The following is a 57,671-nucleotide window of genomic DNA, read 5'->3' as shown; positions in this document are numbered from 1 at the left end:
GTCGCGCATTCGGCGCAGGACATACTCCTGTCGGATGCGCGCGCGCCGCGGGTTGACGATTGGATTGTAGGCGGAGGGCGCCTTCGGGAGCCCGGCGAGCATTGCCGCTTCGGCCAGCGTCAGTTCGCCCAGTTGCTTGCCGAAATAGATGTGCGCAGCGGCGGCAAAGCCGTAGGCACGCTGGCCGAGGAAGATCTGGTTGAGGTAGAGCTCGAAGATCTGGTCCTTGCTCAGGTTCCTTTCGATCTTGAACGACAGCAGCGCTTCATAGAGCTTGCGCGTGTAGGTCTTTTCCGATGACAGGAAGAAGTTGCGGGCGACCTGCTGGGTAATGGTTGACGCGCCCTGACGCTTGCCGCCGCCCACCAGATTGGCATGCAGCGCGCGCAGCACGCCAAGCGTATCGACTCCCCCGTGCTGATAGAAGCGCTCGTCCTCGGCGGCAAGCACGGCCTGCTTCAGGACGGCTGGCACGTCCTGGATACTGACCACGGCTCGCCGTTCCTCTCCGAACTCGCCCAGCAAATGACCGTCTGCGGTGAACACACGCAACGGGATCTTCGGTCGATAGTCGGTCAGGATTTCCAGCGATGGCAGATTCGGGTAAGCCAGGCTCAGTACGACGGTCACCATCGCAACGGCGATCGCGGCAAGCCCGAGAACGACGACCAGGGGATAGAGCAGCCAGCGGAGAGCAGTAGGCAAGAGAGGTCCCGGCAGGGATTTTCCACAGGCCGACATTATATTGGAAGGTGGCGGCCGCGAGGTTGCCGCCGCGCGTCCGGTTCTCTTGCGCCCAACCGGCGCCAGCCCTTCCCGGCCAGACTTCCGGCCGGGAACGTGGTGTTCGGACGCACGCCGCGCGAACGTTCGCGATCAGCCTGGCAGCACGGCCAGTCGGTCCGGCTTGCCCGTGCGATGCTGCCCGCCCGCGCCCGTCTGGCCGTGCTCCGGCTGCGGTGCGCCGATCGTTGTCGATTCGCGACAGGCCGGGACACATCAGGGAGAAATCGCTTTACACCCTGCAGTGTTGTTGCTAGCATCTAAAGTAGAATATCTATAAGTACGCTAACTGTAAATTAATGAAGGGTTTTTGGGCAAGGGGTACGGTTTTGACGCTTGATCTTTCGATATTCAATCCGAAGGCGCGCTCCCTGATTGGGCTGGACATCAGTTCTTCATCGGTGAAGATGGTCGAACTGGCGAGTGACGGCAAGGGGGGATACCGCGTCGAGCGTTACGCAATCGAGATCCTGCCACGCGATGTCGTCTCCGACGGCAACATCGTGAACCTCGAGGCTGCGGCCGAATCCGTGCGGCGGGCGTGGAAGAAAATGGCCACGTCGACACGGCAGGTGGCGATCGCGCTGCCGGCTTCGCATGTCATCACCAAGAAGATCATCGTTGCCGCTGGCCAGCGCGAGACGGAACTCGAGTTGCTCGTCGAGTCGGAGGCCAACCAATACATTCCATTCGCACTGGACGAGGTCAACCTTGATTTCCAGGTGATTGGCCCGGCTCCGTCTTCGCCCGACGAGATCGAGGTTCTCATCGCCGCATCGCGAAAGGAGAAGGTCGAAGATCGCGTTGCCGTGGCCGAGTCGGCCGGCCTGAAACCGCGCGTCCTCGACGTGGAGTCCTATGCGGTCCTTTCCGCCTTTCAGCTGGTCGAGGCAACGCTTCCCGAGGGCGGCAAAGGGCAGATCATCGCCCTCGTCGACGTTGGCGCCAACGTCATGAACCTGACGGTATTGCGCAATGACCAGCAGATCTACGCACGCGAGCAAGCTTTCGGCGGCAACCAGTTGACGCAGGACATCGCTCGACTGTTCAACATGACCTTCGAGGAAGCGGAAGGCGAAAAACGTCGCAACAGCCTGCCGGAGAAGTACGAAACCGAACTGCAGCGGCCGTTCCTGGAAGCGCTCGCACTAGAACTGTCGCGCGCGCTGCAGTTCTTTTTCACGTCCACCCAGTTCAATCAGGTCAACCACATCGTCCTCGCCGGCGGTTGCGCCGTGATTCACGGTATCGACCAGGTGGTTGCATCGCGGACGCAGATCAACACCGTCATCGCCAACCCATTTGCCGGCATGGTGCTTTCCGACCGCATCCGGGAGAAGAGCCTGTTGGCCGACGCTTCGTCGCTGATGGTGGCATGCGGTCTGGCGCTGCGGAGATTCGACGAATGATACGCATCAATCTCCTGCCCCACAGGGAAGAGAAGCGCCGTGCGCGGCGTCAGCAGTTCTACGCCTTGCTCGGGCTGGTGACGGTCCTGGCTTTGTTGATCGCCGTTCTGGTCTATTCGATAATCGCCGGCTACATCGCCAATCAGGAGGCCAAGAACGACTTCCTCAAGAAGGAAATCGCCGTTCTCGACAAGGAGATCGACCAGATCAAGCGCCTCAAGCAACAGACGGAGGCGCTGCTCAAACGGAAGGAGACCATCGAGGCACTGCAGCGCGACCGCGCCGAAGCCGTGCGCCTGCTGACCGAACTGGCGAAGCAGATGCCCGAGGGGGTTTACCTCAAGGCGCTGAAGCAGGAGGGACAACGGATTCACATGGTTGGTTGGGCGCAGTCCAGCGCCCGCGTTTCGACCCTGATGCGCAACATCGAGGCTTCGCCTTGGCTCGAGAAGCCGGAATTACTGGAAATCAAGGCCGTGACGGTCGACAAGCGGCGGCTCAACGAGTTCGCCATGAACGCATCGCTGAAGCGGACTCCGGTTGAGCAAAAGGGAGCGAAGTGATGGCGAGGTTTCTTGCGAGCATTGACTTCCAGCGAATCGTCGGCGACTTTCAGAACCTGAATCCGCGTGACGTCGGTGCCTGGCCCGTCGCACCGCGTGCCACCGTTCTGGTCGTGCTTTTCCTGCTGATTCTGCTGGCGGGCTGGTGGTTCTATTGGGATGATCAGCTGGTTTCGTTGCGTGAGAAGCAGGAGGCCGAGTTGCGGCTGCGCGACGAATACGTCAGAAAGAAGGCTCAGGCAGTCAACCTCGACCTCTACGTGCAGCGCCTGAGCGAAATCGATCTGGCTTTCGGGGCCCTTCTGAAGCAGCTGCCGAACAAGGCCGAGGTTGAGTCGCTGCTGGTCGAAATCAACCAGGCCGGCATGGGCAGGGGGCTGCAGTTCGACCTCTTCAAGCCGGGTGCCGAGCTGGTCAGGGATTTCTACGCCGAGCTGCCGATCACCGTTCGCCTGACCGGCACGTACCACGATTTCGGCGCGTTTGCCGGTGACATCGGCAAGCTGTCCCGCATCGTCACCCTGAACAACATCGCGATCAGTACCAATCAACAGAGCAAGGACGGCAGTCTGGTGATGGATGCGACGACGAAGACCTTCCGCTATCTGGACGAAGAGGAACTGGCGGCGAACCGCAAGAAGGCGGCCGAGGCCGCGAAGGCCGGCAAATGAGACGCGTACTGCCCCTGATTCTCCTGAGTGCCGCGGTAGTTGCCGGTTGTGCCGACAATGACCAGGAGGAACTGCGCGAGTGGATGAAGACCGCCGCTGCGGGTGTCAAACCAAACATTCCACCGCTGCCGGTGGTGCAGCCCTACGAAGCGGTCCCCTATGACGTGGGCAATCTCACCGAACCGTTCGCCGTCGCCAAGATGGGCGTGGCGGACAAGAAGAGTGGCGGCGGCTTTCGGCCGGATCTGGACCGGCCGAAGGAGCCGCTGGAGCTCTATCCCCTCGAGTCACTCAAGTACGTTGGCGTGATCACGAGGAACAAGGTTTCCTTCGCGATCGTGCAGGTCGAGGGCGCGCTGCACCAGGTCAAGATCGGCAACTACATGGGACAGAATTTCGGTGTCGTCGTTGGCGTGACCGAGTCCGAAATCACGTTGCGGGAACTCGTTCAGGATTCGGCTGGTGACTGGGTCGAGCGGACGAGCACCCTGATGCTGCAGGAAAAGGGAGCAAGGTAGATGGAACGGATCAAGAATTGGCTGCCCGGCCTGATGGGTGCCCTGTCGTTGCTCGTTGGCGTCGCCACTGCCCAGGAGGCGGCGCCCAACGCCATCGAGTCGATGAATGTGCTGCAGCAGGGGCCGGTGGTCAACGTCAAGCTGACCTTCAGGGAGCCCCTGCAGGCGCTGCCGCCGGCGTTCAGCGTCGCCAAGCCGGCTCGCATCGCCCTCGACTTCGCGAATACGGTCAATGCCCTCGGAAAATCGAGCCAGACCTTCAACGAAGGCGATCTGAAGAGCGCCAACATCGTTCAGGCCGAGGGTCGGACGCGTGTCGTCCTCAACCTCAACCGTGCGATGTCCTACGAAGCGAGCATCGACGGCAAGAGCCTCGTGCTGGCGATGGTCCCGGCTGCGACGCCCGACAGCACGCAGGCCGTCGAGCATTTTGCCAAGGCGAGCGCCAGCGACGTCGGCAACAGTATCCGGGCGATCGTGTTCCGCCGCGGCAAGGATGGCGAGGGGCGGATTACCGTAGACCTGACCGATCCCAACGCCGGCATCGATATCCGGCACGAAGGAAAGAATCTGGTGGTCGACTTCGTGCGCGTGAACGTCCCCCCAACGCTGCGCAAGAAGCTCGATGTGACCGATTTTGCGACCCCCGTACTGGCTGTCAACACCGTCCAGAAGGGAGCTGACACTCGGATGACGATCACTCCGCGTGGACTCTGGGAGCACAACGCCTATCAGAGTGACACCCAGTTCGTCATCGAGGTGAAACCGATCATCGAGGATCCGAACAAGCTGGTGCAGGGTTCGCGTGGTGGCTACCGGGGCGAGAAGCTGTCGCTGAACTTCCAGAATGTCGATGTCCGCCGCCTGCTGCAGGTGATTGGCGAGTTCACCGGCATGAACATGGTGATCAGTGATTCGGTAGGTGGCTCGATCACCCTGATCCTCAAGGATGTCCCCTGGGATCAGGCGCTGGACATCATCATGCAGCAGAAGGGTCTCGACATGCGCAAGAACGGCAACGTGATCCTGATTGCGCCGCGCGAGGAGATCGCCACCAAGGAAAAGCTCGAGTTCGAATCGCAGGCGCAGATCGGCGACCTCGAACCGCTGCAGACCGAGAGCTTCCAGATGAACTACATCAAGGCTGAAGCCTTGCAGAGGCTACTGATCGATCCGAAGCAGACGCTGCTGTCGAAGCGCGGCAGCGTGTTGCTCGACGAGCGCTCGAACATGATGTTCGTCAAGGACACTCCTGGTCGGCTGGCCGAGGTGCGGGCCATGATCGCCAAGGTCGACGTGCCGACGCGCCAGGTCATGATCGAGGCGCGGATCGTCGAGGCCGGCGACAGCTTTGCCAAGAACCTTGGGGTACGCTTGGGCTTCAGACAGGTCTTCCCCGATGGCGCGGTCCGGATCGGCGGCGATTCGACGGCGATCAGGGGTAACCTGCAACAGGAAACGGCGGTCAACCTGCCCGCGACGCCACGTTCGGGAACCGCCGGTACCTTCTCGTTCCTCCTCTTCAACAACGCCTTGACCCAGTTTCTCGCCACCGAGATCTCGGCCCTCGAGTCCGACGGACGTGGCCGGGTCATCTCCAGCCCGCGGGTGATGACCGCCAACGGGGTCGAGGCGATCATCGAACAGGGTCAGGAGATACCGTACCAGCAGGCGACCAGTTCCGGCGCAACCAGCGTCTCCTTCCGCAAGGCGGTGCTGTCGCTGAAGGTCAAGCCGCACATCACGCCGGACGGGAAGGTAGCCATGGAGTTGGACGTCAACAAGGACACCCCGAACACGCGCCTGTCGACCGGCGCCGGCGTCGCGATCGACACCAAGCACGTGAAGACCGAGGTGCTGGTCGAGAATGGCGGCACGGTCGTCATCGGTGGCATCTTCGAGCAGGTCACGCGCAACAACGTGCAGCGCATACCCTTCCTCGGCGACCTGCCGTACATCGGTTTCCTGTTCAAGAACCGCGAGATCATCGACGACAAGACCGAACTGCTGGTCTTCATCACGCCGCGGATCGTCACCGAGCACCTTTCGCTGCGCTAGGCGGCTGCCGGACAGGGACGAGGAGGCCGGCCCCGGCCAGCCGACCTCTTGCGTCGCGGGGCAGCGCGGCACGCTTGCGTTAGAATGGCGTGGTGAGACACCAGGCAGAACCCCGCAACATCTATCTCGTCGGCATCATGGGCGCCGGCAAGACGACCGTCGGCAAGGCCCTCGCCAAGCGCCTCGGCTACCGCTTTCTCGACTCCGACCATGAAGTCGAGGAGCGTACCGGCGTCAGTCTGGCCACCATCTTCGAAATCGAAGGCGAGGATGGCTTCCGCAAACGCGAAGCGCAACTCATCGCCGAGTTGGCCGAGCTCAGGCAGCATGTCGTGGCCACCGGTGGCGGCTCCGTCCTGCGACCGGAAAACCGGCTGGCGCTGCGCTCGAGCGGCACGGTGGTCTATCTCGACGTGCCGCTCCACACGCTCCACGAACGGACGCGCCACGATCGCAAGCGGCCACTGCTGCAGGTCAGCGATCCGCGCCAGAAGCTGCGCGAACTGCTGGCACAGCGCGACCCGCTTTACCGCGAGGTGGCGGACCTGACGATCTCGGGCAGCCACATCACTGCGCAGGCGATTCTCAATCTGCTGCTCAAGGAAGAGGGTGAAGCATGGAAACGCTGACTCTTGCACTGGGAGATCGCTCCTACCCCATCCACGTCGGTCGTTCGCTGCTCGACCGCCCCGAACTGCTGTTGCCCTCGCTGCGGCAGAAGAAGGCGGCGATCGTCAGCAACACGACCGTGGCGCCGCTGTACCTGCGGCGATTGGCCGATCCGCTGCTGCAAGCCGGCGTCGAAGTGGTCGAGGTCGTCTTGCCCGATGGCGAGGAGTTCAAGGACTGGCGAACGCTGAACTCGATCTTCGATGCGCTCATTGCCGGTCGCTGCGAACGTTCGACGACGCTGATCGCTCTCGGTGGCGGCGTCGTCGGCGATGTCGCCGGCTTTGCCGCTGCCTGCTTCCAGCGCGGCATGCCGTTCGTCCAGGTGCCGACGACGCTTCTGGCGCAGGTCGATTCATCGGTTGGTGGCAAGACGGCGATCAACCATCCGCAGGGAAAGAACATGATTGGCGCCTTCCACCAGCCGCGACTGGTGCTGGCGGATACCGATACCCTGACGACCTTGTGCGATCGCGAGCTGCGCGCCGGCCTTGCCGAAGTGATCAAGTACGGGCTGATCCGGGATCTGGCGTTCCTCGAGTGGCTCGAGATGAACCTCGAGCGCCTGCTGGCACGCGAGCCGGCGGCGCTGGCGGCTGCGGTGGTCGCCTCCTGTCGCAACAAGGCCGAGGTCGTCGCCGCGGATGAGCGTGAAGCCGGCGAGCGGGCCCTGCTGAACCTGGGTCATACCTTCGGGCATGCGATCGAGACCGGTGTTGGCTACGGCGAGTGGCTGCACGGTGAAGCGGTCGCTGCAGGGACGATGATGGCGGCGCAACTGTCGCATCAACTCGGCTGCATCGACCGTCACGACCTAGCCCGGGTCGAGCGCCTGCTGCAGCGCGCCGGTTTGCCGGTTGCTGGCCCCATGCTCCCCGTCGATCGCTACCTGGAGCTCATGCAGCACGACAAGAAGGTGCAGGATGGCCGCTTGCGGGTGGTTCTGCTGCAGCGGCTCGGGCGCGCGGTGCTGACCGACCAGGCATCGCTGGCCCAGGTGCGACAGGCGATCGCCGATCGTACGGCGCATGCGTGAGCTGGCGCCCTATGCGGTCAGCGAGGCCAACTCGCGCGGCCGGCGGCATGTGGACTCGGCCCCCGTCCAGCGCACCGAATTCCAGCGCGACCGCGATCGCATCGTGCACTCGACCGCCTTCCGCCGGCTCGAGTACAAGACGCAGGTGTTCGTAAACCATGAAGGTGACCTCTTTCGCACCCGCCTGACGCATAGCCTCGAGGTGGCACAGATCGCCCGCGGCATCGCGCGCGCGCTGCGGCTCAATGAAGACCTCGTCGAAGCCATCTCACTGGCACACGACCTCGGTCACACCCCATTCGGCCACGCCGGCCAGGAGGCGCTCAACGAGTGCATGCGTGCGCACGGCGGCTTCGAGCACAATCTGCAGAGCCTGCGGACGGTCGACCTGCTCGAAGAGCGCTACCCCACGTTCGACGGTCTCAATCTGTGCTTCGAAACGCGCGAAGGGATCGTCAAGCATTGTTCGCGGGAAAACGCTCGCCTGCTCGGCGACTTGGGCGAGCGCTTCCTGAAGGGCACGCAGCCTTCCCTGGAAGCACAAGTCTGCAACCAGGCCGATGAAATCGCCTACAACAACCACGATGTCGACGATGGGCTACGTGCCGGACTGATCAGCCTGGAGCAACTGGTCGAAGTGCCACTCTTCGCCGAGCATGCTGCCGATGCCCGCCGGCACCATCGGGGGCTCGTCGGGCGCCGTCTGATCCATGAGACGATCCGGCGAATGATCAATGCGCTCGTCTGCGACCTGATCGCGGCCACCGCCAGGAACATCGCCGAGCATCAGCCGGCCGACATCGGCGCGGTGCGGCAAGCGCCAGAACTGGTCGCTTTCTCCGACAACCTCGGTGAAGCGCAGCGGAACCTGAAGCGTTTCCTGCGCGCCCATCTCTACGAGCACTACCAGGTCCGTCGCATGGCCAGCAAGGCGCGGCGAATCGTCAGCGATCTGTTCCTTGCTTTCACCTCCGATGTCCGCCTGCTGCCGCCGCAATACCAGGCGCCGGCCGATGCGGAGCGGGTGCGCAGGGTCGCCGATTACATTGCCGGGATGACCGACCGCTACGCGATCCGCGAGCACCGGCGCCTGTTTTGCGTCGATGAACGCTGAAAGGAAGCCCCGCGGTCGAATTGCGGTCCGCTGCGGGGCCGCCGCTCAGGGTGCTGGCCAGTCCTTGATGTAGGCCTTGAGCAGCTTGTTCTCCATGTTCCGCTCCTCGAGCACCGCCTTCGCGACGTCGTGAAAGGAGACGATGCCGACGATCGTGTCTTCCTCCATCACCGGTACATAGCGCGTGTGCGAATCGACCATCATGCGGCGCAGTTCGTCGACGTCCATGTCCGGATGTGCGGTTGGTGGATTCCGGTCCATCGCCTCGACGACGAGGATTTCGGCGATCGGCGGCGTCGGGCCGACACGACGCTCGGTCTGGCGTTTGGCCAGGATCAGGAGCACTTCGCGGAAGGTCAGCATCCCTGCCAGCTTGCCTCCGTCCATGACGATCGCCGAGCCGATGTCGTTGTCAGCCATCATGATGACGGCTTCGGACAGTGGCGAGTCCGGATGCACGGTAAAAAGAGCGGAATCCTTGACCTGCAGAACTTCTCTTACCTCCATGGTACCCCCTCGATAAAGGATGGCTGGTTGCGAAGCCAGTCCATGTTTCGCGATGATTCTATCAGATGTCAAACGACATCCGGAAATGCGACGAGACTTCCTGCGCCCGGGCGTTGCCACCGTACCGACGCGTGCCTCGCTCGCGCCGGCCGAAGAGGCGGCCGACGCCGCGCCCCGAGTCAGCCATCCCAGAACAAACGCCCGCGCTAGCGGGCGTTTGTCCGTCTCGGCCGTTGTTTGAGAGGGCGGCGGCTCAGCTCTTCAGCGACGCCAGCACCTCATCGAGCATCTTCTTCGCATCGCCGAACAGCATGCGATTGTTCTCCTTGTAGAACAGCGGGTTGTCGACACCGGCATAGCCCGACGCCATGCTTCGCTTCATCACGATCGAGGTCTTGGCCTTCCAGACTTCGAGCACCGGCATGCCGGCGATCGGGCTGTTCGGGTCGTCCTGTGCTCCCGGGTTCACGATGTCATTGGCGCCGATGATCATCGCGACGTCGGTCTGCGGGAAGTCGTCGTTGAGCTCGTCCATTTCCTGAACGATGTCGTAGGGTACCTTGGCCTCGGCCAGCAGCACGTTCATGTGCCCTGGCATGCGCCCTGCCACCGGATGGATGCCGAAACGGACATTGACACCCTTCTCGCGCAGCAGCTTGGTGATCTCGTAAACGGTATGCTGGGCCTGCGCCACTGCCATGCCGTAACCGGGAACGATGATGACGTTCTTGGCTTCGCGCAGCAGTTCCGCCGTGTCGCCAGCGGTGACCGCGACCACTTCACCGGCCGGTTGCGCTCCGGCTGCAGCCGGCGTACCGCCGGTCGTGCCGAAGCCCCCGGCGATGACGCTGATGAAATGCCGGTTCATCGCCGCACACATGATGTACGAGAGAATCGCACCGCTCGATCCGACCAGCGCGCCCGTGACGATCAGCAGATCATTCGAGAGCATGAAGCCGGTGGCTGCCGCGGCCCAGCCGGAGTAGCTGTTGAGCATCGAGACGACGACCGGCATGTCGGCGCCGCCGATCGCCATCACCATGTGGATGCCGAAGAGCAGCGCGATGGCGGTCATCACCACCAACGGCAGCATGCCCTCACTCAACGAGTGGGCGTTGATGAACTCGCGTCCGAACCAGATCACCACCAGCAGTCCGGCCAGGTTGATCCAGTGGCGCGCCGGCAGCAACATCGGGTTGCCGGAAATCTTGCCGGACAGCTTGCCAAAGGCGATCACCGAGCCGGAGAAGGTGACGGCGCCGATCAGGATGCCGACGTAGATCTCGATTTCGTGGATGGTCTTCTCGGCGCCACTCATCTGTGCCGAAGCGGCCGGGTCGATGTAGTTGGCGAAGCCGACCAGCATCGCCGCCAAGCCGACCAGGCTGTGCATCAGCGCGACCAGCTCGGGCATCTGCGTCATCTGCACCGTGCGCGCGGCATAGACACCGATGCCCGCGCCCGCCGCCATCGCGGCGATGATCCAGGCGTAGCCGGCGGCGCCGACGCGCGGGCCGAAGACCGTTGCCAGAACGGCGATGGTCATGCCGATGATGCCGTAGAGATTGCCCCGGCGAGACGTCTCGGGGTGGCTCAGGCCACCGAGGCAAAGTATGAAGAGGATGGTTGCACCGAGATAGGAAACGGTTGCCAGGCTTTCGGACATGATCGTCGTCTCCTATTTGCGGAACATTGCCAGCATGCGCTGGGTGACGGCGAAACCGCCGAACATGTTGATCGTCGCCAGAATGATGGCGCCGACCGCGAGCCAGCGAATCCAGTCCTCGGGACGCGCCACCGCGCCATCTGCCAGTGGCGGTGCGATCTGCACGAGAGCACCGATCGCGATGATGCTGCTGATCGCGTTGGTGACGCTCATCAGCGGCGTGTGCAGGGCGGGCGTGACATTCCAGACCACCATGTAGCCGACGAAGCAGGCAAGGACGAAGACCGTGAAGTGGCCGAGGAAGGCTGCCGGTGCGCCAGCACCGATGCCCCAGAAGATCAGCGCGCCCGCGGCGAAGAGCAGGCCGACCGCGGTGCTCGAGGCCGACGATCCGCCCTTGCCGTGACCGTGCGACTTGGCGGCAGGCTTGACGGCGGCAGCGGCGGGTGCCGCTGCCGGTGCCATCGACAGCGTCGGTGCCGGCGGCGGCCAGGTGATGTTGCCCTCCTTGACGACCGTCGTGCCGCGGATGACTTCATCCTCCATGTTGACGTCGATCACGCCGTCCTTGCCCTTGCACAGTTCCTCGCTCAACCGGAAGAGGTTGGTGGCGTAGAGGGTGCTCGACTGCTTCGACAGGCGGCTCGGCAGGTCGGAATAGCCGATGATCGTCACGCCGTGCCTGACGACGACCTTGCCCGGCTCGGTGAGCTCGCAGTTGCCACCCTGCTCGGCTGCCATGTCGACGATGATGCTGCCGGGCTTCATCGACTGCACCATCTCGGCGGTGATCAGCCGCGGCGCCGGCTTGCCCGGGATCAGCGCAGTCGTGATGATGATGTCCACCTCCTTCGCCTGCTTGGCGAAGGTCTCACGTTGCGCTTTCTGGAAGCCTTCGCTCATCACCTTGGCGTAGCCCCCTACCCCGGAACCTTCCTCCTGATAATCGACGGCGACGAACTCGCCACCCATCGACTTGACCTGATCCGCCACTTCCGGGCGGGTGTCGTTGGCGCGCACGATCGCGCCCAGTCCCGAGGCGGCACCGATCGCCGCCAGGCCGGCGACACCGGCACCGATGACGAACACCTTGGCCGGCGGTACCTTGCCGGCGGCGGTGATCTGGCCGGTAAAGAAGCGGCCGAAATGATGTGCCGCCTCGATCACCGCGCGGTAGCCGGCGATGTTCGCCATCGAACTCAGGGCATCGAGCTTCTGCGCCCGCGAAATGCGCGGTACGCTGTCCATCGCCAGTACCGTGGCCTTGCGCGCAGCCAACTGCTGCAACAGCTCGGGATTCTGTGCCGGCCAGATGAAGCTGACGAGTGTCCCGCCCTCGCGCAGCAGCCCGACTTCTTCGCTCGATGGGCCGCGGACCTTGAAGACGATGTCCGACGAAGACCACAGGCCGGCCGCGTCGGCGACGATCTCCGCACCTGCGGCACGGTAATCCTCGTCGGAAACGTTTGCCATCTCGCCGGCGCCGGATTCCACGGCAACGCTGAAACCCAGCTTGATCAACTTCTCGACGACTTCGGGTACGGTGGCGACCCGTCTTTCCCCCGGTGCCGTTTCCCTTGGCACCCCGATTTTCATTGGCATTCAGTCCTCCATTGCTAGTTGCTCGTTCTTCGAGTCCACGCATTCAAAAAGACCAGTCCGCACCCCGCCCGCGGCTGGTCCCCCAAGAAGCCACACCTGCCCTGTCGAAAACGATCCTGCCTCGACATCCCATCCTGTTGCTGCCGTCGGTCGCGGCTACCGCCTCACCCTTGTCGGCTGCTGCGCGAACGGCTGCAGCCTTCGCCCGCGCCTCCACGCGCCAGCTTACCACAAGCGTAAAGCCAAATTTACCATGCGCTGGCCACCGCAGGGCACCGCATGGCCGAGTCATCACGGCCGTCTCGAAGACGACAGCCCGTTTCGGCGCCAGCGCGACACGGCCTGCCGCGCATGCGCCGGCCGGTCTTGCAGCGCTTGGGCCGCCGCAGCACAACCGGGCTCTGCGAGTGGACCGCCGTTGCGCAGCCAGGAGACCCGCACAGCCAAGTCTGACCGGACGACGGCACGCATCTTGCTTCTCCGATCACTGTTCCGCCCGGGTCACGCGTCGCCGCCGTCGTCGCTGCTGTTGTTGCCCCATCGTGGGGCACCAGCGTCGCCTGCGCGCCCCCCTGTGGTGCGGTGCAGCATCTTGTCGCGACGGTGCTTTGCGAGTATAGTCGCGGGTCGCGCGGAGTGGCCGGAACGGCCGCGTCGTACCGGAACGGCGGCTGTTGCGAGCAAAGCGGTTCGCTTGCCGTCCAAGTTTTGTGAGGATTCGAGAGTGATGGATTCCGCCATACCTGAAAGGCAGGGTCTCTACGACCCGGCCAACGAGCATGATGCCTGCGGCGTCGGTTTCGTCGCGCATATCCAGGGCAAGAAGAGTCACTCGATCATCGAGCAGGGCCTGATGATCCTGCGAAACCTCGATCATCGCGGAGCGGTCGGTGCCGACCCCCTGATGGGTGATGGCGCCGGCATCCTGGTCCAGATTCCTGACGACTTCTACCGCGCAGAGATGGCGAAGCAGGGCGTCGAACTGCCGCCAGCCGGCGACTACGGCGTCGGCATGGTGTTCCTGCCGCAGGAATCGGCGTCACGCCTGGCCTGCCAGGAGGAGATCGAACGCGCCGTGCGCTCCGAGCATCAGGTGGTGCTCGGCTGGCGCGACGTGCCGGTCGATCATTCCATGGCGATGTCGCCGACGGTGCGCGCGCGCGAGCCGGTGATCCGCCAGATCTTCGTCGGCCGAGGCGCCGATGTCATGGTAACCGATGCCCTCGAGCGCAAGTTGTACGTCATCCGCCGTCGGGCGGCGAACGCCATCGGAGCACTCGGCCTGAAGCACGGCAAGGAGTTCTACCAGCCGTCGATGTCGGCGCGGACGGTCGTCTACAAGGGCCTGCTGCTCGCCGACCAAGTGGGAGAGTACTACGCGGACCTGCGGGATCGCCGCTGCGTCTCGGCAATGGCACTGGTTCATCAGCGCTTCTCGACCAATACCTTCCCGACCTGGAGGCTGGCGCACCCGTTCCGGATGATCGCGCACAACGGCGAGATCAATACCCTGCGCGGCAACTACAACTGGATGCGGGCGCGCGAGAAGGGAACGTCGTCGCCCCTGTTGGCAGGCGACCTCGAGAAGATCTGGCCGCTGATCTACCCTGGCCAGTCCGACTCGGCATCGTTCGACAATGCGCTGGAACTGTTGGTGATGGGCGGCTACTCGCTGGCGCATGCGATGATGATGCTGATTCCCGAGGCGTGGGAGTCGCACACCCTGATGGACGAGAAGCGCAGCGCGTTCTACAAGTACCATGCAGCGATGATCGAGCCCTGGGATGGACCGGCGGCGGTCGCGTTCACCGATGGCCGCCAGATCGGCGCCACGCTCGATCGCAACGGCCTGCGTCCGGCCCGTTACCTGGTGACTGACGACGATCTCGTGGTCATGGCCTCGGAGGCGGGCGTGCTGCCCATACCGGAGGAGCGGATCGTCCGCAAGTGGCGCCTGCAGCCGGGGAAGATGTTCCTCATCGATCTCGAGCAGGGGCGGATCATCGACGACGCCGAACTCAAGGACACGCTCGCCCGCGGCCGGCCATACCAGGACTGGCTCGGCCGGATCAACATCAAGCTCGACGAACTGCCGGCGCCGCACGCGGTTCCGGCAGGCGTCCATCCGACGGCGTTGCTCGATCGGCAGCAGGCCTTCGGCTACACGCAGGAGGACATCAAGTTCATCCTCGAGCCGATGGCGGGCTCCGGCGAGGAAGCAACGGGCTCGATGGGCAACGATTCGCCACTCGCCGTCCTTTCGGACCGCAGCAAACCGCTGTTCAATTATTTCCGGCAGCTCTTCGCGCAGGTGACCAACCCGCCGATCGACCCGATCCGGGAACAGCTGGTGATGTCCTTGGTCTCGTTCATCGGGCCGAAGCCAAACCTGCTCGGCATCAACGAGATCAATCCACCCTATCGCCTCGAGGTGTCGCAGCCGGTGCTCGATTTCGACCACATGGCGAAGCTGCGGCGGATCGCAACCTACACCGGCAACAAGTTCCACTCGGCGGAGCTCGACATCTGCTATCCGCTGGCCTGGGGTCGGCAGGGGGTTGAAGCCCGCCTGGCATCGCTGTGCGCCGAGGCGGAAGATCATGTGCACAAGGGTTCCAGCATCCTGATCGTTTCCGATCGCCGGCTCGACGCCGAGCACGTCGCCATCCCCGCCCTGCTCGCCACCTCGGCGGTGCATCAGCACCTGGTGACGAAGGGGCTGCGGACGCGCGTCGGTCTCGTCGTCGAGACCGGTGCCGCGCGCGAGACGCACCATTTCGCTGTCCTCGCCGGTTATGGGGCGGAAGCGGTTCACCCCTATCTCGCGCTGGAAACGTTGCAGGACCTGGCGGGCAACGATCCGGTGAAGGGCGACAAGGCAATCAAGCACTTCATCAAGGGCGTGGGCAAGGGCCTCCTGAAGGTCATGTCCAAGATGGGCATCTCGACCTACATGTCGTACACCGGCGCGCAGATTTTCGAGGCCGTCGGACTTCAGAAGAGGATGGTGGACAAGTACTTCACCGGCACCTCGACGCAGGTCGAGGGCATCGACGTCTTCGACGTCATGGAGGAGGCGATCCGTCTGCATGTGCAGGCCTTCGGCGACGATCCGGTCCTGGCGACGATGCTCGATGCCGGTGGCGAGTATGCCTACCGGGTGCGCGGCGAGGAGCACATGTGGACCCCCGAAGCGATCGCCAAGCTGCAGCATTCGACACGCAGCGGCAGGTACGAGAGCTACAGGGAGTATGCCCGCCTGATCAACGAACAGACGAAACGCCACATGACCCTGCGCGGCCTGTTCGAGCTCAAGCCGGCCGGGCAGCCGCCGCTGCCGCTCGCCGAGGTCGAAGCGGCGACAGAGATCGTCAAGCGCTTCACCACTGGTGCGATGTCGCTCGGTTCGATTTCGACCGAGGCACACAGCACGCTGGCGATCGCGATGAACCGCATCGGCGGCAAGTCGAACACCGGTGAGGGCGGCGAGGATCCGGCGCGCTTCAGGGCCCTGCAGGGTGGCGAGATGCTGTCCGACGTGCTCGGCAAGTCGCGCGTCGAGCGCGACTACCGGTTGCAGCCGGGTGACAGCCTGCGTTCGGCGATCAAGCAGGTCGCATCGGGGCGCTTTGGCGTCACCGCCGAGTACCTGGTAAACGCCGACCAGCTGCAGATCAAGATGGCGCAGGGTGCGAAACCCGGCGAGGGCGGCCAGTTGCCCGGCCACAAGGTATCCGAGTACATCGGCTTCCTGCGCCATTCGGTACCGGGAGTGGGCCTGATCTCGCCGCCCCCGCACCACGACATCTACTCGATCGAGGATCTGGCGCAACTGATTCACGACCTCAAGAATGCCAACCCGAAGGCATCGATCAGCGTCAAGCTGGTCTCGGAAGTCGGAGTCGGCACGGTGGCTGCCGGCGTCACCAAGGCCAAGGCCGACCATCTGGTCATCGCTGGCCATGATGGCGGTACCGGTGCCAGTCCGCAGTCGTCGATCAAGCATGCCGGTTCGCCGTGGGAGCTCGGTCTCGCCGAGACGCAGCAGACGCTCGTGCTCAACGGGTTGCGGGGCCGCGTCCGGGTGCAGGTCGATGGACAGATCAAGACCGGGCGCGACGTCGTCGTCGGTGCGCTGCTGGGAGCCGACGAGTTCGGTTTTGCGACCGCGCCGCTGGTGGTCGAGGGCTGCATCATGATGCGCAAATGCCACCTCAACACCTGCCCGGTCGGCGTCGCGACGCAGGATCCGGTCCTGCGTCGCCGCTTCTCCGGCCAGCCGGAGCACGTCGTCAATTTCTTCTTCTTCATCGCCGAGGAAGTCCGCGAGCTGATGGCGCAACTCGGCATCCGTCGTTTCAACGATCTGATCGGGCGCAGCGACCTGCTCGACATGCAGCACGGGATCAGCCACTGGAAGGCGAAGGGGCTCGATTACAGCCGCATCTTCCATCGCCCGGCCAACGCCAGCGGCGCCGCCGTCTTCCATTGCGAGGAGCAGGATCACGGTCTGGCGAAGGCGCTCGACCGGCAACTGATCGACCTGGCCCGGCCGGCGATCGACAACGGCGAACGTGTCACGCTCGATCTGCCGCTGCGCAACATCAATCGCACCGTCGGCGCAATGCTCTCCGGACGCATTGCCGAGCGCTACGGGCGAGCGGGCCTGCCCGACGGGACGATCGAGATTCGCTTCCGGGGAACCGCCGGTCAGGCCTTCGGCGCCTTCCTGGCGCGCGGCGTCACCCTCGACCTCGTCGGCGAGGCCAATGACTACGTCGGCAAGGGCCTCTCCGGCGGACGCATCATCGTTCGTCCGAGCGCCGGCTTCCGTGGTGAGAGCCGCAGCAACATCATCGTCGGCAACACCGTCCTCTACGGCGCGACCGAGGGCGAAGTCTTCTTCGCCGGTGTCGCGGGTGAGCGCTTTGCCGTGCGCAACTCCGGTGCGACCGCGGTCGTTGAGGGCGTCGGCGATCACGGCTGCGAGTACATGACCGGCGGCACCGTCATCGTTCTCGGCATGACCGGGCGCAACTTCGCCGCCGGCATGTCGGGCGGCGTCGCCTACGTCTTTGACGAGGAAGGGACCTTCGCCTCCCGCTGCAACATGGCGCAGGTGTCGCTCGAGCCGGTCGAGGAGGAGCTGCTGGCGCGCCAGGGCAGCGAAGCCGGCGACGACCTGGAAGGCCACGGCAAGGTCGACGTCCGGCATCTGGGCGAGATCGATGAGGTCCTTCTCAGGGGGCTGATCGACAAGCACTATCGCTACACCAACAGCCGCCAGGCGCAACGCGTTCTGAACGATTGGGAGCGTCATCGCCGGCGCTTCGTCAAGGTGATGCCGCATGAGTATCGCCGGGTGCTCAGTGAGCTGGCGAAAAAGGAACCGGAGACCGTATAGAAATGGGCAAGCCGACAGGATTCATCGAGTACCAGCGTCTGGCTGAAGCGTCCGAGCCGGTTGCCGCACGCCTCAGGCACTACCGCGAGTTCGTCCTCACGCTGACTGACGAGCAGGCCAGCCTGCAGGGGGCGCGCTGCATGGATTGCGGCATTCCGTTCTGCAACAGCGGATGTCCGGTGAACAACATCATTCCCGACTGGAACGATCTCGTGTACCGTGGCCACTGGCAGCAGGCGCTGGCGGTCCTGCATTCGACCAACAACTTCCCGGAGTTCACCGGCCGCATCTGTCCGGCTCCGTGTGAAGCGGCCTGCACGCTCAACATCAACACGGATGCGGTGGGGATCAAGTCGATCGAGCATGCCATCGCCGACAAGGGCTGGCACGAGGGGTGGATCGTGCCGCAGCCGGCAGCGCATAAGACGGGCAGGAAGGTTGCCATCGTCGGTTCCGGACCGGCAGGCCTGGCTGCCGCACAGCAACTGGCACGCGTCGGCCACGCCGTCGTCGTGTACGAAAAGAGCGACCGCATCGGCGGCCTGCTGCGCTATGGCATCCCCGACTTCAAGCTGGAAAAGTCGCACATCGACCGCCGCGTCGAACAGATGCGCGCCGAAGGCGTCGACTTCCGGGTCGAACAGGAGGTTGGCGGCAGCGGGCCGGGCGCAGTCCCGGTTGCCCAACTGCTGGCCGACTACGATGCCCTGATCGTCGCCGGCGGCGCCGAGACGCCGCGGGATCTGCCGGTACCCGGGCGCGAGCTCGATGGCGTGCACTTCGCGATGGAGTTCCTGCCGCAGCAGAACAGGGTGAACGCCGGCGACCGCCCCCTGCAGCAGATCACCGCCACCGGCAAGCGGGTGGTCGTCATCGGCGGTGGCGATACCGGATCAGACTGCGTCGGTACGAGCAACCGCCAGGGTGCCCTGTCGGTTACCCAGTTCGAAGTGATGCCGCAGCCGCCGGCGCAGGAGGACAAGGCTCTGACCTGGCCTTACTGGCCGATGAAGCTGCGTACTTCGTCGTCGCACGAGGAAGGTTGCGCCCGCGACTTCGCCGTGTCGACCACGCAGTTCATTGGCGTGGGTGGCAAGCTCAAGGCCCTGCGCGTCGCTCGTGTCGACTGGAGCGGCGGGCGGATGAGCGAGATCCCGGGGAGCGAGACCGAGATTGCCGCCGACCTCGTCCTGCTTGCCATGGGCTTCGTGTCGCCGGTACGGCAGGGGTTGCTGGAGCATCTGGCGGTCGAGCTCGACGCGCGCGGCAACGTTCGCGCCACGACCGATGGCGTCGGCTGCTACGCCACCAGTGTGCCGCGGGTGTTTGCCGCGGGTGACATGCGCCGTGGACAGTCGCTGGTCGTCTGGGCGATTCGCGAGGGCCGGCAGTGCGCCCGCGAGGTCGATGCCTTCCTCATGGGGCGTTCGGACCTGCCGCGCTGACGCCTTGCCGTGCGGCGCCTTTCCAGATGGGCGCGGCAAGGCGTCCCATCCGGCACGGCCCGTCAGCGCAGCGTCGGAGGTATACTGTCGCCAGGATGCACGCACGGCAGAGATCCTGTTTCCTCTTACCCTGCACGTGCTCCTCTGTCTCCCGTGACCGAGCGTGACATTTTTGTCCCCGGCTCGCCACCGGATCTGGAACAATGCGTTGCAGCAGCGTGATCGCTGGTGTGGACTCCCGTAGCAGGCGCTGCCGGGTCCTCTCCATCAGCAAGCCGCTGCCGCCGGCCGGACCGCCGGCATGCGCAACAAGGACCAATCGTAGCGTCTGATCAGGTTTCAGCAATGAACATCGTCATTCTCGCCGCCGGCCAGGGCAAGCGCATGCACTCCAATCTGCCGAAGGTCCTGCATCCGCTGGCCGGCAAGGCGCTCGTCTCGCATGTCATCGACACCGCACGCGGTCTTGAGCCACAGCGAATCTGCATCGTATATGGGCATGGTGGCGAGGCAGTGCGCGCCGCCATCACGGCGCCTGATCTGGTCTGGGTGCTGCAGGAGCCACAATTGGGGACCGGGCACGCGCTGATGCAGGCCTTGCCGCACCTGGCGGCTGCCGGAACGACGCTGGTGCTCTATGGCGACGTGCCGCTGACCCGGGTGGAGACGCTGCAGCGGCTGTTGCATGCGGCACGGGACTCGCTGGCAGTGCTCACCGTCGAACTGGCCGACCCGGCCGGTTACGGCCGGATCGTCCGCAACGCTGCCGGCGACGTCGCGCGCATCGTCGAACAGAAGGACGCCTCGCCCGAGGAGCGCTCGATCCACGAGATCAATACCGGCATCATGGCCCTGCCGACAGCGCGCCTCGCCGAATGGCTGGGCCGCTTGTCGAACGACAATGCGCAGCAGGAGTACTACCTGACCGACATCGTCGGCATGGCGGTTGCCGACGATCTGCCGGTGCGCACCGCCCAGCCGCAGTCGAAATCGGAAGTGCTCGGGGTCAACAGCAAGGTGCAACTGGCCGAGCTCGAACGCGTCGCGCAACGCCGCATCGCCGACCAGTTGCTCGAGCAGGGTGTCCGCCTGGCAGACCCGGCCCGGATCGACGTGCGCGGCGAGCTGCTGTGTGGCCGCGACGTGTCCATCGACATCAACTGCGTCTTCGAGGGCAGGGTGGTACTGGACGAGGCCGTCGAAGTCGGGCCCTCCTGTGTGCTGAAAAACGCGCACATCGGCTCCGGCGCGCGCCTCGCCGCATTCAGCCACATCGAGGACGCAGTCGTCGGTCCGGATGGGGTGATCGGGCCGTTCGCCCGCCTGCGCCCCGGGACCGAACTCGGTCCGGGGGTGCATGTCGGCAATTTCGTCGAGCTGAAGAACAGCCGCTTCGCTGCCCAGTCGAAGGCCAACCATCTCGCCTACGTCGGTGATGCGGTCGTCGGCAGTCGCGTCAACATCGGGGCCGGAACCATCACCTGCAACTACGACGGCGCCAACAAGTTCCAGACGGTGATCGAGGACGACGCTTTCATCGGTTCCGACACGCAGTTGGTGGCGCCGGTGACCGTTGGTCGCGGCGCCACCCTCGGCGCCGGAACGACGCTGACCCGCGATGCCCCGGCAGACACGCTGACCATTTCGCGTGCCCGGCAAACCTCCATATCGGGCTGGAAACGGCCGCAGAAAATCAGGAAGTGAACTGACCATGTGTGGCATCGTAGCCGCGGTCGCCGACCGCAATATCGTTCCCGTCCTGCTCGAGGGCCTGCGCAAGCTCGAATACCGCGGCTACGACTCGGCGGGTCTCGCCCTGATCGACGACAGCGGCCTGCATCGGCTGCGCGCCGTCGGCCGGGTTGCCGAACTGACGGCGCAGGTCGATGAGACGCACGCTGCGGGCAACACCGGCATCGCACACACGCGCTGGGCGACGCACGGCGTGCCGTGCGAACGAAATGCCCATCCGCACATCTCCGGCGGGCTGGCCGTCGTCCATAACGGGATCATCGAGAACCACGAGTCGCTGCGCGGTCGCCTCAGGGATCTCGCCTATGTCTTCACTTCCGACACCGACACCGAGGTCGTCGCCCACCTGATTGCCCATGAGTTGAAGACAGAGAGCGACCTTCTCGCTGCCGTTCGGCGGGCGGTTGCGCAACTGCAGGGTGCCTACGCGATCGCCGTCGTCCGTGAAGCGGATCCGAGCCGGCTGGTTGTCGCGCGTGAAGGCGCGCCACTCCTTCTCGGTCTGAGTGGCGACGGGCTCTACGCCGCCTCCGATGCTTCGGCGCTGGTACAGGTCACGCGCCGGATGGTGTACCTCGAGAACGGCGACTGTGCCGAACTGACCCGCGACGGCTACCGCATTGCCCGCGTCGACGGTACACCCGTGGAGCGGCCGGAAAGTGAATCGCAGTTGTCGGCCGATGCGATCGAACTGGGCAACTACCGTCACTACATGCAGAAGGAGATCTTCGAGCAGCCGGTGGCTCTGGCGAACACCCTTGAAATGATCGGCGCCGCGCGCAGCATCCAGCCGGGCATCTTCGGCGCCGAGAGTGAGGAGCTTCTGCGCGGCGTGCGGCAGGTACTGATCATCGCCTGCGGTACCAGTTACCATGCCGGTCTCGTGGCGCGCTACTGGCTCGAGTCGATTGCCGGTGTCGCCTGCTCGGTGGAAGTGGCGAGCGAGTACCGCTATCGCGACTCGGTCGCCGATCCGCAGACCCTGGTTGTCACCATTTCCCAATCGGGTGAGACCGCCGACACTCTGGCGGCACTGCACTACGCCAGGTCTCTCGGCATGCACCGCACCCTGTGCATCTGCAATGTTCCCGAGTCGTCGCTGGTGCGCGAAAACAGCCTGCGGTTCATCACCCGTGCCGGTCCCGAGATCGGCGTGGCGTCGACCAAGGCCTTCACCACCCAACTCGCCGCTCTTTATCTGCTGACGCTGGTGCTTGCCAAGGTCCGCGACCGGCTCGACGCCGAGCGGGAGGCTGGCGAACTGCTGGCCATGCGACACCTGCCGATGGCGGTCAGCATGATCCTCGAGCTGGAGCCGCAGATCCGCGAGTGGGCCGAGTGTTTCTCTATGAAGCAGCATGCCCTGTTTCTCGGCCGTGGTCGGCATTATCCGATCGCCATGGAGGGCGCGCTCAAGCTGAAGGAGATCTCGTACATCCATGCCGAGGCCTATCCGGCCGGTGAACTGAAGCATGGTCCGCTGGCGCTGGTCGACCGGGAGATGCCGGTGATTGCCGTGGCGCCCAACGACGCCCTGCTGGAGAAGCTGAAGTCGAACCTGCAGGAAGTGCGGGCGCGCGGTGGCGAACTCTGGGTCTTTGCCGATGCCGACAGCGAGATGAAGGAATCGGACGGGATTCACGTGCTGCACCTGCCGGAGCATTACGGTGCCCTGTCGGCGCTGCTGCATGTCGTGCCGCTGCAGTTGCTCGCCTATCATGTCGCGCTGGTGCGCGGCACGGATGTGGACAAACCGCGCAACCTGGCGAAGTCGGTGACCGTCGAATGAGTCTGCGGGGTCGCCGTGGCGGCGACCCGCCTCAGTACTTGACGCGCGCGAAGTAGCTCTTCTCCGACGCATCGAGCGCCTGCCGCAGGGTGACGATTCCCATCTGCGCCAGCAGCGGCAGCATCCTGAGGAAGACCTCGGCCGTTGCACACGCGTCGCCGAGCGCGTTGTGCCGCCCGGCGATCACTACGCCGAGTCGCTCGGCGATGTGATCGAGCTGGTGCGAGTCCTGATTGGCGTGCAGCACGCCGGAAAGCAGCAGCGTGTCGAGGACCGGCTGCCTGAACACCACGCCTGTCGAATCCTCCTTCAACTGCAGGAAGCGCATGTCGAAGGCGGCGTTGTGGGCAACGAGAACGGTCTCGTTGCAGAAATCATGGAAGGCGGGCAGCACGACGTCGATCTGCGGCTGGCCGCGCACCATGTCGTCGGTGATGCCGTGAATGCGGACGCCCTCGGGCCGCAGGAGGCGTTGCGGGTCGACGAGCTGATCGAAGTTCTCGTGCCGCAGCAGGCGGCCATTGACGATGCGCACCGCGCCGATCTGGATGATCTCGTCGCCGGCAGCCGGTTCGAGTCCAGTGGTCTCGGTGTCGAAGACGGTGTAGGCCAGGTCGCCGAGCGGCCGGTCGAGATCGATGCTCTGGTCGCGGAAATGAAAGAGGTCGAAATCGTAGTATTCCGGGCGTACGCCCGGCTCGTCGCCGGCCGCTTGCGGCTGCAGGCTGTCGGGCAGGGCAACCGGCAGCACGAAGCGGAAGAAGCAGCGTGCGCTGGCCTTTTCGCGTTCGTACCAGATTTCCCCCCCGTGGCGGTCGATCACGTCGCGCAGCGACAGCGGCGAGCTCTCCGTCCCGAGGTGCATGGTCTCGTTTTCCCAGCTCGCGAACGTCTCCAGCGAGATGGCATGGTCGGCCCAGATCATGTCCAGGTAGGCCAGCCTGCCGAAAGGCAGCAGTCGGAAGCGCAGTTCAGGGATGCGATGCTGATGGACCAGTCTCGCAGCCAGGAAGCAGATCGAGAAAACGAGCGAGAAGCTCTCGGCGCGCAGCCAGACCGCCTCATCGATCTCCTCGTTGCCGGTTGCAAGTTGCAGCTCCTGCTCGATGCGACGCTGTGCGGCAACGACCAGATCGAGTCCCTGGACCTCTTCCAGCGGCCAGCGTGTCTTCAATGAATCGGCGAACTCGCTCATCGTCCGGTCGAGACGCTGGCTCATGCGGACGACCTCGTCGCTGATGATGCCCATGAAGCGGTCACGAATCTCCGGTTCGATGTCGGGGTAGTCGAGCAGGTTGCCCACTGCGACGCGGATGTTGGCCAGGCTGCCGCGGGTGCCGTCGGTCAGCGACTGCAGGACCTGATCGCGGCGGGACTCCTGTTCCAGGCTGCGGGTGATGTTCTCGACCGTCAGCACGTAGCCGGTCATCTCGCGCTGGTGCGGCGCGTCATCGGTCGCCAGGACGGGTACCAGTTGCACGCGCAGGAGTTGCCCGCCGCGTGTCGCCGTGATGAAGGTGGCGATTGCCGTCGCCGCGCCCTTGCGCAACCTCTGGCGGACGACGTCTAGGGCGTGGTCGATCTGACTGCGTTCGAGGATCGAGAAGATCGAGCGGCCGAGCCCGATCAGTGCGCCACCGGCGACTGCCGTGGTACCGAGCGCGAGTGCACGGAACTGCAGTCGCGCGCGGCTGTTGTAGAGCAGGATCCGTCCCTCGCGGTTGCACACCACGACCGCCTGGGCCAGTTCCGACATCAGCGCCGCGAGCCGGTTCTTTTCCTCCTCTACCGACGATTTGGCGGCGGCAATCTGTGCCGCGACATCGTCCATCAGGCCGTCACGCTGCTGCGCGAGATCGTTCGTCGCCACCGCCAGCAGGCGAACCTCCGGCGGTCCTTCCGGTGTGACGCGGAAGTTGCGGTTCGCCGCCAGCATCAGGCGCAGGTTCTCGGTCATCTTCAGCAGACCCTGGACATATTCCCGAAAGAGATAGCGTATGACCAGTAGACCGACGAAGAAGCCGAAGGCAGTCATCATCGTGCCCAGCGACAGGTGCGGCGCGAGCAGGCGGACGAGCGCCGCGCGCTCTTCCGCCTGGGCATCTGCCCAGACCAGTGCTGCCGTGATCAGGAAGGGGCCGGTCACCAGCAGGAAGAGGATGATGACCGAGATGACCAGACGAAGGCGCGCGTTCATTGTTCGGTGCTCGGCAAGGTTGCGGGGCAATGGTCGTGGAGGCCTCGCGGCGTGCGCCATCGGACACGCCAATTCTACCGGCTAACGTCCACCACGGTGCCCAGTCTCTGGCCGACGAACGCGAACTCCGGCCGCCGGGGTGGTGCGCACCGGCGCGACAGCCGATTCGTGGGCGCCTGCCTGCACCTGTGTGGCAAAGAGCTGTATCCTGAAGTCTTTCGACGACTGCCGGGAGATATCATGACCGTGTGCCCGATTGCCATCGTTGCCGGCTGCAAGAGATGCCCGGCCTTCTCAATCTGCCCGCTGAAGACCGTGCTCGGTGATGCGCCGAAGCCGGGCGAAAAACCGGACGGGCAAGCGCCCGTCGAGAAGAAGTAGCCCTTGCCCTTGTCGTGCCCGGCCGTCACAGGGTCTGACCCGAGGCGGGCCGGAGCAGCTTCGCAACCCGCGGTCAGCATGCGCTGCTGCTGGGCGAGGCAGCCGATTGACTCGTGGCGACAAGGCCCGGATACTCGCGACGTTGCCGGCGAGATTCCGGTGACGCGAGGCAAGGGAAGCCGGTTCGCGCGGTAGTCACGCAGCCGTTTCGCAGCTACCGCCGTTTCACTCCTGACTGGGAGGTCTCTCCATGGGTCTGCGACTGAAATTCAATCTCGTGTTGCTCGCCGTCTTCCTTGCCGGCTTCTTCGTCACCGGCTATGTTTCCCGGACTCTGCTCGACCGGCACGCGCGCGAGCAGGTGCTTGGCGAGGCGCGCCTGCTGATGGAAGCGGCGTTGGCCGTGCGTGCCTATACGGTCGACCAGGTGCGGCCGCACCTCGTCGGGCAGATGGACAAGGTCTTCCTGCCGCAGACGGTGCCGGCTTTTGCCGCCACCGAGGCGCTGCAGCATCTGCGACGGAAGTACGCCAACTATGCCTACAAGGAAGCGACGCTCAATCCGACGAACCTGCGCGACCGGCCCGCCGACTGGGAAGCCGACCTGATCCACAGCTTCCGCAACCGTGCCGATCAGAAGGAGATCAGTGGTGAGCGCGACACGCCGACCGGCCGGCTGCTCTACGTCGCCCATCCGATCCGCATCGAATCGCCTGCCTGCCTGCAGTGCCACAGCACACCCGATGTCGCGCCGCCGTCGATGATCCGCATCTACGGCCCGGCCAATGGCTTCGGCTGGAAGCTCGATGAGGTGGTCGGGGCGCAGGTCGTTTCGGTCCCGATGTCCGTGCCACTGGAGAACGCTGCACAGGCTTTCCGCACGTTCATGGTTTCCCTGGCGGCGGTGTTCGCGGTCGTCTTCATCGTCCTCAACCTGCTTCTCTCCTGGCTGATCATAGGACCGGTGACGCGCCTGTCGGCTGCTGCCGACAAGGTCAGCACCGGCGATTTCGAACAACCGGAGTTTCCCGAGAGGGGCGGCGACGAGGTTGCCGTTCTGGCCAGCTCGTTCAACCGGATGCGTCGCAGTCTCGAGAAGGCGATGCAGATGATCGATGGCTGAGCGGGCGGGGCCCGGCGCGAGCAACGACGGTGCCGGCCAGGGGCAGCAGCCTCGCTCATCGCCGGCCGACAGCGACCTGCTGGCACTGCCGGCCGGCTCCGCCATGCACGAGTACCGGATCGATCGTGTTCTCGGCAGCGGCGGCTTCGGCATCACCTATCTGGCGCACGATACGCATCTCGACTGCCCGGTGGCGATCAAGGAGTATCTGCCGCGTGACACTGCCGGACGTGGGCCTGGCCTGTCGGTGCGTCCGCACTCGACTGCCGGGGCCAGCTCCTTCGCCTGGGGTCTCGATCGTTTCCTGCAGGAATGTCGGGCGCTCGCCAGCTTTCACCATCCCGGGATCGTGCGCGTACTGCGCTACTTCACCGCGAACGACACGGCCTACATGGTCATGGAATACGAAAGCGGAGAACCGCTCGACAGATGGCTGGCCAGTCGCGAGCCAGTCGATGCCGCCACTCTGCACCGCATCGTGCGGCCCTTGCTCGACGGGCTCGAAACGATCCACAACGCCGGCTTCCTGCATCGCGACATCAAGCCGCGCAACATCTACATGCGCGTCGACGGCTCACCGGTCCTGCTCGACTTCGGCTCGGCCCGCCGCCTTGGCACGCAGGGACAGCAGCAGCTGCTGACCGCGGTCGTGACGCCCGGTTTCGCACCGGCCGAGCAGTACCTGCCCGACGGCAAGCAGGGTCCGTGGAGCGACCTCTACTCGCTGGCCGGGGTGATGTACTGGCTGGTCACGGGTCACCTGCCGACCGAGAGCCTGGCGCGGCTGCGCGAGGATCCGATGCCCGCTGCGGCGGCGATCGGGCGGGCCGACGTCTACGGCAAGGCGATGCTGCGGGCCATCGATTGGGCGCTGACGCCCGACGAGAACCTGCGCCCGCGACGGGTGGCGGATTTCCGCCGCGCCTGCCTGCCGCCCGCCGGACAACCCGTGGCCGAAGCGGCCTGCTCGCCAGCCGTGCTGCCGACACCCGGCAGTTCCTTCACTGAAGGTTGCAGCTTCATCGGCGCGGTGCTCTTCAGCGACGTGTGCGCTGCGCCGACGCCAGCCGGGGCCGCCGCCGAGGCGGCGCACAAGGAGCACCGCCAACTCCTGGCGATGCTGGTCAGCCAGGCCGTCGCCGGTGTGCCGGCGAACAGCCGCCTGGCAGCGAACACCCGCGAGGGTTGTGCAGTCTGCTACGTCGGCGACCCCGAGGATGCCCTGCGCACCGCCAGCCGGCTCAGCGCGGCAGCGAGCGAACGCGGGCTGGGCCTGTACATCGGCATCAACCTCGGGCCGGTACGCGTCCAGCCCGATCCTGGGGGCCGCTCTCGCCTGCTCGGCGATGGCGTTGCCAGCGCGTTCCGCGTCATGCGTTTCGCCGAGCCCGGTCAGGTGCTGGTCAGCGCCGCCTACGTCGATCTGATTGCGCAGTTGCGCCGCCGCGCGGCGACCTGTTTCACCGCACTCGGCCAGCGGCGCGACCCGCAGGACCGGGTTCATGATCTCTACCTCTACGTCGGCACACCGGCCGCGCTCGCCTCACAGCCGATCACCGCCAACGCCGCCGCAACGACGGCGAGTGATCTGACGCCGGCCGTCATCGAGGAGGCCGAACGGGTATTGACGGCGTACATCGGACCGATGGCCCGCATCCTGGTGCGCAAGACGCTGCCGCGTGCCGGCGGGCGCCAGGATCTGCACCGCCTTCTGGCGGAAATGATCTCCGACCCGCCGGCCCGCTCGGCATTTCTCGCCGCGCTCACGCACCGGTTGCAGCAGCCAGCAGCGGGCGCGAAAGCGGACAGTCATCGTCCCGACTCGCCGTCGTCGGCGGCTGCGGCCGCGTCGCTGCCTGCCGCGACCGCCGGCAGTGCAGTCGGGAGTGGTCTCGCCGAGGCCGACTGCGAGCGCATCGGCCGGATACTGGCACGCCATATCGGCCCTCTGGCGAAGATTCTGTTGCGCCGTGAAGCCGCCAGTGCGGCCGACGTGGATTCGTTGTGCCGGGCGCTGGCCAGCCAGATCGACAGCGCCGAGCAGCGTGCGCACTTCCTCAGGGAGGTCGGCACCGGGCAGGGCTGATCGCCTGCGCCGTCCCCCTGAGAACAGTCACGAAACCACTGCCGTGGCGAGGAGCAGCGGTGCCGTCGGGCGCGACGCCGTGCGGTCTTCCGTGCCTGACCGGGCGGAACGAACTAGTGCAGCAGTCCGGCACGCAACAAGGAGTCGATCATGAGCTGTGTCAGTTCCGCGACCTGCCCAGCCTGCGCTCCCGAGGGCGGCGCGGTGGCACTGCCCGACCAGAAGACGGCACCGCTGGCGGCATCCACCATCGCTGCGCTGCAGACCATCCCCTGTGCCGCGGTCGGCCACCCGAGCGGAAAGGACAGGCCAAGACCGCCGGCGCTGAAACCACCGGTGCGGTAGCCGCTGCTGCCGCCAGCCATACCGATGCCCACCTGCGGCGCCGGGTTGACCACTGCCAGGTCATCCAGCGCCAGTTGCACGCTGGCCACGATCGGGGCTCCGACGTGTTCGGCGGCTGACCTGATCTCCTCGCTGCCGGCCATGCCATCGGCCGGGAAGTGCGGTATGGCGTAGCTCTGGATACCGGCCGCTCCCGCCCGCTGCAGTCGCATCGCCCACTGGTCCTCGCAGATGCGGCGCAGCGAAGGGTCACGGCTCTGGCAGACCACCAGCACCTGCTGGCCCTTGAGTACCGCACCGGCAGCCTTCGGGTCACGCCACTCGCTTTTCATCTGGGTCGTCGCGCAGCCGAAGAGCGTGAGGGTGACCAGGGCCGCTGCCCACGACATCACCCGGTCGTTCAGGGTCGCACGCATCGGCTCTCCTCTCGTTGTCTGTCGTGCCAGCCGTCATGATAGCCCCAACATCCCCGGTCACGGCACAACAAGTGGCGCTGCGGACCGAAGGGGGCGGCTCACATCAGGACGATGTCGTATTGCTCCTGCGAGTAGCTTGGTTCGGCCTGCAGCGAAATCGGCTTGCCGATGAAGTCGGAGAGCATCGCCAGCCCCTGCGATTCCTCGTCGAGGAAACGGTCGATCACCGCCTGGCTGCCGAGGACGCGATACTCGCGGGCGTTGAACTGGCGCGCCTCGCGCAGCAGTTCACGGAGGATCTCGTAGCAGACCGTGCGCGCCGTCCTGACTTCACCGCGCCCGCCGCAGGTCGGGCATTCCTCGCAGAGGACGTGCGCTAGCGACTCGCGGGTGCGCTTGCGCGTCATTTCGACCAGCCCCAGGGCGGTGAAACCGTTCACCGTCAGGCGGGTGTGGTCGCGCGCGAGTGCCTTGTTGAACTCGCTGAGAACCGCCGTACGATGCTCGTCATTCTCCATGTCGATGAAGTCGATGATGATGATGCCGCCCAGGTTGCGCAGGCGCAACTGGCGGGCGATCGTCTGCGCGGCCTCGAGGTTGGTCTTGAAGATGGTGTCGTCGAAGTTGCGGACGCCGACGAAACCACCGGTATTGACGTCGATGGTGGTCATCGCCTCGGTCTGGTCGATGATCAGGTAGCCGCCGGACTTCAGGTCGACCCGCCGTGCCAGTGCCCTCTGGATCTCGTCCTCGACCCCGTGCAGATCGAACAGTGGTCGCTCACCGACGTAGTGCTCGAGCAAGGGCGCCACCGTCGGCGTGTACTCGGCGGCAAAGGCGGTCAGGCGCTGGAAGTTCTCGCGCGAATCGATGACGATGCGCGCCGTCTCGGGGTTGACGAAGTCGCGCAATACACGTTGCGACAACGACAGCTCCTGATAGAGCAACGCCGGTGGTGCCGCCGTCGTCGACTGCGCCCGGATGTCGCGCCACAGCTTGCGCAGGTATTCGATGTCCTTCGCCAGTTCGGCCTCGCTCGCGCTCTCGGCCATCGTGCGGACGATGAAGCCGCCCGGCTCGTCGCCGGGCACCAGTCGGCCCAGCTTCTCGCGCAGCGCTTCGCGGTCGGCCTCGCGCTCGATCCGCTGTGAGATGCCGATGTGCCTGTCCTGCGGCAGATAGACCAACATCCGTCCGGCGAGCGACACCTGTGTCGACAGCCGCGCTCCCTTGCTGCCCATCGGATCCTTGATCACCTGCACGAGAATGCTCTGGCCTTCGCTGAGCAGTCGCTCGATCGGTCGCAGCGGCTCGTCGCCGCTGCGTGGCTCCCGGATGTCCGCAACATGGAGAAAGGCGGTCCGGCCAAGGCCGATGTCGATGAAGGCAGACTGCATGCCGGGCAGGATGCGGACGATCCGCCCCAGGTAGACGTTGCCGACGAAGCCACGACTGGCGCTCCGCTCGATGTGCAGTTCCTGGACCACACCCTGCAGCGTGACGGCAACGCGCGTTTCCTGTGGTGTGAAGTTGATCAGGATCTCTTCTGACATGACGGTTGTTCCACGCAAAGGGAGTGGGAACTGCGGTAACGGGAGTAAGATTTCGGCTGGCCGCATTCTACCCTGTCCGATCGCCCCGCCGAATGCCTCTTCCCCATGCCACCGGATCACCCGAGCTGCTTGCTCCTGCCGGCTCGCTGGCGATGCTGCGCACGGCGCTGGCCTACGGAGCCGATGCGGTGTACGCGGGCCAGCCGCGCTACAGCCTGCGGGTGCGCAACAACGACTTCGGTGATCTGCAGGCGCTCGCGCAGGGTGTGGCCGAGGTGCATGCCGCGCGCCGCAAGCTCTACGTCGTCAGCAACATCCTGCCGCACAATGCCAAGCTGCGGACCTACCTGGCGGACATGCAGCCGGTCATCGCCATACGGCCGGACGCGCTGATCATGGCCGACCCCGGGCTGATCGACCTGGTTCGCGAAAGCTGGCCCGAGATGCCGGTGCACCTCTCGGTCCAGGCCAACACGCTCAACTTCGCTGCCGTGCGCTTCTGGCAGAGGCTGGGCATCGCGCGCATCATCCTGTCGCGCGAACTCTCGCTGCAGGAGATCGAGGAGATCCGGCAGCAATGTCCCGATGTCGAACTCGAGGTCTTCGTGCATGGCGCCCTCTGCGTCGCCTATTCAGGGCGCTGCCTGCTCTCCGGCTATTTCAACCACCGTGACCCGAATCAGGGCACCTGCACCAACTCGTGCCGCTGGCAGTACCGCCTGCACGCCGCCGGGCGCGATGCCACGGGCGATCTGCAGGCCCGGCCCGGCCAGGTCGTGCGGGACCGCACTGCGGCCTGGTTGCTGGAAGAGAGGGAGCGTCCCGGCGAGTTGATGCCGATCGAGGAGGACGAACACGGTACCTACATCATGAACTCGAAGGACTTGCGGGCTGTCGAGTACGTCGGGCGGCTGCTGGAGATCGGTGTCGACTCGCTGAAGATCGAGGGGCGCACCAAGTCTCCCTATTATGTGGCGCGCAGCACGCAGGTCTATCGTCGCGCCATCGACGATGCTGCCGCCGGCAGGCCATTCGACCCCGCCCTGCTCGGCGAACTCGACGGTCTTGCCAATCGCGGCTATACAGCCGGTTTCCTGCAACGGCATCGTGCGCACGACATGCAGAACTACCTGCGTGGGCATTCGGAGTCCGGGCGCAGTCTCTACGTTGGCGACCTGTTGACCTGGGATCCTGTCGCGCAGCGCGCGTTGATCGAGGTGAGGAACCGCTTCTCGGTGGGCGATCACCTCGAGGTCATCCATCCCTCGGGTAACCGGAGGCTGACCCTGCAGTGCATGCATGACCTGGCGGGAGCCGAGATCGGCGTGGCGCCCGGCAATGGGCATCGCGTCTGGATTCCCTGGCCGTCCGATCTGCCGGGTGCCTTGCTGGCGCGTCTTCTGTGACTGGGTGCAGAATCCGGGCAGCGATCTTGACAAGACATGATGCCGCGTGCGGGCCAGCGGACGCCGCGGATGCCGCAGTTGGTGGGTGAAGTGGGGAGTGGGCGAGTGGACAGGAAACAGGATCGGCTGCGCAGCCGCTTGACCGAAAGCCGTTGAGGCGGGCCGAAGCATGAATCAACCGCACCTCTTCGTCGACATCTCGGCGCACGGCTTCGGTCATCTGGCGCAGGCGGCACCGGTGATCAACGCTCTGACCAAGCGCGCGCCAGACCTGCGGCTGACCGTCCGCAGCGGGTTGCCGCTGGCGAAGCTGCGTGAGCGCCTGTGTTGCACCTTCGACCATCTCGCAGCGCGCAGCGATTTCGGCTACGTGATGCTCGACGCCATGCGCGTCGACCTGGCGGCAACGGCGCAGGCCTACCGTCGGCAGCACGCCGATTGGGACCGACTGGTAACCCAGGAAGCGCGCTTCCTCGCCGGCCTGCAGCCGACCCTGGTGCTCAGCGATGTCGCCTATCTGCCGTTGGCGGGCGCCGCCCGGGCCGGCATCCCGTCGGTGGCACTGTGCTCACTCAACTGGGCCGAACTGTTCGCCCATTTCTTCTCGGCCGCCGACTGGGCGCCACGGATTCACCAGCAGATGCTGGCCGCCTACGACAGCGCCGAATTCTTCCTGCGCCTGACTCCCGGAATGCCGATGACGGACCTTGCGCGGCGGCGAAGCATCGGCCCGGTGGCGGCCCTCGGCGTCGACCGCCGGCAGGCGCTGAGCCGCCAACTCGCCAGTCACCCCGGGGAGCGGCTGGTGCTGATCGCTTTTGGCGGCATCGACACGCAATTGCCGGTCGCGCAATGGCCAAGGGCGAGCGGCATCCGCTGGCTGGTGCCGCAGGGTTGGCGGCTGCGACAGGCCAACACGACCGACTTCGAGTCGCTCGAACTGCCGATGATCGATCTCCTGCGCTCGGTCGATGCCGTCATCGCCAAACCCGGGTATGGCACCTTCGCCGAAGCGGCGTGCAACGGGACGCCGCTGCTCTACGTGCGGCGGCAGGAATGGCCGGAGCAGGACTACCTGATCGAATGGCTGCACACGCATGCCACCTGCGCCGAGATCGGCGAGGCTGAACTCCGCGCGGGGCGCCTGCAGGCGCCCCTTGGCGAGCTGTGGCGGCTGCCGCAGCCAAGGCCTCCCCGGCCGACGGGCGCCGACGAAGCCGCCGCTGCCCTCCTGCCCTGGCTGGCGCCCGTCGCGCCGGCGCTCGGCGATCCGCCATCAGTCCCATGAGCCAGGACTCGTCGTGCGGTCCGCAGCGCCGTCGCCTGCAGGTGGTGGCGGGCATCTGTGTCCTCGGCGCCGGTCTTGGCATCGGTCGCTACCTGTCCGAACGACCGCGGCCGCCGGCGGGCTGGCCGCTCCGTGCCGACTTCTCCGACCTGCTGCCAGGCAAGCTGCGCGTGCTCGACTGGCAGGGACGGACGCTGTGGATTCTCAGGCGCACTGCCGACGAGGTGGCGGCACTGGCGAGGGACGAGACGCTGCTGCTCGATTCCGGCTCCGAGCATTCGTTGCAGCCCGAGAACTGTCGCAACCGTCATCGGTCGCTACGACCGGACGTCCTGGTTGCCATCGGCCAATGCACGCACCAGGCTTGTACGCCACAATTGCGCCGTGTCGCCGGCCATGGCACGGACTTTCTGTGCCCATGCCACAGCTCGAGGTTCGACCTCGCCGGTCGCGTCTACCGCGGCGGACCGGCGACCGCCAACCTCGTGATTCCGGTCCATCGCCTGCAGGGCGAGAATCAGCTCGTGGTTGGCGAAGCCTAGCCCTACCCCGAGACCTTCACTGGAGAACCCCGTGCCCGACCACTTGCCGACCACGCCAGCCCGCAACGCCATGATGGATGGCGAGCACCGCATCCAGCTGGAGCTGATCGCCGCCCTCTGTGACGCGGTCGATGCGCGCGCCGCCAACGAGGAGATCGACCTCATCCTCGAGCGGCTGCTCGACTTCAGCAAGGCGCATTTCCTTTCCGAGGAGCTGTTGATGCGGCTCGACAGTCATGAGGGCTTCGACGACCATGTCGCCGACCATGCCGAGATGCTGGACGAGCTCGTGGCGATGCGCGACACCCACCGGGTCGGTGGTACGGCACTGCTGCCGGGACACGCCGGCAAGCTCCTGGCCTTCCTCGTCCGCCACATCGAGACGCGGGATGCGTGCTATGCCGGTGCGCCACGGATCTGATCGTGCCGGCGCTACCGGACGACTGCTGATGACCCGAACCGCCGCTACCGGTTGCCCGAGCCCGTCGCCAAAGGATGTTCGGTCTTCGCGACCTTCGCCGCAGAAAGGGAATCGACCATCACCGGAAGGAGACGGGATGTCCGCGGAGCTCGTTGCGCGAAGGGGCGTGCCAGAGTGCCGGAAAGACTGACGGGCGGTGCGCGGCCGTTCCGCGCCCCAGGGGGCGACAGCGGTACGGCGGCAGCGGCGGGAACACAGCGCGTACCGCAGCACCCGGCTGGTTGCCAGGACGAAGCCCGGGCGCACATTCGACCCGGACCTCGGCAGCGGCGGCAGGCGGGTCGGCGCCGGTTGCATGACTGGCGTGCCGTCTCGTCGCGTTGGGCGAGCGAAATTCGACTATCATCGTCCGACACCGTTGCCGACCAGGACGCCACGATGACCGACGTCACCAGAACTGACCGCAGCCCGTGGACTGTCTTGCTGATTTTTCTCCGACTGGGACTGAGCTCCTTCGGCGGACCGATTGCACACCTGGGCTACTTCCACGATGAGTTCGTCACGCGACGGCAGTGGCTGAGCGAGCGCAGCTATGCGGATCTGGTCGCGCTCTGCCAGTTTCTGCCGGGGCCGGCGAGCAGCCAGGTCGGCATCGCGCTCGGCCTCTCGCGCGCCGGCCATGCCGGTGCCGTGGCCGCCTGGCTGGGTTTCACGCTGCCGTCGGCCATACTCTTGATCCTGTTTGCGCTGGGCATCACCAGTTACCGCGATGCGCTTCCATCCGGTGCGCTGCACGGTCTCAAGGTGGTGGCGGTGGCGGTCGTCGCGCAGGCCGTCTGGGGGATGGCCCGCACGCTCTGTCCGGACGTGCCGCGCGTCACGATCATGGCGGCGGCGACCTGCCTCGTGCTGCTGGTACCGTCCGCCTGGGGGCAGGTCGGAGTGATCGGCGCGGCGGCGGTCGCTGGCCTGCTGCTCTTCACGCCCGGGGCGGGGGCTCCGCACGAGCCGCTGCCGATCGCCGTGCGGCATGGCGTGGCCCTGTTCTGGCTGGTGCTGTTCTTCGTCCTGCTGTTCGGCCTGCCGTTGTTGAGCACGCTGTTCCCGAACCAGACGCTGGCGATGGTGAATGCCTTCTACCTCTCCGGGTCGCTGGTCTTTGGTGGCGGGCACGTCGTCCTGCCGCTGCTGCAGGCCGAGGTCGTGCCTTCCGGCTGGGTGAGCAATGACGCGTTTCTCGCCGGGTACGGGGCCGCGCAGGCCGTTCCGGGACCCCTGTTCACCTTTGCGGCGTTCCTCGGCGCGACAATGAACCAGGCGCCTTCCGGCTGGCTGGGCGGCTTCATCTGCCTGCTGGCGATCTTCGCGCCATCGTTCCTGCTGGTCGTCGGTGCGCTGCCGTTCTGGGAGCGTCTGCGTCGCAACGGCCGCACGCAGGCGGCGCTGTCGGGCGTCAATGCAGCGGTGGTCGGACTGCTGCTGGCAGCGCTCTATCAGCCGGTGTGGACGAGCGCGATCGACGCGCCGCAGCATTTCGGCCTGGCGCTCGTGGCGCTGGTTGCGCTGATGGTCTGGAAGCTGCCGCCGTGGCTGGTGGTGCTCGGCGGCGGTGTTGCCGGCTGGCTGCTGGGCACGCTTGCGTGAGGGGGCAAAATGACCCGGAATGACCAGCAAGGAGCTCGGCGGCGGCCCGGATCTGCCATCGCCGCACCCATGCAGACCATCATTGCCGTATCCGGATTGTGCAAGACCTACGCCTCGGGCTTCCAGGCGCTGAAGAGCGTCAGTCTGGACATCCACCAGGGAGAGATTTTCGCCCTGCTCGGCCCCAACGGCGCTGGCAAGACGACGTTGATCAGCATCATCTGCGGCATCGTCCAGGCGACTTCCGGGAGCGTGCGGGTGGGCGGTCACGACATCGTTGCCGGCTACCGTGCGGCCCGCTCGTTGATCGGGCTGGTGCCGCAGGAACTCACCACCGATGCCTTCGAATCGGTCTGGGCGACGGTGTCGTTCAGCCGCGGGCTGTTCGGCAGGCGCGAGAGCCCGCAGTACCTCGAGAAGCTGCTGCGCGATCTCTCGCTGTGGGAGCGCAGGGAAAGCCGCATCCGCACCCTCTCCGGCGGCATGAAGCGCCGCCTGCTGATCGCCAAGGCGCTGTCGCACGAACCGCAGGTCCTCTTCCTCGACGAACCGACCGCCGGCGTCGACGTCAACCTGCGGCGAGACATGTGGCAACTGGTGCGCACGCTGCAGGCCAGCGGCGTTACCATCATCCTCACCACGCATTACATCGACGAGGCCGAGGAGATGGCGGACCGCATCGGCGTCATCAGCAAGGGCGAACTGATCCTCGTCGAGGAGAAGGCCGAACTGATGCGCCAGCTCGGCAGGAAGCGGCTGACGCTGCAACTGCAGCAGCCGCTGCCGGCAATTCCGCCAGCGCTGGCCGCGCATCGGCTCGAGCGGTCGCACGATGGCAGCGAGATCACCTATACCTACGATACGCAGGGGGAGGGTGGCGGCATCCTCGCGCTGCTCGAGGACCTGAGTGCGGCCGGCATCGCCTTCCGCGACCTGCAGACGACGCAGAGTTCGCTCGAGGAGATCTTCGTCGATCTGGTGAAGGACGAACGATGAACCTGCCGGCGATGCGGGCGATCTACCTCTTCGAGATGGCGCGGACCCGCCGCACGCTGCTGCAGAGCATCGTCTCGCCGGTGATATCGACCTCGCTCTACTTCGTCGTCTTCGGCGCCGCCATCGGCTCGCGCATCGACGAGATCGACGGTGTCAGCTACGGCGCCTTCATCGTTCCCGGCCTGATCATGCTGTCGGTTCTGACGCAGAGCGTTGCCAACGCTTCCTTCGGCATCTTCTTTCCGCGCTTCACGGGAACGATCTACGAGCTGCTCTCGGCGCCACTCTCCTATCTCGAGATCGCCGCCAGCTATGTCGGCGCAGCAGCTACGAAGTCGATCATCCTCGGCCTGATCATCCTTGCCACGGCCGCGCTGTTCGTGCCGCTGCGCATCGAGCATCCGCTCTGGATGCTGCTCTTCCTGCTGCTGACGGCACTGAGCTTCAGCCTGCTGGGCTTCATCATCGGCATCTGGGCTGACAACTTCGAGAAGCTGCAGCTCGTGCCGATGCTGGTCATCACGCCACTGACCTTCCTCGGCGGCAGTTTCTACTCGATCAGCATGCTGCCGCCCATCTGGCAGACGGTCAGCCTGTTCAACCCGGTCGTCTACCTCGTTAGCGGCTTTCGCTGGAGTTTCCATGGCGTCGCCGACGTCAGTGTTGCCGTCAGCCTGGCGATGACACTTGCCTTCCTGGCGATCTTCCTCGCCATCGTTTCCTGGATCTTCAGGACCGGATATCGCCTCAGGAGCTAGTCGAAAAGAAGCTGTACAAATGTACAGTCTTGCGCTATTCTTCGTCCCGCTGTCGCTGGTTGTGATCCATTCATCACGACAAAGGAGGAAGAGAGCGTGAATACCATCCAGAAATGGTTCGAGCAGGTTGCTGGCGTGACCCGCAACGAGCGTGCCCGCTGGGCGCTGGCGCAGCAGGTCTATGGCGCGCGCGGACTCGATGTCGCCGCCTTGCAGAAGCCGGCATGCTGGCGGCGAAAGGCGAGCGCCTGCCGTGCCGCCGAGGGCCGCTGAGGAAGCGCTGGTGTCTGCTCGCCCGGGCTTCGATGGTCCGCCGAGCGTTGTCGATTGAGGGCACGCTCGTTCCGGGGTGAGGCAGCGACGAGCAAGGCCCGACCGGTGGGAGTTCTTTCGCCGGTGGCACGCACGCGCTCACCTTTCGCCGTATCGCGACGGAATGGCGCGCTCGCTCCATTTCCGCCGGAGGGCGCAAGGTAGCACTCGGCTCGGCACTGAACAGGCCGACTTCCAGTCTCCCGCATCCAGTTGCCGTCGTATCAGAAGGTGCCAGCGGCCGTCGCCACGAGCGGCGGCTCTGCCCTATACTGCGACAGCTTTGCAACTCGACGTCAAGGACACCGTACCATGCCACCGGTAAAGACCAGGGCCGCCAGCCAGCAGCCGCGTGCGGGCCGCAGCCAGGCGGCCAAGATCGCGGTGCAGCAGACCACGGCGCGCGTACGGGAGATGCATCAGGAAATCGCCAGCAAGCCGTTCTCTGTCCTGCGGCGCGTTCCCTTCCTCGCTGGCCCGACGAAGCTCGTACAGATCGCGCACGACAAGATCCTCGCCGGCGTTTACCAGGCGATCCACGACGGCAGCGGAGTCGTGTTTGACGCCGCTGCCATTCTCGAGGAACGGCGAGTGCAGCGGCAGCCGTCCGGCGAAGCGCCGCGTCGACTCGCCACGCGCATGGATGCTGCCCTGAACGGGATCTTTGGCGATCATCTCGCCGCCACCGAGAACCGCCTGGCGATCGTCATGACTCTGCACCACGAGGGTCTCGCCCTCGCGCCCGGCAGCCCTTCGTTTCCGGCCCTCGGCCGGCGCCTGTGCGTCTTCGTGCACGGCCTTGCCTGCGACGAATCGTCGTGGCAACCACCCCCGGGAGACTCGGACGTCACGAAGACAGTCGATTTCGGGCAGCAACTGCGGGCCGACCTGGGCTACACCCCGCTCTACCTGCGCTACAACAGCGGCTTGCCGATCAGCCGCAACGGCGGCGAACTGGCTGCCCTGCTCGAGCAACTAATCAACACGTCGCCGAAAGGGGACAGCGAACTGGTCATCATCGGCCACAGCATGGGCGGCCTGGTGGCGATGGCGGCCTGCCAGCAGGCCGCAGCCGCTGGCATGCGCTGGCCGCTGGCCACCCGCATGCTGATCTGCCTCGGCGCACCACAGCTCGGCTCGCCCCTCGAGCGCCTGGGCCACCTGATCACCTCAGCCCTGCAGGTATCGACGGTGACGCAACCGATCGCCCGCATCGCCACTGCGCGCAGCCAGGGCATCCAGGATCTGCGACATGGCCCAGGCGCTGCGCGGGCGCATCCGGCAGCCGCTCACATCGCCTATCGCTTTCTCGGCGGCAGCCTGGCCGAAGACGTCGAACAGCGTTTTGGCCGCTTGCTGGGCGACGGACTGGTCACGCTCGGCAGCGCTACCGCCCCGGCGGATGCAAGCGACGTGCAGACGGCGACGCTGGGCAGGCTTGGCCACATGGAACTGCTGACCGATGTTCGCGTCTATCGCCAGATCGGAGAATGGGTTGCCGCTCTGGAGAAACCGGAACGGGCCGCTGCCAGTGGCAGGAACGTCGTGCAGGACGTGGTCACGCCCAAGCCGCGGAACAAGGCGCCGATGCGCGAATGACGGCGCCTTTCGGGTGGATGGGCGAGCGCAGTGCGGGTTGCGTGCAGCATGCCGCGCAACGCCACGATCAGCCGGCCGGAGCGGCCGAGTCGCAAGGCATATGGGCCGCGCGGCCGGTCCGCTCACAACTCGATCCGTGGTGCGCGCCCGATCGCATCGTGCGACCACGCGCGACGGCGTTGCGTGACGCGGCGCGCTCGCTGGCCGGCGAGCGGCGCCACGCAGCGCGCACTACTCCTCGATCGGCACCGCCTTGAAGGCCTCGCTTGCCTCGAGTCGCGCGACGAGGCGCTCGAGCGCCGGATAGGCGCCTGCCGGCCATTCGTGCGGCAGCACGTGGCGGATGAAGCCGATTCCGGCGACCGTCGAGATGTCGGCCTGCGTCAGGCGGCCGGCGAACAGGAAGTCGCCGTCAAGGCGCTCCTCGAGCATCGTGAAGGCCTGCCGCATCTGTTCGCGCAGGCGACTCGTCCACTCGGCCCACTGCTGGTCGGCCGGGCGCTTGCGTTCGTACTCGATGGCCACCGCCTTTTCCGTACCGAGCATCGCCAGCGCCATCAACTGCTGGACCTGGCGGCGATCGGCGCCGCTGCGCGGTGTCAGCGGGGTGACGTGGCGTTCGACGGCGAGTTCATCGAGGTAGTCGAGCATGTAGGCGCTCTCGTACAGCCTGTCGCCGTTGGGCAGCGTCAGCATCGGCACCTTGAACAGCGGATTGAGCGGTCGCATCGCGTCCATATGGCGAAAGACCGAGAGCGATAGATGCTCGAAGGGGATCCCGTAATGCTTCATGCTCACCGCCACCCGGCGCACGAAAGGCGAATCGTAGAGGCCGAGCAACTGATGCTGCCCGCTGTTCGTCGTTTGCGTCATCTTCAGTCTCCAATCGAAGTGGGGTCTGCTGCCCGCCGGCTGCGACAGGAGCAGGGAATGGCCGTGAATTCGCTGCGCGGCCGCGCCGGCCGACGCAGTACGCAGGAACGCTCAGGCGCAGGCAACGACCGCGCTGCTTGGCCGCAACCCGGGCAGGCGCCATCCGCGCCAGCAGGATCCGACCGGCGGCAGCAGCCGGCACGTCGCTGCGCACGCACCGCCGCCCCTGCCGTGCCAGGGCTCGACAACGACGCGGCCGTTAGTGGCTATCAGGTGACGCTGGCCAGGCAGCAACCAGACGTCGTGACCGCCGTTCTCCTCGGTGAGCCAGATGCGATCGCTGACCGCAGTCAGGGTCCAGCCGGCGACGCCTTCGAGCGACATTGCCTCTGCGGCACCCATTGCGAACTCGATTGATGGTGTGCGGACTGCCATGAGCTTCTCCTTTCCCTTTCCTGACACCGGCCCGTGCAACACCGGCAACGCCATTTTCAGCTGCCAGCGCCACCGCTACAATGGAAACGTTTTCACCTGACATGTGAGCAGATTTGTCGGATCACAGACGTAGACCTGCACTTGGCAGCCTGCGCGTCTTCGTCGCCGCGGCCCGTAGCCAGAGCGTCACCGGTGCCGCGGCAGCGCTCCATCTGACGCACGGTGCCGTCAGCCATCAGTTGCGGCAGTTGCAGGACCGCCTCGGCATCGCCCTCTTCGAGCGTCATGGCCGCGGCCTGCGGCTGACCGCGCACGGCGCCGCCTATGCCGAGGAACTTGCGCGGGCTTTCGCCGACATCGACCAGGCAACGGACCGGCTGCTTGCGAGCCGCGCCTATCGCCGTCTGCGGGTCAGTTGCATGCCCTCCTTCGCTGCCCGCTGGCTGTTGCCACGCCTGGGCAACTTCATCGCCCGTCATCCGGACTATGACGTGGAGGTGCAGTCGAGCGCGCGCCTGGCCGACATCAAGGGCGGTGAAGCGGATGTCGCGCTGCGCTTCGGTCACGGTCGCTACCCGGAGATCGCAGGAGCGACAGGGTCATCAGTTGCACCGGGCTGTGCAAGTCGTGGCTACGGTGGAAGTCCGGCGAGCACACCGGGTAGTACCAGTCCTTCATCAGCAGCCGGCAGTTCAACCCCGGACGAGCATTGGCAGCCCTGGTTCAGCGCAGCGGGGCTGGTCATCGACGAGCCGCAACGTGGCGCCATCTTCGACGATTCCAGCCTGATGCTGATGGCCGCTGCGTCCGGACAGGGTGTCGCGCTCGCCCGGCACACGCTGGCCGTCGACGATCTCGCGAGTGGCCGCCTGTTGCGGCTGTTCACAACGATCATCGAGTCACCGCTGGCCTATTACTTCCTCTCGCGTCCGGCCGACGAGGAGCAACCCGCGGTCGTCTCCTTTCGCGACTGGCTCTTCCAGGAAGCCGCTTCATATTGCCCCCCGGCAGGAGAAGCGATGACCGCCACTGGTCAAGGGGACTGACGCCGGCGACGACGGCGTGCAGCCACTCGACGCATGCTGCGGCGCCGTGGCCGCCCCCGCCCCCGCCGCTCACCCCTTCCTCTGTTGCGGCAGGGTCGGCAGCACCAGCCGGAAGCGCAGCGCCGCCAGGCGCAGGCCGAGAACGATCGCCATCCCGGCCGACGACGCGTAGACGGGTGCGACGCCAGCCGCCTGCAGCGCGATCATCGCCAATGCGCCGGCCCATGCCGCCGAAGCATAGAGTTCGCCCTGCAGGAAGATCAGCGGGACGTCATTGCACAGGACATCGCGCAGGACGCCGCCGACGGCGCCGGTGATCACACCCATCAGGCTTGCGACCAGCCAGGGGGCGTGCCACTGCAGTGCCACCTGCGTGCCGACGATGGTGAACAGCGCCAGGCCGATGGCGTCGGGAATGAGGAACAGGCGCGGCGGGACGCGGCAGGCGCGGGCAACGAAGAAGGTCAGCACGGCCGTGCCGAGGGCGACGGCAAGATAGGTCTGGTCGACCACCCAGAAAACATGGCGATCGAGCAGCAGGTCGCGGACGGTGCCACCCCCGAGAGCGGTCGCCACGGCGACCAGCAACGCGCCGATCAGATCCATCTGCCTGCGCGCCGAATCGAGGACACCGGTCAGCGCATTGACCGCCACCGCCGCCACGCCGACCCAATAGAGCAGCGTCTCGATGCTCATCGTTCGCCGACCGGCAACGCCGTCCTGTCCACCACGCGCCGCAGCACGAAGCTCGAGTGCACCCCGGTCACCCCCTTGATGCCGGTGATCCGATTGAGCAGCAAATCCTGGTAGGCGTCCATGTCCCGCACCACCACCTTGAGCTGGTAATCGGCAGCCTGGCCAGTGATCAGCAGGCATTCGACGATCTCCGGGATCTCGCGGATCGCCGCTTCGAGCTGGCTGAAGCGCTCCGGCGTGTGCTCGTCCATCGAGATGTGGATCAACGCCATCAATGACAGGCCGAGGGCTCGCGGGTCGACCAGCGCCCGATAGCCGATGATCAGACCCGCCTCCTCGAGCGCACGCACGCGTCGCAGACAGGGCGAAGGCGACAGCCCGATGCGCTCGGCCAGATCCTGGTTGCTGATCCGCCCGTCCTCCTGCAGCACCTGCAGGATCCTGCGGTCGAAACGATCCAGTTGCATCCCATTGCCTTCCGTCGTGAATGAATGGCAGAAAGTTTAACAAAATAGTCACAGTCCGCAATATTCTGCCGAAATCCGCCGACACGGGTGGCAACAACGCAAGCACGTGCCGGCGCATCACAGGTATCATCCCATCCGTCAATGGATCAGTGCAGAGCATTCGAGGAGCCACAGCATGTTGAAGAATCCCGCCAGCAAGTATTCGCCGTTCCCGCCGGTCCGGCTCACCGATCGACAGTGGCCCAATCGCACGATCGGCAGCGCGCCGATCTGGATGAGCACCGATCTGCGCGATGGCAACCAGGCGCTGTTCGAACCGATGAACATCGAACGCAAGATGCGCCTCTTCCACACCCTCTGCGACATCGGCTTCAAGGAGATCGAGGTCGCCTTCCCGTCTGCCTCGCAGACCGACTTCGACTTCGTCCGCAAGCTCATCGAAGGGCAGCACATTCCCGGCGACGTCACCATCGAAGTCCTGACGCAGGCGCGCGAGCACCTCATCCGGCGAACGATCGACTCGCTGGCCGGTGCGCGGCGGGCGATCGTCCATGTCTACACCGCCACCTCGAAGCCGTTCCGCGAGAACGTCTTCGGCATGAGCCGGGCGGAAGTGGTCGACATGGCGGTCAGCGCCGTCCGCCTGATCCGCCAGTTGAGCGCCGAGCGGCCGCAGACCGAATGGGTGCTCGAGTACAGCCCGGAGACCTTCACCGCCACCGAACTCGACTTCGCCCTCGAGATCTGCGATGCCGTCACTGCCGCCTGGGGCGCCACGCCGCAGGACAAGGTGATCCTCAACCTGCCGACCACCGTCGAGATGGCGACACCGAACGTCTATGCCGACCAGATCGAGTGGATGCACCGCCATCTCGCGCGTCGCGACAGCGTGATCCTCAGCGTCCATCCGCACAACGATCGCGGTACGGCGGTGGCCGCCGCCGAGCTGGCGATGATGGCCGGCGCCGAACGCGTCGAGGGCTGCCTGTTCGGCAACGGTGAGCGCACCGGCAACGTCGACATCGTCACCCTGGCGCTCAACCTCTACACGCAGGGAATCGCGCCGCAGCTCGACTTCTCCGACATCAACGCCGTCGCGCGCACCGTCGAACACTGCAGTCGTCTGCCGATTCACCCGCGCCACCCCTACGTCGGCGACCTCGTTTTCACCGCCTTTTCCGGCTCGCACCAGGACGCGATCCGCAAGGGATTCGGCGCCCAGCACGCCGGCGACCACTGGCGGGTTCCCTACCTGCCGATCGATCCGGCCGATGTCGGTCGCAGCTACGACTCGGTGATCCGCATCAACAGCCAGTCGGGCAAGGGTGGCATCGCCTACCTTCTCGAGGCCGAGTACGGCGTCGTTCTGCCGCGCCGGCTGCAGGTCGAATTCTCGCGCGTCGTGCAGGCGCAGACCGACAGTCACGGTGGCGAGATGAGCGCGGCCGAGATCTGGGCGCTGTTCGCCGACACCTACCTCGCCGGCGATGCGCCGATCCGCTACATCGAACATCATCTCTTCGAGCACGGCGAGGCGCAGGGCATCCGCCTGACGCTGGAGCTCGAAGGCCGGGTGCACCTGCTCGCCGGCGAGGGCAACGGACCGATCGATGCCGCCGTCCACGCCCTGCGCAGCATCGGCATCGGCGTGCAGGTGCGCAGCTACGAGGAACGTTCGATGGCCGGCAAGGGCAGTGATGCCAATGCCTGCGCCTTCCTCGAACTGGCGCGCGCCGGCTGCAACCGCGAATGTCACGGTGTCGGCATCGACGGCAACATCGTCACGGCGTCCATCAGGGCCCTGTTGAATGGCGTCAATCGCCTCTCGGCGAGCGCCGCCGATGCCGGCGGCGAGACGCGCGCTGCCTGAGACCCTGGAGGTCACCCATGTTTCGTTTCGATGAACGATGCCGGCGGCCCTCACGGATCCTCTGGTTCGCCGCCAGCATCTGTCTGGTCGCCTTGCCGGCGACGGTCTCCGCGCAAGCGCAAGGCGGTCTCTACATCGCCGGCGACGGTTTCAGCTTCCAGGTGGCGGCCGAGCAGGGAATGGCGAAGAATCCTCGAGGCCGGCGCTTCTTCCTGCTGTCGCTACCGCCCGAAACCGCTGCACTCGCGCGCACCGCAGCGAGGCCGCTCGCCGCGGTCCGCGAGCGGGTGGTTGCTGCCAACGGCGTGTTGTTCGTCTGCCAGCGCGACGTCGACAACGGCCGCCTGGACCTCTCCCTCCTGGTGCCGGAGGTCATCGCCGTGCGCGGCTGGCCACCGCCGGGCAGCACGCAGATACCAAAGGGCCAGCGCTACTTCCCGGACGAAAACCCGGCCGTTCTGCCCAAGGCCAACGACTCGCTGCGGCGCCTGCGGACCACCTGCTCCTGAGCGATTCCTGCCGCCGGCATGGTCCCCGTCGGCCCGCGGCTGTCTTTTCGTCGTGCGAACGGCCGCCTCGCGCCAAGCCGACGACGCTGCCGCTGGCGTCGACATCCCGCGGCAGCGATGGCGGCCGAGTCCGGGAACAGCCTGTCCAGGGCCTGCCCGGGACCTGTCCGGGACCCCCTTGCCGGATCCGCATACCGCGCGTAGTATCGCGGGCGCTGTGTCGGTCTTGCGGGCGTTACCAGCAGCAGCCTTCCCAGGAGGCCGCCGCACCGGAGTCTTAGACGAGCGTTCTGGGCGTCCGGGGCCATGGCAACGAATCGATCCACCGTCCTGCGATCCCGGAGGTCCCGGATGAAACTGGCTGTCCGCTGTGCCGCCCTGTTGGCCCTGATGCTTGCGATCTTGCCACGGGTCGAGTCCGCCGAGGTCCTCAATGGGGTGAAATCGCGTGGGCAACTGCGTTGCGGGGTGAGTGAAGACGTTCCCGGCTTCGCCGAGCGCGATGCCAATGGCTACTGGCGCGGGCTGGAAGCCGACTTCTGCCGCGCGGTCGCTGCGGCGGTACTGAACGACCCGGAAAAGGTGGATTTCGTGCCGCTGCAGACCAGCGCACGATTTCCCGCGCTGCAGACGCGCAGGGTCGACCTGCTGCTCGCCAACACCACGTGGACCCTCACGCGCGAAGCGGTCTTGCGGGTGCGCTTTCCCGGCATCCTCCTTTACGATGGCCAGGGCTTCATGGTCGCCGCCGGGGCCAAGGTGACAAAGCCCGCAGACCTCGACGGTGCGACCATCTGCGTCGAGAAGGGTACGACACACCAGCGCACCCTGGAGGCGCATTACCGGGCGACGGGACAGTCGGTCAAGCCTCTGCCCATGGCCTCGGCGCAGCAGGCGGCGGCAGCCCTGTACGCCGGCCAATGCCAGGCCTACACCGCGGATTCCGGCGAGCTCGCGGCCATGCGCCTGCGTGCGCCGGGTGGTGCGGGGTCCTTCGTCATCCTGCCCGATCGCATCTCCAGGGAACCGATCAGCCCGGTCGTCTGGGGTGGCGATCCGGAGTGGGCGACGGTGATCCGCTGGGTTCTGAACATGCTGATCCTCGGCGAGGAATACGGCGTCACCCGTGACCGCGTCGATGAAGAGGTCAAGGGCAACCGGAACCCGTTGCTGCGGCAGGATCCGTACGAGGGCAAGATCATCGCGCAGGCGCTGGGAATCGAACCGCAGTGGGGGATTCGGGCGCTGCGGGCCGTCGGCAATTACGGTGAGGTCTTCGAGCGCAATCTCGGGCGCGACAGCCCGCTGAAGATCGAGCGCGGCCTCAACCGGCTGTGGATGCACGGGGGACTCCACTATTCGCCGGCGATCGAGTGAGGGATCGCCCGGATGACAGATTTCCAGATCAACCTGACGATCGTTGTCTTTGCCGCAGTCATCCTGTGCATCGCCTTCGATCTCCTGGACATGGTGGTCGCCGCACTGCTCGGCGTGAGCACGCTGATCGCCTTCGGCATCCTCGACGGCAGCGACCTGATGCCGATCGTGCACACCGCCGGCGGGCCACTGTCGCTGCTCTTCGGTGGCATGGTGGTGGCGCGGGTGATCGGCAAGACGGGGATCTTCGAGCGGCTCGGCGATGTCTTCCTGCGCGCCAGCGGCGGCAGCGGCAAGCGGCTTCTGCTGCTGATCGTCGCCATGGTCGCGCCGATCTGCGCCGTCCTGCCGAACGCCACGGCGGTCATCCTGGTGGCGCCGGTCATCGTCAACGTCTGCCGCGCGCTCAAGGTCGACTTCGTCGGGCCCCTGATCATCACGGCGATCGTCAGCAACGCCGCCGGGATGCTGACACTGGTCGGCGACCCTGCCACTTTTCTGGTCGGCAGTGCAATCGGGCTATCGTTCCCGGACTATCTGCGGCAGGTCAGCCTGGGTGGTCTGCTCGCCGTGCTCGCGGTGCTGCCGCTGCTGCCGCTGCTGTTGCCGAAGGTGTGGGCGGCACGGGTGAGCCTGCCCGAGGCGCGCCCACCAGTTCCTCTGGAACGTCCCGGTTTCCTGATCCTGTCACTGCTCGTTCTCGTGCTGATGGTCGTCCTGTTCATGATCGGCGAATACCTGCCGACGCGCATCGTCCCGCCGCAGGTCGCGATCATCGGCGCAGCGCTGGCTCTGCTCCTGGTCTATGGCGTGCGCATCGAGCCCGTCGGCGAAGTCATCCGGGACGTGGACTGGAAGACGATCCTGTTTCTTGGCGCCATCTTCACCCTGGTCCAGGCGTTCATCAAGACCGAGCTGCTGCAGGGGCTGTCGATCCAGGTCTACCAGTGGTTTGGCGCCGACCTGTTGCCGGTGGCCTTCGTCCTGATCGCTGGCATCGGGGTTCTGTCGAGCCTGCTGGCCAACATTCCGGTGGTCGCCGCGGCACTGGTCATGGTCACCGGTTACCTGGTGGCGGCCGGCGCGGCTCCGGAGATTGCGCTGGCTCCGGGTTTTGTCAATTGGCCACCGGCAACGTTGCCGGTATTCGTCGCGATGATGTTCGGCGGCACGCTGGGCGGCAACGCGACGCTGATCGGCGCCGCAGCCAATGTCGTCGCCGTCGGCATCTGCGCGGCAAACGGCCAGCGGGTGAGCTTCGTCCAGTTCCTGCGCATCGGGCTGCCCATCGCAGCGCTGCAGTTGTCGGTCGGAGCGCTCTACGTCTGGGCCCTGGCCTCGATTCTGGGTCAGTAGCGAAGTCCCCGGGGCACCAGCCGGAGATGTCCGCGAGCACGCTGTCAGGCAAGATTGCGCTGGGGCGGAGCGGAGCGTCGTGTGGCGTGCCCCTGCTCCAGGATCGTTGCCGACGGTCAGCGGGCGCGGTCTGTCAGGCGGAGTCGCCCCTGGCGTTGCGGATCCAGCCACGCAGCAGCGCCAGCAGCGAACTTCCCGTGAGCATGCCAAGGAGGTAGATGCCGATGACCAGCAGAAAGACCGGTATGGTCATGCTCATCCCCAGCAGGGAGACCGTGACTGCGGTGAGGTTCTGAACCTTGAAGAGCAGCACGATGGCGGTGGCAACCACGACCAGTCCGATGTAGACGTAACGCATCTCAACTCCTCTATCTGGTTTCCGCGTTGGCGTTGAGCACGCGCTGTCCGTCGGCGCGATGCACATCGAGCATGCCGCCGCGCACGCTCCACTTCGTCGCCGTTGCCAGCGCCGCCAGGAACTCCTGTTCCTGCTGCATGACGCCTTCGCCGGCGCAGGCCTTGCGCGTCGTCAGCGCCGGCCCGACGGTCATCCGCTCGCCGTCACTCGAGTAGGGGGCGCGGAAGCTGTTGCAACCGGCGTGTCCGCGTACCATTCCGTCGGCGAAGGAAAGCGTCAGATCCGTGCCGACCAACGGTCCCACCACCGCGTCACGGCCGTTGTTGAAACCGGTGACATGCCAGACGACACCGGCCAGCGTCGGCGGGGGTTCGGCCTGGAAGGCGAGTGCCGCACCCGTTGCCGGAGTGAGCGTCAGCCGATCGCCATCGATCGCGTAGCGAACCGTGCCGGCGAGCACCCCCTGCACAGACTTCTCGAGCGCCATTGCTGGCGCCGCGCAGGCCATCATCGTCCCAGCCAGGGGCGCGAAGCTGATGCGGTCGCCGTCGATCGTGTAGCCGCCAAAAAACTGGTTGCAGCCGGAAAACCCGTCGACTCGCCCGGCCTCGAAGCGAGCGGTCACCGGTCGCCCGGTCTGGCCAGCGGGGTCAGGCTTCCCGCCTCCGATGGCGGTGAGGCGCCACGTCGGACCCTCGATGGTCATGGCCGGCGGCGGCGTTCTGGCCGCAGACGGAAACCGGCAACAGCCGACCAGCAGGCGACCATCGGGCAGCGACACGCGCGCGGTAAGCGGGTGCTGCACCTCGGACATGTTGTCGCTGCAGGTGGCATCGCTGAGGAAGCCGACCAGTTCACCGCCGCGGCCGCTCGTCGGCCTGCCGCGCCATGCGCGTTCCTTCGGCGCCGCGAGACCCGTCTCCCGGCCGCGGTACTCGACGGCCCCTCGATCGGCCAACTCGAGCCGTGCCCGGCCATTTGCGGTGAACGACAGGCCCCATGAAGGCTCGTTGCCAAAACAGATCAGCGATGCCTCGGTTGCCCTGACGGGCAGTGAGCAGGCAACGAGAAAAAGCGCCAGCGCAGCGACCGACTGCGACATGCCTGCGTTCATCCCCGGGCTTCTCTTCTGACCACCATCACTCGCCGCACAACAGGCGAATGCGGCGCTCGGCAAGTGCGAAGGCCTCGTCGGTTTCGGCATTCAGGGCTTGCTGCTTGGCCTGGTCGCACGCATTGGCCGCCTGCACGTCGGCCGCCGCTGCCGTCGTAGCGGTCGGCTGTGTCGTCCGCGTGGGCGCGCAGCGGTCGTCGGAGACCAGCCTGATGTTGTTGAACTGGCCCTGTTCGACGGCCACACAATCCCCGACGACCTTGCCCGCCTGGTCGGAAACGATGCGCACCGTCGTGCCGCCGGTGGTCAGGACCGTGTACTCGAAGGACTGCGAGCGGCCGGCCAGATGGCCAACCCCTCGCCCGGCGGCTGCGCCGCCGATGGTGCGCAGGGCGCGATTGCTGCCGGACTGCCCGCTGCCGGTCAACAGGCCAATGCCGCCGCCAACGATGGTGCCGACGTTCTGGGCAGTCGTGTCGGTGACGGTCGTCGCCACGACGTTGGTCACGCGCCCGTACTGCACGCGCGACTGAGCTTCGGCCAGCGTCGAGCCGAGGCCGAGTGCGAGCGCGGCTGCGCCCAGGGTCGCGTGGAAGAATGGATTGTTTTTCATGGACTTGCTCCGGAGTGATTGAGGAAAGGAAGCAGGAGCCCGGACCGCCATCCGGTAGGACTCGACGAACTGTGTTCAGGCGAGTGCCTTTGCCTTGAGCCGGGCGAACTCTTCGGGATTGATCGTCCCGGCATCCAGCAGTTCCTTGGCGTCGGCGATCTGTTCGGCGGGCGATTTTCCGGCCACCTGCCTGATGTAGGACTCCGCCTCGGATCGCGACTGCTCGTACGCCGCGCGTTGCCTCGCTGCCATGCCCTTGCCGCGGGCGATCACATACACCAGTGCGGTCAGCATCGGCAGGAAGAGCAGGCAGATGAGCCACAAGGCCTTGGCACCACCACCGAGTTCGCTGTCCCTGAAGAGATCGGAAATGATGCGGAACAGGATCAGGAGATACGCCACGAACAGGAAGGCCGACGCGATCAGCCACATGAAATCCCAAAAATTGCTCATCGATGAGCACCTCTCAAGAAGGACGCCGGCTTCGCTGGATGGCGCCGCGAGCATTCTGCCCGTAGTTCAGCGGCGCAGCAAGTCGTCGGCGTGGGCGTCGGCGAAAGAGTCTCGAGCGCGCTCGTGGGTCGCTGCCTTGTGGTGACAGGCCATCGCTCCGCCGATGAGCAAGCTGCGCAGCAGTGCCTCGGCCGAGTGGACCTTTCAGGCCGTTCGCGGCTCTGGGCCGACGGCGTGCGACCGGGTGCCCTCGGACACGGTCGTGGCGAGCTGCGGCGCGTGCAGGGCAGTCACACGCCGCGGGTGACCCGCGACGGCGCTGCAGGCACGTCCCGGCCCGATACCCATGCCGAGCGGCAACCCCGGGGCGAGATGGCCCTCCGGTCGCCGGCCGGGATCAGAAGCGCCCGATGAAAGTGGCGCCGAAAAACGGCGCGGCGTCGAAGTCGTCCTTGCGCAACAGGTTGCCGGATGAATTTTCCACCCGCAGCTGCCCGGCCGTCACGACACCGCCGTAGAGGTGCAACGCCATTTGGTCGTTGAACTGGCGCGTGACACGGAGGAATACCGGCACCCCGCGCTCTTCGCCGACTCCGTCCGGCGTCGGACCGTCGTTATCCAGGCGGAAGCGCATGACGCGGTACGACACGCCGACGCCGGCAGTCCAGCCGCCGTCGAACTGGTAGTCGAGTTCGATCCCGGCAGGGCCGGTCGGTCCGCTCGCCAGCGGGTTGATCAGGCGCCAGCGCTCGCCCAGGCGCCAATCGACGAGCAAGAACGGGAAGACGCTGGTCTTCTCGATCCCATCGTAGGCGCCGACTCCCAGGCCGATGAGATTGCCATCGGCGAACCGTCTGGTCGCCGAGAAGAGCGCGCCCCAGACGAGCGAGTCACCCGTGCTGGCACCGTTCTCCCGGAACCAGTCGACCGATGGCGCTACCCCCAGTCGCCAGCCATCGCCGACGGCGAAGGAGATGGGGAGGCTCAGGCCATAACGCTGGACGACGCCCCAAGGCGACCTGGCGGCCAATGAGTTCGGAGTCGAAAAGGAATAGTCGAGATAGTCGTAGTTGAGTGTCACGCCCGCCCGCGTGCCGCCGCCGAAGTCGCGGGAAGCGCCGCCCCGGACAACCGCGCCGCCGACCTTGAAATCACCGCCTCGATCGAGGTCGGCGCTCCCCTGGTAGAGCGGCGTGAGCGAAACGAAAGGCTGCCAGCCTGTGGATCCGCGCTCCTGCGCGGGGGCATCGGCGACCGGGTCGACATTGGAGCCGGCCTGCACCGGCGCGGCCACTGCGAACAGCGCCGCCAGCACCGCCAGGCTCGTAACGTGCGTAGATGGGAACTTCATGTCGCCCTCGCGGGAAGAATCCATGACATCCTGCAGGATAGCAGTGAGCTGCATGGCGTGGTCCCTCGCCAGCGGTCGACTCGGCTGCCGGATGAGCCGGCCGTTGCACGGAAGCAACAGGATGGCATCCGGCGCGGCGAACAAACCCAGTCAGCCTCTTGCAGGCAGCGGGTCCGGCATCCTGGCCACGCGCCGACGGCCCGCTTCAGGGACCAGCGAATGGCTGCAACTCTTCGTCACCCGGCAGCAGCGTGGAAAGCACGGCCTCCAGTCGCACTGGCAGTCCCGCGGGTGCCGTCGTGGCAATCTTGAGGCCCGAAGGACCCGACGGCCGCTCGATCTCGCCATCGACGCGTTCGAGCAGGTACGGGAAGAAGGGATTGGATGACAGCCGCGTCAGGAAGTCCTGGTCGACGATCAGCGCGCCACGTTCGCCGCGGGCATCCATCGCGCCGAGGTTGTAACCGTAATCGTCCTTCGTTTTCGGGTCGGGATACATTCCATACAGGGGGTCATCCATCGGGATCGGGATCGAGAGGTGCGACAGGGAGAAGATTCCCGGCGGGTACGGCAGGCCCAGCGGACGAACGACGGGTTGCAGCTGGCCGGGCGCGATGCTGCGCTCGACCGTCATCTCGCTGTCGTCACTCGCGTTGGCGATGGTCGTGAAGCGATAGGTCACCGGGGTCGTGGGGGCGAGGCGGTCCACGGCGACGTAGGAAGACGGGCGCAGCAGCGGGGCGAACTTGAGTGTCCGGTTCACGTCGAACAGGACGATCTCGCTGCCGTTGTCCGGCAGGTGCGCGTAGAGTGCGGTCAGGATGGCCGGTGTGCTGACGGTGAAATCGATCGCCGACTGGAAGGTCAGCACGGGTGGCAGGCCGCCGAGCTGGTCCGCTCGCGCCAGGCGCTGGATTTGCGCCTGCAGGGCGTCGGTGAGGCGAAACGACTGGCGTGCGCCGTTGACCGGAAAGGAGTTGTACTTGAACGGATTGAACTCCGGAACGACGCTCAGCCAGGCGGCGTTGGCAAACGGCGGCAGGAAGGCCGGCAGGCTCGCCAGGCCGGCAAAGCGGGCAAAGCGGGTGATGCCGATCATCGGGGTGAACAGGATGATGCGCTCGGCGCGCACGAGGCGCGGGTCTTCGAGGGCATCGAGCGAGTACTTGACCGCCAGCGCGCCGCCGTTCGAGAACCCCACCAGGTGCAGCGGTGCGGGGGCAGGCACGCGCCGCCGCGCTTCGCGTATGGCGAGGCGGGTTGCAGCCATCCAGTCTTCCCAGCGGACCTTGCTCAGGCCAGCGGGGACGGTGCCGTGGGCCGGCAACCGGACGCCGATGGCGACGAATCCGTGCTCGCGATAGTGTCTCGCGAAATGCCGCAGGCTGTACGGCGAATCGGTCAGGCCATGCAGCAGGACGACGACGCCCACTGGCTTGCCATCGGGCTCCATGACGTAGGATCGGTTCCAGTCCTGCGCAAAACGCGCCGGGTAGACCGGGCTCGCCTCGAAGTAGCGGTTGATCGGCACGCGCTGCTCGGGTGCCAGCTTCTGGCTTACCTCGGCGCGCACGCTGGCCATGATCTCGTCTTCCTGTGCGAGGTAGCGGCTCCAGTCGGCGGCGTCGAGTTGGTCCGCCGACAGCTCCGTTGGCACGTAGGTATGCCATGGCTGCAAGGCCGGGCCGCCGAGCACGCGGAACGAGCGCAGGGCGAGCAGCGCGACGCCGATCACGAGGATCAACAGCAGTACCCACTTCAGGATTCTTCCGATCGTTCCCAGCATGGTCTCGCCTTGTCACCTTTCCCGGCGCTGGCTTTCCAGCGCCATGCAGCCTGGATGGATGGAGACCTCGCACCGGTGGACGAGAGGGAAGACTCCCCGTCGAATCCGTTTCCGCAATGGGCTTGCCTCCGCCGCACGGATCCTAGCACCCCCCGAGCCCGGTGTGCGAGCAGGTCGAGGGGCGCCACCCGCAGTCACGACTGCGTCGTGAACTGGATGGGCATACAGTATCCAGTCCCGATCACCCCATCCGGACTGCCATGCCTGCCACCGCCGCCTGCGCCTCACTGCGCAGTGCCGCCTACCGTCGCCGCGAACCCGAACGCACGCTGCTCTATCGCACCGTGCAGACGCATCTGGCGACCTGGCTGGCGCTTCAGGAGGATGGCGCGGGGGCATGCGCACCCGCAGTCATCGAGCGGGTGCTGCGGCAACACAGTCCCGGCGCCCGTGAAGCGCCCCGCCTCGGCGCCGTGATTTTCATCCACCGTTTCGGTGCGCTGCTCAACACCCATCTGCATTTCCACTGCGTCGTGGTGGATGGCGTTTTCGAGGTAGATGCAGAGGGTGGCGCCGCCTTTCACTCGGCCAGCGGACTGGATGCAGCGGCCAGCGGCGAGGTTCAGACGGCCGTGCGCCGGCGACTGCTGCGCTCGGCCCAGCGGCGCGGCCTGCTGTCGGCGGGCGATGCGCAGGGGATGGCCGAGTGGGAGCACAGCGGAGGCTTCTCGGTGGATGCCGAGGTGCGCATCGAGGCTCACGAGCGCGAGGGCCTGGAACGGCTGCTGCGCTACTGTGCCCGTCCGGCTTTTGCGCTCGATCGCTTACGTGAAATCGATCCCGAGCGCCTGGTCTATGAGAGCGTGAAGCCGGGGCCGGGTGGCAGCGTCAGCCTGATGCTGACGCCGATGCAACTGCTCGATCGTCTCGCAGCACTGATCCCGCCACCGCGCAAACACCGTCACCGCTACTATGGGGTGCTGGCGCCCAACTCACCGCTGCGCGAGGCGGTCACCGCATTGGCGCAGCCTGCCGAGATTGTCGCCGCTCCAGCGCCAGTCGAGCCGATGCCGCCGGAAGCGGTCTCGGCAGAGCCGCTGCATCGCCAAGCGGCGCGCTACGTCTGGGCGCTGCTCCTCGCGCGCATCTATGAGGTGCTGCCCCTGCTGTGCCCGCAGTGTGGCCGCGAGATGAAGATCATCGCTTTCATTACCGAGGGGCCGGCGATCGGGCAGATTCTCGGACACTTGGGCGAGCCAACGTCACCGCCCCGTCTGATGCCGGCACGAGGGCCGCCACTGTGGGAGATGCAGGACAACGCGCCTGGCGAGATCGATTTGCAGGCGCAACCGGCACCGGACTACGAGTTCGACCAGCGTATCGCGTGGTAGGGCACAAGACGAACAGACTCGCTCGTCGGGGGTGACTCGTGCCGGTGGCCACCTGTGCGGCGGAAGTTTGCCGCACAGGCGGCTTCCGGCACGGACGGAGGTGTCGGCGCGGGATATTCAGGGTCGATCAGGCATCTTGAGCTCAAGTTACACGGATTGACGAGGGCAGGAACGGGCAGGAACGGATGAGATACTTCCAGATGTGGCATTGGAATTCCTATCCTTCGCGGCTCGAAGCGATCGACTGCGCGTACATCCACGTGCCGAGCGGCGGGCTGTCGCCGGCTCGGTGCAAGCCGCTGCTCGTGTCGGCGGCAGTTGCCCTTAAGTCGGCCTTAAGTCTTGCCGAGGCATGCTTCTCCCGTCGGTGGGCATCTTGCCTGCCCGGAACTCACCCAGGAGAACGCCATGAACTCGAACAAGCTCAAGCTGACCGCGGGCGCAGCCGCGGTCGTCGCGGCGCTGACCGGCGCCTACACGATAGGCCATGCCAACGCCCCCGCTGCGTCGGCCCCCGCGGCACAGGTCACGCTTCCCGCAACGATCAACCAGCCGGTCGCGGTTGCGGGCGCCGCATTGCCCGACATGAGCGCCATCGTTGCGCGCAACAGTGCGTCCGTCGTCAACATCAGCGTATCCGGCACGCGCAAGGCAGGCGCGCGCGGACCCGGATCCCCGCAACTTGAGGAGGACGGCTCGATCCCGGACTTCCTCCGCCGCTTCGGCGCCCCGCACAACCGGGGCGATGCACCTGCTCGCGGCCTCGGTTCGGGCTTCATCGTCAGTCCGGATGGCACGATTCTCACCAACGCCCACGTCGTCGATGGCGCCGAGGAGGTCATGGTCAAGCTGACCGACAAGCGCGAATTCAAGGCCAGGGTGCTTGGCCTCGATACCGCCAGCGACGTCGCCGTCCTCAAGATCGACGCCAGTGATCTGCCGGCAGTCCGCATCGGCTCGGCCAGCAACACCCGCGTCGGTGAGTGGGTACTCGCCATCGGTTCGCCCTTCGGCTTCGAGAGCAGCGCCAGTGCCGGCATCGTCTCCGCCTTCTCGCGATCCCTGCCCGACGGCAGCTACGTGCCGTTCATCCAGACAGACGTCGCCGTGAATCCCGGCAACTCGGGCGGGCCGCTGTTCAACATGGCGGGCGAGGTGATCGGCATCAACTCGCAGATCTACTCGCGCAGTGGCGGCTATCAGGGGCTCTCGTTCGCGATCCCGATCGAGGTTGCGATGAACGTCGAGCGACAGATCGTCACCCACGGCAAGGTACAGCGTGGCCGGCTCGGCGTCGCGATCCAGGAGGTGAATCAGTCGCTCGCCGACTCCTTCGGCCTCAAGAAACCCGCCGGAGCGCTGGTCGGCTCGGTGGAAAAGGGCAGTCCTGCCGCGAAGGCCGGTCTCGAGCCCGGCGACGTCATCCTGTCGATCAACGGCAAGGAGATTGCTTCCTCGAATGAGCTGCCGGCGATCGTTTCGGCGATGAAACCGGGCGAGCAGGCGAAGCTGCAGGTGTGGCGCAAGGGCGAGACGCGCCCGTTCGATGTCGAGGTCGGCAAGTTCGCCGATGAGCAGGTGGCCAGCAGCGACACCCCGGACGCCGGCAAGGGGCGCCTCGGTGTGGCGGTGCGTCCGCTCACCCCGGAAGAGCAGCGGCGCGCCGATGTCGGCAACGGCGTCGTCGTGCAGAACGTCACCGGCGCAGCCGCCAGGGCAGGCATCAAGCCGGGAGACATCGTCGTCGCGGTCAACGGCGAGGCGATTTCCAGTACGGAGCAGTTGCGCGACCTGATCAACAAGGCCGGCAAGCGGATCGCTGTCCTGGTCGACCGCGGCAACGCCAGGATCTTCATTCCCGTCGAACTGGGCTAGGCCTGCCCTTTACCCGCAAAATTAGGTCTGGACTTTTTTGGTCGAACC

At 65.8% G+C, this 57,671-nt stretch carries 48 protein-coding genes (1 of these 48 running past the window's edge); 31 read left to right on the top strand and 17 right to left on the bottom strand.

The window, feature by feature from the left end; all coding sequences use genetic code 11:
* Positions 1-741 carry the beginning of a penicillin-binding protein 1A gene (locus NFW30_RS16160; protein ID WP_295357671.1) on the bottom strand. Its footprint begins 1,587 nt before the window's first position, so only the first 741 of its 2,328 coding nucleotides appear in the window; its start codon is at positions 739-741; its stop codon lies off the left edge, out of view.
* Between the two features lie 371 nt (positions 742-1,112).
* On the opposite strand from NFW30_RS16160, the gene NFW30_RS16155 reads away from it, so the two are divergent.
* From NFW30_RS16155 to NFW30_RS16120, 8 genes are all read left to right on the top strand, one after another.
* Positions 1,113-2,192, top strand: a complete 1,080-nt coding sequence (locus tag NFW30_RS16155) for a pilus assembly protein PilM (protein WP_295357673.1) — start codon at positions 1,113-1,115, stop codon at positions 2,190-2,192.
* Positions 2,189-2,755, top strand: coding sequence for a PilN domain-containing protein (locus NFW30_RS16150; protein WP_295357676.1), 567 nt, complete (start codon positions 2,189-2,191; stop codon positions 2,753-2,755). Before NFW30_RS16155 ends, NFW30_RS16150 begins: the two co-directional genes overlap by 4 nt.
* Positions 2,755-3,426: a type 4a pilus biogenesis protein PilO gene (locus NFW30_RS16145; RefSeq protein ID WP_295357679.1), complete on the top strand. Its 672-nt coding sequence runs from the start codon at positions 2,755-2,757 to the stop codon at positions 3,424-3,426. The genes NFW30_RS16150 and NFW30_RS16145 overlap by 1 nt, the downstream gene beginning before the upstream one ends.
* A complete protein-coding gene (locus tag NFW30_RS16140; protein ID WP_295357682.1) occupies positions 3,423-3,944 on the top strand; it encodes a pilus assembly protein PilP in 522 nt (173 codons plus the stop codon). Before NFW30_RS16145 ends, NFW30_RS16140 begins: the two co-directional genes overlap by 4 nt.
* Positions 3,945-6,002, top strand: a complete 2,058-nt coding sequence (locus NFW30_RS16135; protein ID WP_295357684.1) for a type IV pilus secretin PilQ — start codon at positions 3,945-3,947, stop codon at positions 6,000-6,002.
* A gap of 137 nt (positions 6,003-6,139) precedes the next feature.
* On the top strand, positions 6,140-6,631 hold the full coding sequence (locus NFW30_RS16130) for a shikimate kinase (RefSeq protein ID WP_295357799.1): 492 nt from the start codon (positions 6,140-6,142) through the stop codon (positions 6,629-6,631).
* Complete coding sequence (aroB, locus tag NFW30_RS16125; protein WP_295357687.1) at positions 6,619-7,707, top strand: 3-dehydroquinate synthase; 1,089 nt, start codon at positions 6,619-6,621, stop codon at positions 7,705-7,707. Before NFW30_RS16130 ends, aroB begins: the two co-directional genes overlap by 13 nt.
* Positions 7,700-8,821, top strand: coding sequence for a deoxyguanosinetriphosphate triphosphohydrolase (locus tag NFW30_RS16120; protein WP_295357690.1), 1,122 nt, complete (start codon positions 7,700-7,702; stop codon positions 8,819-8,821). Before aroB ends, NFW30_RS16120 begins: the two co-directional genes overlap by 8 nt.
* A gap of 45 nt (positions 8,822-8,866) precedes the next feature.
* On the opposite strand, the gene NFW30_RS16115 is transcribed toward NFW30_RS16120, so the two are convergent.
* The 3 genes from NFW30_RS16115 to NFW30_RS16105 all read right to left on the bottom strand — a co-directional run bounded on the left by NFW30_RS16115 (position 8,867) and on the right by NFW30_RS16105 (position 12,596).
* Positions 8,867-9,328 (bottom strand): CBS domain-containing protein, encoded by a 462-nt coding sequence (locus NFW30_RS16115; protein ID WP_295357694.1) that lies wholly within the window; start codon positions 9,326-9,328, stop codon positions 8,867-8,869.
* Between the two features lie 253 nt (positions 9,329-9,581).
* Positions 9,582-10,994, bottom strand: coding sequence for a Re/Si-specific NAD(P)(+) transhydrogenase subunit beta (gene pntB / locus NFW30_RS16110; protein ID WP_295357697.1), 1,413 nt, complete (start codon positions 10,992-10,994; stop codon positions 9,582-9,584).
* A gap of 12 nt (positions 10,995-11,006) precedes the next feature.
* Positions 11,007-12,596, bottom strand: coding sequence for a Re/Si-specific NAD(P)(+) transhydrogenase subunit alpha (locus NFW30_RS16105; protein ID WP_295357700.1), 1,590 nt, complete (start codon positions 12,594-12,596; stop codon positions 11,007-11,009).
* A 727-nt stretch (positions 12,597-13,323) separates the two neighbouring features.
* Here NFW30_RS16105 and gltB point away from each other — a divergent pair.
* The 4 genes from gltB (at position 13,324) to glmS (ending at position 22,986) form a co-directional block, all read left to right on the top strand.
* Positions 13,324-18,000 carry a glutamate synthase large subunit gene (gene gltB, locus NFW30_RS16100; RefSeq protein WP_295357703.1) on the top strand — a complete coding sequence of 1,559 codons (4,677 nt, stop codon included), beginning with the start codon at positions 13,324-13,326 and terminating at the stop codon, positions 17,998-18,000.
* A gap of 2 nt (positions 18,001-18,002) precedes the next feature.
* Entirely contained in the window at positions 18,003-19,445 is a 1,443-nt protein-coding gene (locus NFW30_RS16095; RefSeq protein WP_295357706.1) for a glutamate synthase subunit beta, read from the top strand.
* 345 nt (positions 19,446-19,790) lie between these two features.
* Entirely contained in the window at positions 19,791-21,149 is a 1,359-nt protein-coding gene (gene glmU, locus NFW30_RS16090; protein WP_295357708.1) for a bifunctional UDP-N-acetylglucosamine diphosphorylase/glucosamine-1-phosphate N-acetyltransferase GlmU, read from the top strand.
* Between the two features lie 7 nt (positions 21,150-21,156).
* Entirely contained in the window at positions 21,157-22,986 is a 1,830-nt protein-coding gene (gene glmS / locus NFW30_RS16085) for a glutamine--fructose-6-phosphate transaminase (isomerizing) (RefSeq protein WP_295357711.1), read from the top strand.
* Positions 22,987-23,017: 31 nt separating this feature from the next.
* On the opposite strand, the gene NFW30_RS16080 is transcribed toward glmS, so the two are convergent.
* Positions 23,018-25,183, bottom strand: coding sequence for an exonuclease domain-containing protein (locus tag NFW30_RS16080; protein ID WP_295357714.1), 2,166 nt, complete (start codon positions 25,181-25,183; stop codon positions 23,018-23,020).
* 168 nt (positions 25,184-25,351) lie between these two features.
* Here NFW30_RS16080 and NFW30_RS16075 point away from each other — a divergent pair, with 168 nt between their 5' ends.
* The 3 genes from NFW30_RS16075 (at position 25,352) to NFW30_RS16065 (ending at position 28,773) form a co-directional block, all read left to right on the top strand.
* Complete coding sequence (locus NFW30_RS16075; protein ID WP_295357718.1) at positions 25,352-25,564, top strand: hypothetical protein; 213 nt, start codon at positions 25,352-25,354, stop codon at positions 25,562-25,564.
* A 250-nt stretch (positions 25,565-25,814) separates the two neighbouring features.
* Positions 25,815-26,687 (top strand): DUF3365 domain-containing protein, encoded by an 873-nt coding sequence (locus NFW30_RS16070; protein ID WP_295357721.1) that lies wholly within the window; start codon positions 25,815-25,817, stop codon positions 26,685-26,687.
* Positions 26,680-28,773 (top strand): protein kinase, encoded by a 2,094-nt coding sequence (locus NFW30_RS16065; RefSeq protein ID WP_295357724.1) that lies wholly within the window; start codon positions 26,680-26,682, stop codon positions 28,771-28,773. Before NFW30_RS16070 ends, NFW30_RS16065 begins: the two co-directional genes overlap by 8 nt.
* Before the next feature lie 113 nt (positions 28,774-28,886).
* Here the strand turns inward: NFW30_RS16065 and NFW30_RS16060 are convergent, their stop codons facing one another.
* Entirely contained in the window at positions 28,887-29,534 is a 648-nt protein-coding gene (locus NFW30_RS16060) for a hypothetical protein (protein ID WP_295357727.1), read from the bottom strand.
* A 98-nt stretch (positions 29,535-29,632) separates the two neighbouring features.
* The gene (gene rng, locus NFW30_RS16055; RefSeq protein WP_295357730.1) at positions 29,633-31,087 is read right to left on the bottom strand and encodes a ribonuclease G; all 1,455 of its coding nucleotides are present in this window, start codon (positions 31,085-31,087) and stop codon (positions 29,633-29,635) included.
* A gap of 92 nt (positions 31,088-31,179) precedes the next feature.
* Between rng and yegQ the strand changes: the two genes are divergently transcribed.
* The 9 genes from yegQ to NFW30_RS16010 all read left to right on the top strand — a co-directional run bounded on the left by yegQ (position 31,180) and on the right by NFW30_RS16010 (position 40,053).
* Positions 31,180-32,493 (top strand): tRNA 5-hydroxyuridine modification protein YegQ, encoded by a 1,314-nt coding sequence (gene yegQ / locus NFW30_RS16050; protein WP_295357734.1) that lies wholly within the window; start codon positions 31,180-31,182, stop codon positions 32,491-32,493.
* A 169-nt stretch (positions 32,494-32,662) separates the two neighbouring features.
* The gene (locus tag NFW30_RS16045) at positions 32,663-33,781 is read left to right on the top strand and encodes a hypothetical protein (protein ID WP_295357737.1); all 1,119 of its coding nucleotides are present in this window, start codon (positions 32,663-32,665) and stop codon (positions 33,779-33,781) included.
* On the top strand, positions 33,778-34,323 hold the full coding sequence (gene petA, locus NFW30_RS16040) for a ubiquinol-cytochrome c reductase iron-sulfur subunit (RefSeq protein ID WP_295357739.1): 546 nt from the start codon (positions 33,778-33,780) through the stop codon (positions 34,321-34,323). Before NFW30_RS16045 ends, petA begins: the two co-directional genes overlap by 4 nt.
* Before the next feature lie 31 nt (positions 34,324-34,354).
* Entirely contained in the window at positions 34,355-34,744 is a 390-nt protein-coding gene (locus NFW30_RS16035; protein WP_295357742.1) for a hemerythrin family protein, read from the top strand.
* Between the two features lie 438 nt (positions 34,745-35,182).
* Positions 35,183-36,388, top strand: a complete 1,206-nt coding sequence (chrA, locus tag NFW30_RS16030) for a chromate efflux transporter (protein ID WP_295357745.1) — start codon at positions 35,183-35,185, stop codon at positions 36,386-36,388.
* 69 nt (positions 36,389-36,457) lie between these two features.
* Entirely contained in the window at positions 36,458-37,384 is a 927-nt protein-coding gene (locus NFW30_RS16025; protein WP_295357748.1) for an ABC transporter ATP-binding protein, read from the top strand.
* Positions 37,381-38,142 carry an ABC transporter permease gene (locus NFW30_RS16020; RefSeq protein WP_295357751.1) on the top strand — a complete coding sequence of 254 codons (762 nt, stop codon included), beginning with the start codon at positions 37,381-37,383 and terminating at the stop codon, positions 38,140-38,142. The genes NFW30_RS16025 and NFW30_RS16020 overlap by 4 nt, the downstream gene beginning before the upstream one ends.
* 96 nt (positions 38,143-38,238) lie before the next feature.
* On the top strand, positions 38,239-38,415 hold the full coding sequence (locus NFW30_RS16015) for a hypothetical protein (protein ID WP_295357753.1): 177 nt from the start codon (positions 38,239-38,241) through the stop codon (positions 38,413-38,415).
* Between the two features lie 351 nt (positions 38,416-38,766).
* Positions 38,767-40,053: an alpha/beta fold hydrolase gene (locus NFW30_RS16010; protein WP_295357756.1), complete on the top strand. Its 1,287-nt coding sequence runs from the start codon at positions 38,767-38,769 to the stop codon at positions 40,051-40,053.
* 231 nt (positions 40,054-40,284) lie between these two features.
* On the opposite strand, the gene NFW30_RS16005 is transcribed toward NFW30_RS16010, so the two are convergent.
* Both NFW30_RS16005 and NFW30_RS16000 read right to left on the bottom strand, forming a co-directional pair.
* Positions 40,285-40,926 carry a glutathione S-transferase family protein gene (locus NFW30_RS16005; protein ID WP_295357759.1) on the bottom strand — a complete coding sequence of 214 codons (642 nt, stop codon included), beginning with the start codon at positions 40,924-40,926 and terminating at the stop codon, positions 40,285-40,287.
* Positions 40,927-41,037: 111 nt separating this feature from the next.
* Entirely contained in the window at positions 41,038-41,361 is a 324-nt protein-coding gene (locus NFW30_RS16000) for a DUF2917 domain-containing protein (RefSeq protein ID WP_295357761.1), read from the bottom strand.
* A 113-nt stretch (positions 41,362-41,474) separates the two neighbouring features.
* On the opposite strand from NFW30_RS16000, the gene NFW30_RS15995 reads away from it, so the two are divergent.
* On the top strand, positions 41,475-42,407 hold the full coding sequence (locus NFW30_RS15995) for a LysR substrate-binding domain-containing protein (protein WP_295357764.1): 933 nt from the start codon (positions 41,475-41,477) through the stop codon (positions 42,405-42,407).
* Positions 42,408-42,476: 69 nt separating this feature from the next.
* Here the strand turns inward: NFW30_RS15995 and NFW30_RS15990 are convergent, their stop codons facing one another.
* Entirely contained in the window at positions 42,477-43,103 is a 627-nt protein-coding gene (locus tag NFW30_RS15990) for a trimeric intracellular cation channel family protein (RefSeq protein WP_295357767.1), read from the bottom strand.
* Complete coding sequence (locus tag NFW30_RS15985; protein WP_295357770.1) at positions 43,100-43,570, bottom strand: Lrp/AsnC family transcriptional regulator; 471 nt, start codon at positions 43,568-43,570, stop codon at positions 43,100-43,102. The genes NFW30_RS15990 and NFW30_RS15985 overlap by 4 nt, the downstream gene beginning before the upstream one ends.
* 175 nt (positions 43,571-43,745) lie before the next feature.
* Here NFW30_RS15985 and leuA point away from each other — a divergent pair, with 175 nt between their 5' ends.
* The 4 genes from leuA (at position 43,746) to NFW30_RS15965 (ending at position 48,682) form a co-directional block, all read left to right on the top strand.
* Positions 43,746-45,440 carry a 2-isopropylmalate synthase gene (gene leuA / locus NFW30_RS15980; protein WP_295357771.1) on the top strand — a complete coding sequence of 565 codons (1,695 nt, stop codon included), beginning with the start codon at positions 43,746-43,748 and terminating at the stop codon, positions 45,438-45,440.
* 17 nt (positions 45,441-45,457) lie between these two features.
* Entirely contained in the window at positions 45,458-45,949 is a 492-nt protein-coding gene (locus NFW30_RS15975) for a hypothetical protein (RefSeq protein WP_295357773.1), read from the top strand.
* Between the two features lie 351 nt (positions 45,950-46,300).
* Entirely contained in the window at positions 46,301-47,326 is a 1,026-nt protein-coding gene (locus NFW30_RS15970; RefSeq protein WP_295357776.1) for an amino acid ABC transporter substrate-binding protein, read from the top strand.
* 12 nt (positions 47,327-47,338) lie between these two features.
* Entirely contained in the window at positions 47,339-48,682 is a 1,344-nt protein-coding gene (locus NFW30_RS15965) for an SLC13 family permease (protein WP_295357779.1), read from the top strand.
* A gap of 133 nt (positions 48,683-48,815) precedes the next feature.
* On the opposite strand, the gene NFW30_RS15960 is transcribed toward NFW30_RS15965, so the two are convergent.
* From NFW30_RS15960 to NFW30_RS15935, 6 genes are all read right to left on the bottom strand, one after another.
* Positions 48,816-49,040 carry a DUF1049 domain-containing protein gene (locus NFW30_RS15960; RefSeq protein WP_295357780.1) on the bottom strand — a complete coding sequence of 75 codons (225 nt, stop codon included), beginning with the start codon at positions 49,038-49,040 and terminating at the stop codon, positions 48,816-48,818.
* A gap of 10 nt (positions 49,041-49,050) precedes the next feature.
* Entirely contained in the window at positions 49,051-50,154 is a 1,104-nt protein-coding gene (locus tag NFW30_RS15955) for an META domain-containing protein (RefSeq protein WP_295357782.1), read from the bottom strand.
* A 25-nt stretch (positions 50,155-50,179) separates the two neighbouring features.
* Positions 50,180-50,767 (bottom strand): hypothetical protein, encoded by a 588-nt coding sequence (locus tag NFW30_RS15950; RefSeq protein WP_295357784.1) that lies wholly within the window; start codon positions 50,765-50,767, stop codon positions 50,180-50,182.
* Positions 50,768-50,842: 75 nt separating this feature from the next.
* Positions 50,843-51,220, bottom strand: coding sequence for an SHOCT domain-containing protein (locus tag NFW30_RS15945; RefSeq protein ID WP_295357786.1), 378 nt, complete (start codon positions 51,218-51,220; stop codon positions 50,843-50,845).
* A gap of 397 nt (positions 51,221-51,617) precedes the next feature.
* Positions 51,618-52,715 (bottom strand): hypothetical protein, encoded by a 1,098-nt coding sequence (locus tag NFW30_RS15940; RefSeq protein ID WP_295357789.1) that lies wholly within the window; start codon positions 52,713-52,715, stop codon positions 51,618-51,620.
* Positions 52,716-52,776: 61 nt separating this feature from the next.
* Positions 52,777-54,357 (bottom strand): alpha/beta hydrolase, encoded by a 1,581-nt coding sequence (locus tag NFW30_RS15935; RefSeq protein WP_295357792.1) that lies wholly within the window; start codon positions 54,355-54,357, stop codon positions 52,777-52,779.
* Between the two features lie 260 nt (positions 54,358-54,617).
* On the opposite strand from NFW30_RS15935, the gene NFW30_RS15930 reads away from it, so the two are divergent.
* Complete coding sequence (locus tag NFW30_RS15930) at positions 54,618-55,748, top strand: transposase (RefSeq protein WP_295357795.1); 1,131 nt, start codon at positions 54,618-54,620, stop codon at positions 55,746-55,748.
* A 408-nt stretch (positions 55,749-56,156) separates the two neighbouring features.
* The gene (locus NFW30_RS15925) at positions 56,157-57,623 is read left to right on the top strand and encodes a DegQ family serine endoprotease (protein ID WP_295357796.1); all 1,467 of its coding nucleotides are present in this window, start codon (positions 56,157-56,159) and stop codon (positions 57,621-57,623) included.
* Positions 57,624-57,671: the final 48 nt, after the last annotated feature.

The sequence above is a fragment of the Accumulibacter sp. genome, assembly GCF_023806635.1.
Taxonomy (GTDB): Bacteria; Pseudomonadota; Gammaproteobacteria; order Burkholderiales; family Rhodocyclaceae; genus Accumulibacter.
Note: the sequence above shows the minus strand (reverse complement) of the source record. Positions and strands in the feature narration are given on the sequence as shown.

What these genes read in the sequence shown, in the direction of transcription:
- NFW30_RS16150 (WP_295357676.1), top strand. Translation starts at nt 2,189, where the DNA reads ATGATACGCATCAATCTCCTGCCCCACAGGGAAGAGAAGCGCCGTGCG.
- NFW30_RS16145 (WP_295357679.1), top strand. Translation starts at nt 2,755, where the DNA reads ATGGCGAGGTTTCTTGCGAGCATTGACTTCCAGCGAATCGTCGGCGAC.
- NFW30_RS16140 (WP_295357682.1), top strand. Translation starts at nt 3,423, where the DNA reads ATGAGACGCGTACTGCCCCTGATTCTCCTGAGTGCCGCGGTAGTTGCC.
- NFW30_RS16135 (WP_295357684.1), top strand. Translation starts at nt 3,945, where the DNA reads ATGGAACGGATCAAGAATTGGCTGCCCGGCCTGATGGGTGCCCTGTCG.
- NFW30_RS16130 (WP_295357799.1), top strand. Translation starts at nt 6,140, where the DNA reads ATGGGCGCCGGCAAGACGACCGTCGGCAAGGCCCTCGCCAAGCGCCTC.
- aroB (WP_295357687.1), top strand. Translation starts at nt 6,619, where the DNA reads ATGGAAACGCTGACTCTTGCACTGGGAGATCGCTCCTACCCCATCCAC.
- NFW30_RS16120 (WP_295357690.1), top strand. Translation starts at nt 7,700, where the DNA reads ATGCGTGAGCTGGCGCCCTATGCGGTCAGCGAGGCCAACTCGCGCGGC.
- NFW30_RS16115 (WP_295357694.1), bottom strand. Translation starts at nt 9,328, where the DNA reads ATGGAGGTAAGAGAAGTTCTGCAGGTCAAGGATTCCGCTCTTTTTACC.
- pntB (WP_295357697.1), bottom strand. Translation starts at nt 10,994, where the DNA reads ATGTCCGAAAGCCTGGCAACCGTTTCCTATCTCGGTGCAACCATCCTC.
- NFW30_RS16105 (WP_295357700.1), bottom strand. Translation starts at nt 12,596, where the DNA reads ATGCCAATGAAAATCGGGGTGCCAAGGGAAACGGCACCGGGGGAAAGA.
- gltB (WP_295357703.1), top strand. Translation starts at nt 13,324, where the DNA reads ATGGATTCCGCCATACCTGAAAGGCAGGGTCTCTACGACCCGGCCAAC.
- NFW30_RS16095 (WP_295357706.1), top strand. Translation starts at nt 18,003, where the DNA reads ATGGGCAAGCCGACAGGATTCATCGAGTACCAGCGTCTGGCTGAAGCG.
- glmU (WP_295357708.1), top strand. Translation starts at nt 19,791, where the DNA reads ATGAACATCGTCATTCTCGCCGCCGGCCAGGGCAAGCGCATGCACTCC.
- glmS (WP_295357711.1), top strand. Translation starts at nt 21,157, where the DNA reads ATGTGTGGCATCGTAGCCGCGGTCGCCGACCGCAATATCGTTCCCGTC.
- NFW30_RS16080 (WP_295357714.1), bottom strand. Translation starts at nt 25,183, where the DNA reads ATGAACGCGCGCCTTCGTCTGGTCATCTCGGTCATCATCCTCTTCCTG.
- NFW30_RS16070 (WP_295357721.1), top strand. Translation starts at nt 25,815, where the DNA reads ATGGGTCTGCGACTGAAATTCAATCTCGTGTTGCTCGCCGTCTTCCTT.
- NFW30_RS16065 (WP_295357724.1), top strand. Translation starts at nt 26,680, where the DNA reads ATGGCTGAGCGGGCGGGGCCCGGCGCGAGCAACGACGGTGCCGGCCAG.
- NFW30_RS16060 (WP_295357727.1), bottom strand. Translation starts at nt 29,534, where the DNA reads ATGCGTGCGACCCTGAACGACCGGGTGATGTCGTGGGCAGCGGCCCTG.
- rng (WP_295357730.1), bottom strand. Translation starts at nt 31,087, where the DNA reads ATGTCAGAAGAGATCCTGATCAACTTCACACCACAGGAAACGCGCGTT.
- yegQ (WP_295357734.1), top strand. Translation starts at nt 31,180, where the DNA reads ATGCCTCTTCCCCATGCCACCGGATCACCCGAGCTGCTTGCTCCTGCC.
- NFW30_RS16045 (WP_295357737.1), top strand. Translation starts at nt 32,663, where the DNA reads ATGAATCAACCGCACCTCTTCGTCGACATCTCGGCGCACGGCTTCGGT.
- petA (WP_295357739.1), top strand. Translation starts at nt 33,778, where the DNA reads ATGAGCCAGGACTCGTCGTGCGGTCCGCAGCGCCGTCGCCTGCAGGTG.
- chrA (WP_295357745.1), top strand. Translation starts at nt 35,183, where the DNA reads ATGACCGACGTCACCAGAACTGACCGCAGCCCGTGGACTGTCTTGCTG.
- NFW30_RS16025 (WP_295357748.1), top strand. Translation starts at nt 36,458, where the DNA reads ATGCAGACCATCATTGCCGTATCCGGATTGTGCAAGACCTACGCCTCG.
- NFW30_RS16020 (WP_295357751.1), top strand. Translation starts at nt 37,381, where the DNA reads ATGAACCTGCCGGCGATGCGGGCGATCTACCTCTTCGAGATGGCGCGG.
- NFW30_RS16010 (WP_295357756.1), top strand. Translation starts at nt 38,767, where the DNA reads ATGCCACCGGTAAAGACCAGGGCCGCCAGCCAGCAGCCGCGTGCGGGC.
- NFW30_RS16005 (WP_295357759.1), bottom strand. Translation starts at nt 40,926, where the DNA reads ATGACGCAAACGACGAACAGCGGGCAGCATCAGTTGCTCGGCCTCTAC.
- NFW30_RS16000 (WP_295357761.1), bottom strand. Translation starts at nt 41,361, where the DNA reads ATGGCAGTCCGCACACCATCAATCGAGTTCGCAATGGGTGCCGCAGAG.
- NFW30_RS15990 (WP_295357767.1), bottom strand. Translation starts at nt 43,103, where the DNA reads ATGAGCATCGAGACGCTGCTCTATTGGGTCGGCGTGGCGGCGGTGGCG.
- NFW30_RS15985 (WP_295357770.1), bottom strand. Translation starts at nt 43,570, where the DNA reads ATGCAACTGGATCGTTTCGACCGCAGGATCCTGCAGGTGCTGCAGGAG.
- leuA (WP_295357771.1), top strand. Translation starts at nt 43,746, where the DNA reads ATGTTGAAGAATCCCGCCAGCAAGTATTCGCCGTTCCCGCCGGTCCGG.
- NFW30_RS15975 (WP_295357773.1), top strand. Translation starts at nt 45,458, where the DNA reads ATGTTTCGTTTCGATGAACGATGCCGGCGGCCCTCACGGATCCTCTGG.
- NFW30_RS15970 (WP_295357776.1), top strand. Translation starts at nt 46,301, where the DNA reads ATGAAACTGGCTGTCCGCTGTGCCGCCCTGTTGGCCCTGATGCTTGCG.
- NFW30_RS15965 (WP_295357779.1), top strand. Translation starts at nt 47,339, where the DNA reads ATGACAGATTTCCAGATCAACCTGACGATCGTTGTCTTTGCCGCAGTC.
- NFW30_RS15960 (WP_295357780.1), bottom strand. Translation starts at nt 49,040, where the DNA reads ATGCGTTACGTCTACATCGGACTGGTCGTGGTTGCCACCGCCATCGTG.
- NFW30_RS15955 (WP_295357782.1), bottom strand. Translation starts at nt 50,154, where the DNA reads ATGAACGCAGGCATGTCGCAGTCGGTCGCTGCGCTGGCGCTTTTTCTC.
- NFW30_RS15950 (WP_295357784.1), bottom strand. Translation starts at nt 50,767, where the DNA reads ATGAAAAACAATCCATTCTTCCACGCGACCCTGGGCGCAGCCGCGCTC.
- NFW30_RS15945 (WP_295357786.1), bottom strand. Translation starts at nt 51,220, where the DNA reads ATGAGCAATTTTTGGGATTTCATGTGGCTGATCGCGTCGGCCTTCCTG.
- NFW30_RS15935 (WP_295357792.1), bottom strand. Translation starts at nt 54,357, where the DNA reads ATGCTGGGAACGATCGGAAGAATCCTGAAGTGGGTACTGCTGTTGATC.
- NFW30_RS15930 (WP_295357795.1), top strand. Translation starts at nt 54,618, where the DNA reads ATGCCTGCCACCGCCGCCTGCGCCTCACTGCGCAGTGCCGCCTACCGT.
- NFW30_RS15925 (WP_295357796.1), top strand. Translation starts at nt 56,157, where the DNA reads ATGAACTCGAACAAGCTCAAGCTGACCGCGGGCGCAGCCGCGGTCGTC.